This is a genomic window from Nocardioides marmotae, from assembly GCF_013177455.1.
GTDB lineage: Bacteria > Actinomycetota > Actinomycetes > Propionibacteriales > Nocardioidaceae > Nocardioides > Nocardioides marmotae.
Genome location: NZ_CP053660.1, coordinates 4,246,499 through 4,303,445, shown reverse-complemented (window position 1 = coordinate 4,303,445; position 56,947 = coordinate 4,246,499). Strand labels below are relative to the sequence as shown.

Genomic DNA, 56,947 nt, shown 5'->3' with positions numbered 1-56,947 from the left:
GCGAGCGGGCGCTCGCCCCGACCCGGGAGTTCGCCGCGCCGGTGCTGGGCTCGGTCGGCGAGGTCACCGCGGAGATGGTCGAGGAGGACCCCACGCTGCGGCCGGGCGACCGGGCCGGGCTCTCCGGGCTCCAGGCGCGCTACGAGGACCAGCTGCGCGGCGAGCCGGGCGTCGTGGTCGACGCGCTCGGACCGGGCGGGGAGGAGCGCGAGCTGTTCCGCGTCGAGGCCACCCCCGGCGAGGAGCTCGCGCTGACCCTCGACGTCGACCTGCAGCTCGCGGCCGAGCAGGTGCTCGCCGACACCGGCCCGGCCAGCGCCCTGGTCGCGGTCCGGCCCAGCGACGGCGCCCTGCTCGCGGTCGCCAACGGCGCGGGCACCGACGGCTACAACCTGGCCACCTACGGCCAGCTCGCGCCCGGCTCGACGTTCAAGGTGGTCAGCGCCCTCGCGCTGCTGCGCGCCGGCCTGCGCCCGACCAGCCCGGTCGCGTGCACGCCGACGTCGACCGTCGACGGCAAGCGGTTCACCAACTACTCCGACTACCCCGCCTCCGCGCTGGGCCGGGTCCCGCTGCGGACCGCGGTCGCGCAGAGCTGCAACACCGCCTTCATCGCCGAGCGCGACCGGCTCGAGCGCACCGGCGAGGGCGCCGACGACCTGGCCGCCGCGGCGGCCTCCCTCGGCCTCGGCGTCGACCACGACCTCGGCTTCCCGGCGTACTTCGGCAGCGTCTCGCCGCCGACGTCGGAGACCCAGGCGGCCGCGGACCTGATCGGCCAGGGGACCGTGCTCGCCTCCCCGATGGCCGTCGCGACCGTGCTCGCCAGCGTGCAGCGCGGCGCCACCGTCGTCCCGCGGCTGCTCGAGCAGGTCGACGTCGCGGCCCCCGCCGGCGTCGAGCCGCTGGCCGCGGGCGAGGCGGACGCGCTGCGCGGGATGCTGCGCGCCGTGGTCACCGAGGGCAGCGGCCGCGCGCTCGCCGACGTGCCCGGACCGCCGGTGCTCGCCAAGACCGGGACGGCGGAGTTCGAGGACGACGGCCGGCTCGCGACGCACGCCTGGATGGCCGCCGCGCAGGGCGACCTCGCCGTGGCGGTCTTCGTCGAGCGCGGCGCGTCCGGGTCGCGCACGGCCGGGCCGCTGCTGGAGTCGTTCCTGAGGACGGCCCGCCGGCTCGGGGGTTGAGGCCGAGCCGGCGGGCCGACGGCCGGCCGTCGTGTGGGGACACCGCGGCCGGTCAAGGGAGAACCCCTCGCCGCATGGGGTCGGCAAGGGGTTCAGTGCCGCCTTCTAGGTGCTCCCTCCGAAGTCGACGTGCACGAGCATTCCACGCGGTCCGGGAGGTGTCAGGCATTTGGTGCAGAACGTCGAGGTGACACCCTTCACGTCATGACCGGACCAGACCGCGTTCCCCTGCTCGACGACCAGCACCGCGACCTCTTCATCGGCGGCCGGTGGCGACCGGCGGCGTCCGGCGCCCGCTTCGACGTGCTCGACCCGGCTGACGGATCGGTGCTGACCGACGTCGCGGACGCCTCCGTCGAGGACGCCGTGGCGGCGCTCGACGCGGCGGCCGCGGCCCAGGCCGACTGGGCTCGGACCGCGCCGCGGGAGCGGGGGGAGGTGCTGCGCCGCGCCTTCGAGCTGGTCGCGCAGCGCGCCGACGACTTCGCGCTGCTGATGAGCCTGGAGATGGGCAAGACCGTGGCCGAGGCCAAGGGCGAGGTCGGCTACGGCAACGAGTTCTTCCGCTGGTTCTCCGAGGAGGCCGTGCGCATCCACGGGCGGTACCTGCCGAACCCCGCGGGCGGCAGCCGGCTGCTGACGCTGAAGAAGCCGGTCGGCCCCTGCCTGTTCGTGACGCCGTGGAACTTCCCGCTCGCGATGGGCACCCGCAAGATCGGCCCCGCCATCGCCGCGGGCTGCACGATGGTGGTCAAGCCGGCCGCGCAGACCCCGCTCACGATGCTGGCGCTGGCCGCGGTCCTCGCCGAGGCCGGGCTCCCCGACGGCGTGCTGAACGTCGTGCCGTCGACGCACGCCGCGCAGATCAGCGAGACGCTCCAGGCCGACGACCGGCTGCGCAAGGTCTCCTTCACCGGGTCGACCGCCGTCGGCCGGGTGATGGTGCGCCAGTCCGCCGAGCGGCTCCAGCGGGTGAGCATGGAGCTCGGCGGCAACGCGCCGTTCCTCGTCTTCGCCGACGCCGACCTCGACGCGGCCGTCGACGGCGCGATGGTCGCGAAGATGCGCAACATGGGCGAGGCGTGCACCGCGGCCAACCGGTTCCTCGTGCACGTCGACGTCGCCGAGGAGTTCGGCCGCCGCCTCGCCGAGCGGATGGGCGCGCTGCGCCTGGGCCGCGGCCAGGACGAGGGCACCGACGTCGGCCCGCTCATCGACGAGAAGGCGGTCGCCTCGGTGACCGGGCTCGTGGACGAGGCGGTCCGCGACGGCGCCCGGGTCGTCGTCGGCGGCGAGCCGCACGAGGGCCCCGGCTACTTCGTGGCCCCGACCGTGCTGCTCGACGTACCGCAGTCCTCGGCGATCAACACCCAGGAGATCTTCGGCCCGGTCGCGCCGATCACGACCTTCACCACCGAGGAGGAGGCCGTCGCGAAGGCCAACGACACCGAGTACGGCTTGGCCTCCTACGTCTACACCCGCGACCTGGCCCGCACGATCCGGATGGCCGAGGCGCTGGACTTCGGGATGGTCGGGATCAACACCGGGCTGATCTCCAACCCCGCCGCACCCTTCGGCGGGGTCAAGGCCAGCGGCTTCGGCAGGGAGGGCGGCTTCGAGGGCATCGAGGAGTACCTCGAGACGACGTACGTCGCGCTGCCCGCCGGCTGAGCCCCGGCCCCGCGCTGCCAGGATGCGTGCCGTGGATTGAGCGGCGCGGCGGCGGGGAACGAGCATCCGGCCGGTCGGTGCCGCCCCCGCCGGGCCGACGACCATCACCACCAGCACCGCCAGCCTGCACCGCGCGACCCCAGCCCCGGAGGAACCGATGACCGACACCGCCCGACGCCGGATGCGCTCCTCGAGCGTCGCCCTGGGGGTGACCGCGCTGATGGCGGCCGGCCTCACCGGGTGCGCGTCCTCGGCCGACTACGCCGCGGTCTGCGTCAACCCCGAGACCCAGGAGCGCGTCGACGACGACGAGTGCGACGACGACAGCGACTACAACGGCGTCGGCACCGGCTTCTTCTGGTACTACCTCGGCGCCAGCTCCCGCGTCCCGTCCGTCGGGACGCCCGTCTCCGGCGGCACCTGGAACGGGTCGTCGCTCTCCGGCAAGGTCCAGCGCGGCGGCCTGCCCTCGACCGGTGGGTCGACGGTGAAGTCGACGACGAAGTCCGGCGGGTTCGGCGGCAGCAGCCGCGGCTTCTCCGGCTGACCGCCCGCCCCCTGCTCCCCCCGCGCCGTACCCCTCCCACCACGACCTCCGAAGGAACCCGATGTCCGACCTGCTCACCGCCCTCGGCCACGCCGTCGTCTACGCCGTGCTCGCCGGCGTCCTGCTGGTGGTCGCCTACTACGTGCTCGACCTGGTGACCCCCGGCCACCTCGGCAGCCACCTGCGCGGCGTCGACGAGCGCGGCGAGGAGTCGGTGCACGCGGCCAGCCGCTCCGCCGGCGTCGTCACCGGCGCCTGGCTGATCTCGAACGCGGCGGTGCTGTTCACCGCGATCTGGACCAACGGCGAGACCGACCTGGGGTGGGCGCTGGCCTGGACGCTGGCCTTCGGCGCGCTCGGCATCGTCCTCAACGCGGTGATGTTCTTCGTCATCGAGGCGATCACCCCCGGCGACCTGCGCCGGATCGTCACCTCCGCCGGCCCGGTCCGGCCGCTGGCCTACGTGGCCGCCGCGGTGGCCCTGAGCACCGGCGCGATCGTCTGCGCGAGCATCGCCTGATGTGGCGCCACCGGGCGCGCCCGCGCCCCGACTGGGAGCGGATCGTCACCGAGCAGGGGCTGATCTTCCCCACCACCGCCAAGCCGGACGGCACCACGGTGCCGTACTGGAACGAGGCCGCCTGGTACGAGCTGACCATGGACGAGGTCGAGATGCTCGAGGCCGCGACCGAGGAGCTGTGGGCGATGTGCGTCGACGCGGCCGGGCACATGGCCGCGACGATGACCGACGAGCGGCTCGGCCTCCCGCCCGGCACGCTCGGGCTGGTGCGGGAGTCGATCGCCCGCCAGGACCCGGCGATCTACGCCCGCTTCGACCTCGCGTACGGCGCCGACGGCTCGGTGAAGATGCTCGAGGTCAACGGCGACACCGCGACCGGGCTCGTCGAGACCGGCGTCGCGCAGTGGCGCTGGGTCGAGGACGTGATGAGCGACATCGACCAGTGGAACAGCGTCCACGACCGGCTGGTCAACGCCTGGCGGCGGCTGCTGAACTTCGGCGCCCTCGGCGACGGCCGGGTGCACTTCCTCTATGACCTGGGGGAGGAGGGCTCCTACGACGGCGGCGAGATGGAGATGACCGTCCACTACCTGATGGACTGCGCCATCCAGGCCGGCGTCGCCGCGATCGCCCACCCCATCGCCGAGGTCGGCTGGAACCCCGACGCGCGGGAGTTCCGCGACGTCCACGACCAGCCGATCCGCACCGCGTTCAAGCTCTACCCCTGGGAGCAGATGCTCGGGGAGGACTTCGGCCGGCTGATCGTCGACCACGCCGAGCGGGAGCCCGTGCGCTGGTTCGAGCCGCCGTGGAAGGTGCTGCTGTCGACCAAGGCGATCCTGCCGGTGCTCTGGGAGCGCAACCCCGGCCACCGGCTGCTGCTGCCGGCCCACTTCGACGAGCCGCGCGACCTCACCTCCTGGGTCGCCAAGCCGCTGCACGGCCGCGAGGGCGACAACATCCACATCCGCCTCGCCGACGGGCACGAGACCCGGATGCCCGGGGTGTACGGCGAGGAGGGGTTCGTCTACCAGGCCTACACCGAGCTGCCGGTCTACGAGGGCAACCACGTGGTGCTCGGCTCCTGGATCGTCGACGGCCAGGCCGCCGGCATGATCGTCCGCGAGTCCGACGGCCCGGTCACCGACTACTTCAGCCGGGTCGTCCCCCACGCGATCAGCGACGCGCTCTCCCCCGACGACGCCCAGGTCCAGGCCTGGATCCTCGAGCGGGTCCCCGCCGACCCACCGCGGTTGTCGCCGGGGGCCTGAGGGCGCTCCTCAGGGGCGGCCGGTGCACCTCAGGCCGGCGCGCCGAGCGTCCCGGCAAGCCGGGTGCGGGAGGTGATCCCGAGCTTGCGGTAGACGTGGGAGAGGTGCCACTCGACGGCCTTGACGGTGACCACCAGCTCGGCGGCGATCTGGCGGTTGGTCAGCCCGCCGGCGGCCAGCGAGGCGACCCGCCGCTCGGAGGCGGTCAGCGCCGCGAACGCCTCGGACCGCACGCGGCGCGGGCCCTCGCCGAGCCGGTCCAGCAGGCGGCGTACCCGCTCGCGCAGCGGGCGCAGCTCCTGGCTCCCGGCGTACGCCTCCGCGCCGCGGAGCAGCGCGAGCGCCTCCTGCGGGTCCGCGGTGGCGGGGGTGAGGATGAGCAGGCCGGCGAGGTCGGTGTCCAGCTGCGCGGCGAGCCGCTCGGCCCCCTCGCCGGCGGCCAGCGTGGCGCGGGCACGGCGCAGCAGGTCGGTGCGGTGCGCGCCGGAGTCGGCGGTGGCGAGGGTGCGCAGCGCGATGGCGACGGCGTACGGCGGGCCGGAGGCCTCGGCCACCGCGAGGTGCTCGCGCGCGAGGTCGGCGCCCTCGCGGACGCGCCCGGTGCGGACCAGCGCGAGGGCCGCGCCCGCGCGCCACGGCACCTCGAGGACGTGCTGGAGGTGGACCGGCTCCGGCGGCCGCGGGAGCGAGGCGAGGACCGCGCCGGCCGCGGTGAACCGCTCGAGCGCGCGGTCGACCTCGCCGAGCGCCGCTGCGACCTCCCCGCGGGCGTGCAGCGCGAAGGCCGCCACGTCCGCGTCGGCCCCTGCGTCGGTCCCTGCCTCAGCACCTGCGTCGGCGTACGGCGCCAGCAGGTCGCCCAGGGCGACCACCTCGCGCAGGTCGCCCCGCGCCAGCCGGCACTCGATCGCCGCCACCGTCGCGCGCACCTCGTCGCGCCGGCCGAGCCCGCTGTCGCGGAGCCGGGTCAGCGCGGGGAGGGCCTCGGCGAACCGGCCGGCGCGCACCAGTGCGGTGACCTCGTCGACGGCGCCCGCGGTGAGGACGCGGTCGGCGAGGGCGGAGTCGGGCACGCCGGCAAGACTAGGAAGGCACGCGGCCCCGCGCGCCCGGTTCGCCCGACAACGCCGAGGGTGGTCCAGCCAGGTCGCGCCCGACGAACGCCAGCAGCTGCGCGGCGTACGTCGCGTCGTCGGCCACCGGGCGCACGGGCGCGAACCGCACGCCCCGGTCCGCCGGGTCGACGACCACGCCGGCGACGGCGAGCAGCCCGCGGGCGAGGTCCTCGGGCAGCGGGCCACGGGTGCCGGTCGCCTGGCCGACGTCCCAGGCGTGCACGGTGATCTCCAGTGCCGCGGCCGCGACGAGGAGCGGCCCGCCGAGGCCGGCGTCGCCGACGGCGACCGGGCCGGGGTGGCCGCAGCCGGCCGGGGCCGCGGCCGCGCGGGTCCACGCGGCCAGCAGCGCGCACGCCTTCTCCCGCAGCGCGTCGACCCGGGTGCTGGTCGGCGGGGGCGGGTCGACCCCGCCGACCCCGACGACGCCGGCCGCGGCCTCGGTGAAGGCGTCGAGCGCGTCCTCCATGTGGGCCAGCAGCGCCCGCAGCGTCCAGGCGGTGCACGGCGTGCTCCGGTCGAGGTGGGTCGGTGCGACGTCGGCGAGGGTGATCCGGGCGTAGGCCAGGGACCGGTCGAGCAGCTCGACGGCGTCGTCGAGCGCCCGGGTCACGACACCGGTCGGTGGTCGGCGGAGAGGCGGTCGGGCAGGCCGAACGTCGCGAAGAGCCGGGCGTCGAAGAACGCGGTCACGTGCCGCACCCGGTCCCCGTCGAGGTCGATGACCTGGAGCTGGAAGGGCGTGAAGTCGCCGGCGGCGGTGCGCATGTAGAGCCCGTACGCCGGCTGGCCGTTGGCCCAGGTCGCGAGCATCGGCATGTCGTTCGCGCCGCCGGGGCACTCGTTGCCGATCAGCCAGCCGATGGCGGTGGCGCCCTTGAACCAGCTGGTGAACGGCGGCATGTCCCAGGTCGCCTCGGCGGTGAGCATCGAGACGATCGCGTCGACGTCCTTGCGCCAGAACGCCTCGACGTACCGCTCGAGCAGCTGCTGCTGGGCCTCGGACAGGTGCGGCTCGACGGTGTCCTCGGTCAGCCCGCGGTCCTTCATCTGCGCGTGGGCGCGCTGGAGCGCGGAGTTGACCGCGGCGACCGTGGTGTCGAGCGCCTCGGCCACCTCGGCGGCCGACCAGCGCAGCACGTCGCGCAGGATCAGCACGGCGCGCTGCTTGGCGGGCAGGTGCTGCAGGGCGGCCACGAAGGCCAGGCGGATCGAGTCGCGCTCGGCGACGACCACCGACGCGTCGGGCACCGGCTCGAGCCAGGCGACCTCGTGGTCGGTCTCGAGCGCCTCGCCGGCCATCTGGTCCGGCGTCCCGAGCCCCGCGGGCAGCGGCCGCCGGGGTCGCCCCTCGAGGTTGGTCAGGCAGACGTTGGTGGCGATGCGGTAGAGCCAGGTGCGCACCGAGCTGCGGCCCTGGAAGTCCGCGGAGGCCTTCCACGCGCGCAGGAACGTCTCCTGCACGAGGTCCTCGGCCTCGTGCACCGAGCCGCTCATCCGGTAGCAGTGGGCCAGCAGCTCGCGCTGGTAGCGCTCGGTGAGCGTCGGGAAGTCGCTCAGCTCGGGGTCGGTCGTCGTCGCGGTCATGCGCTCTGCCTCCACCTTCGTCAGTGTGCTCCGCTCACCGACCAGCGTCGAGGGTCGAACTCATCGGTCCTTCCGGCTCGGGTCATCCAGGGGATCCCGCCCGGCGGTGGCTCAGCGGCGCCCGGGCAGGTGGTGCGCGGCCAGCGCGAGCGCGCGCCGCGCCGCCGGCTCGGCGAGGGCCCGGTCGCCGGCGAGGAGGCCGACGCGGGTGCGCCGGTCCAGCAGGTCGGCCACGTCCACGGCACCCTCGTGGGTCACCCCGAAGACCAGCTCGGCCAGGGTCACCGGCACCCCCTCGGCCACCGGGGCGAGCAGCTCGTCCTCGGTCAGCCCGGTCACCTCGAGGGCGTCGGCGAGCACGAGCGCGGCGTCGGTGCCGAAGCGGCGCACCAGCCGCGGGTGCTGCTCGAGCGCGGCCAGCTCCGCCCGCGGCGCGGCGCCGAGCAGCGGGAGGGTGCGGGTGCGGCACGGCCCGGCGGCCAGCCCCGCGGCGGCCGGGGTGGCCAGCGCGGCATCGACGGCGTCCTGCGCCATCCGGCGGTACGTCGTCAGCTTGCCGCCGACCACCGTCACCATCCCGGACCGGCCGACCAGGACGGCGTGCTTGCGCGACAGGTCGGCCGTGGACCCACCGGAGCCGGCGGGCGGCTCGAGCAGCGGCCGCAGCCCCGCGAACGCGCCGACCACGTCGGAGCGGTGCAGCTGGCGGGCGAAGCAGGCGGAGACCACGTCGAGGAGGAAGCCGATCTCGGGCTCGGTCGGCTCCGGCACGTCGGGGACCGGGCCGTCGACGGGCTCGTCGGTGAGGCCGACGTACACCGTCTGGTCGGGCTGGGGGAGGACCAGCACGAACCGGTTGGTCTCGCCCGGGATCGGCGCGAAGACCGACGTCCCGAGGCCGGGCAGTGCCGCGGCGCGGAGCACGAGGTGGGTGCCGCGGCTGGGGCGGAGCGTGACCTCCTCGGCCAGGTCGCCGGCCCAGACGCCGGCGGCGTTGACGACCGCGCGGGCCACCACGGTGGTGGTGGCGCCGGTCAGCTCGTCGCGCAGCCCGACCCGGAGCCCGCCCGCCCCGTTGCTCGAGGCGGCCTCCACCGCCAGGACCCGGGCGCGCGTGCGGACCACGGCGCCGAGGGCGGCGGCGGTGCGCGCGACGGTCGTCACCAGCCGCGCGTCGTCCTCGAGCTGACCGTCCCAGCTGAGCATGCCGCCGCGCAGGCCCGCCCGCCGCAGCGCCGGGGCGAGCGCGAGGGTCTCGGTCGCGGAGAGGCGCCGCGGTCGCGGCAGCGTCTCGGCGCCGGTGCGGGCCCCGCGGCGCAGCGCGTCGCCGGCGCGCAGGCCGACCGCGGTGAGCGTGGCCTGGGCTCGGGTGACGCTGCTGGTCAGCGGCACGACCATCGGCATCGGCCGGGTCAGGTGCGGGGCGGTGACCTCCATCAGCACGCCGCGCTCGACGGCGCTCTCGTGCGCGACGCCGATCTGGCCCTTGGCGAGGTAGCGCAGCCCGCCGTGGACCAGCTTCGAGCTCCACCGCGACGTGCCGAACGCCAGGTCGTGGGCGTCGACGGCGAGCACCGACAGGCCGCGGGAGACCGCGTCCAGCGCCACGCCGGCGCCGGTGATGCCGAGCCCGACGACCAGGACGTCGACCTCGCGGGGCGCCCCCTCGAGCCCGGCGGTGATCCGGGTGGAGGGGGGAGGCTGGCCGGCGCTCACGGCTGCAGCGCCCGGGTCAGCACGACGCGCATCTCCTGCTCCAGCGCGGACTCGGTGACGTCGTCGTCGATCATCGTGTGCGCGGAGAGCACGAAGCCGTGGGCGCAGAGGACCAGCCCGCGGGCCATCGCGGCAGGGTCCCCCGCGCGGACGTCGCCGGAGGCCTGCGCGGTGCGCAGCGCCTGCTCGACCAGGCCGAGGATCAGCTCCTGGGAGCGGCCGCGGCGGTCGAAGAGGTAGGGCAGGACCAGCTCGGGGTCGAGCTCGACGATCCGCACGAACAGCTCGTTGCCCCGCAGGACCAGCACGGTCCGCACGAGCTTGTCGACGAGGCGCTCGACCGGCGGGCGGGAGGGGTCGTCCTCGGCCTCGGTGGCCAGGACGACCTCGGTCCACTCGCGGGTCATCAGGTCCGCGAGCAGCTGCCGCATGTCCGACCAGGTGCGGTAGATCGTCATCCGGGAGACCCCGGCGCGGCGCGCGACCTCGGTGAGCGTCGTACGCCGCCAGCCGAGGTCGAGGATGCAGTCGCGGGCGGCGTCGAGATACCCGTCGCGGGGGCTCGCCGGCTCCTCCGCACCGTTGTGACGAAGTGACGTCATATGTCACAGTGTAACGCATGGATCCCCGCCTCCCCGCTGTCGAGATGCACCCCAGCCGTTGGGGCGACCCCGCCCGTGCGGCCTCGCTGCCCGAGTCCGCCCGCGGCCTGGTCGAGGCCGTCTTCGGCATCGACGAGCGCCCGGCCGCGACCGACGTGGCCGTGCCGCCGCCCGCCCTCGACGAGGCCGTGCTCGACGCGCTCCGGGCGGCCGTCGGTGCCGAGCACGTGCTGCTCGACGACGCCACCCGCCGGCTGCGGACGCGCGGGAAGTCCACGCCCGACCTGCTCCGCCAGCGCGCCGGCGACCTCTCCGACGCCCCCGACGCCGTCGTCCGGCCCGCCGACCACGACCAGGTCGCCGCCGTGCTCGCGCTCGCCGTCGAGCACCGGCTCGCGGTCGTGCCGTTCGGCGGCGGGACGTCGGTGACCGGCGGGCTCGTCGCGCGCCGCGAGGGGTACGCCGGGCTGGTCTCCCTCGACCTGGTCCGGATGAAGCGGCTGCTCGCCGTCGACCACACCTCGATGACCGCCACGCTGGAGCCGGGCCTGCGCGGCCCGGAGGCCGAGGCGCTGCTGGCGGCCGAGGGGCTGGTGCTGGGCCACTATCCGCAGTCCTTCGAGCACGCCACGATCGGCGGCTTCGCCGCGACCCGGTCCAGCGGCCAGTCCAGCGCCGGGTACGGCCGCTTCGACGCGCTCGTCGTCGGCCTGCGCGTCGCCACCCCGCGCGGCGAGCTGCGGCTGGGCAGCGCGCCCGCCAGCGCCGCCGGGCCCGACCTGCGGCAGCTGCTGCTCGGCTCGGAGGGCGCCTTCGGCGTGATCACCGAGGTGACCGTGCGGGTGCGCCGGTTGCCTGCGGAGAAGGTCTACGAGGGCTGGGCGTGGCCGTCGTTCGAGGCGGGCGCCGCCGCGATGCGGACCCTCGCGCAGGCCGGGCTGCTGCCCACGGTGCTGCGGCTCTCCGACGAGCACGAGACCGCGATCAACCTGGCCCGGCCCGACGCGATCGGCGCCGCGGGTGCGAGCGGCTGCCTGATGGTCGTGGGCCACGAGGGCGAACCGGAGCCGGTCGCCGCCCGCCGGACCGCGGTCGCCTCGGTGCTCGCCGGCCTCGGCGGCACGCCGCTCGGCGAGGAGCCGGGCCGCGCGTGGGCCCACGGCCGCTTCGACGCGCCGTACCTGCGCGACGCGATGCTCGACGTCGGCGTGCTGGTCGAGACGCTGGAGACGGCGACGTTCTGGTCGCGCGTGCCGCAGCTGTACGACGCCGTGCGCACCGCCCTGGTCGGCGCGCTCGGCGAGCCGGTGCTCGTGCTGTGCCACATCAGCCACGTCTACGAGACCGGCTGCTCGCTCTACTTCACCGTGGCCGCCTCCGGCGGGGACGACGCCCTCGGGCGCTGGCAGCGGGCCAAGGCGGCCGCGAGCGACGCGATCGCCGCGACCGGCGCGACGATCACCCACCACCACGCGGTCGGCACCGACCACAAGCCGTGGCTGCCCGCCGAGGTCGGCGAGCTCGGCGTCGCGGTGCTCCGCGCGGTCAAGGCCGAGCTCGACCCGACGGGCGTGCTCAACCCCGGGGTGCTGGTGTGACCCGCTCGTTCACGTTCCTGGTCAACCCCGCCTCCGGTGGGGGCGCCGCGCCCGGGGCGGTCGTGCCGGTGGCGCGGCTGCTCCGCGAGGCCGGTGCGACCGTGGACGTGACGTACTCACCCGGGCCGCGCGCGATGCCGGGCCTGGTCGCGGCCGCGGTCGAGCGCGGCGACGTGGTGGTCTCGGTCGGCGGCGACGGGATGCTCTCGTCGCTGGCCGGCGTGGTGGCGGCCGCGGGCGGCACGCTCGGGGTGCTGCCGGCCGGGCGCGGCAACGACTTCGCGCGGATGCTCGGGCTGCCCGACTCCGCCGAGGGGCTCGCGGAGCTGCTGCTGACGGGGACGCCCCGGCGGATCGACCTGCTGTGCGCGTCGTTCCCCGGCGGCCCGCCGCGCGAGGTCGCCGGCTCGGTCTACTGCGGCGTCGACGCCCGCGCCGCCGCGCTCGTCGACCGGGCGCACCGGCTGCCGCGCCGCCTGCAGTACCCGCTCGCCGCCGTCGGCGCCCTGCTCACCTACGCCCCGGCGCGCTACCGGCTGCGCGTCGACGAGGACGAGCGCGAGCTCGAGGCCGCGACCGTGGTCGTCGCGAACTCGGCCTTCTACGGCAAGGGCATGCGGATCGCCCCGCCCGCCTCGGTCACCGACGGCCTGCTCGACGTCGTGGTCATCGAGGCCGCCTCGAAGGCGGCGCTGGTCCGCTCGCTGCCGAAGGTGTACGACGGCGGGCACGTCGACCTGCCCGAGGTCACCGTGCTCTCCGGCCGGCGCGTGGAGCTGCGGGCCGACCCGTCGCGCGCGGGTGGCCGGCCGGTCCCCGTGGGTGGTGACGGCGAGCCGCTCGGCGCGCTGCCCGGCCTGGCCGGCGACCCGCTCGTCGTCGAGGTGCGTCGCGGCGCGGTGGCCGTCGTCTGCTGAGGCGGCGGGGTCCGCGCCGGCGCGGGTGGTCGGGGCCGGCCGCGGCTGACTTCTCAGGTGACTCCTGCACCCCCGCTCACCCCCCGAACGTCCACACCAGCAGCTCGGTGGGCACGGCGGCGGTGACCTCGTGGGCGGGCTCGTCGGTGAAGAGGAAGGCGTCGCCGGCGGCGAGCGGCTCGGCGAGCGAGCTGCGGGTGAGCGCGCCGGAGACGACGTAGGCGTGCAGGAGCGGGGCGGCCGGCAGGGTGAGCGTCTCGAGCGCGCCGAGCCGGGCGACGGAGAGCACCGCGCCGGGCTGGGGGGAGACCAGCTCGACCAGACCGGTGCCGGGAGCGGCGGCGGGCGCCGGCGTGACGGCGTACGACGGTTCGGCGTCCGCGCGCTCGGGGTCGGCCGCCAGCCAGACCTGCACGAACCGGGCCCGCCCGTCGGGCGTCGCGTGCTCGGCGTGCTCGACACCGGAGCCGGCCGCGAGCACGGCGACCTCGCCGGGGGAGAGCACCGCGTCGTGGCCGTGGGAGTCGCGGTGCGCCAGGCGGCCCTCGACGACCCAGGTGACGATGTCGAGCCCGGAGTGGCGGTGGGTCTCGAAGCCGCGACCGGCGCCGAGGTGGTGGTCGTCGTGGCACACCATCGGCCCGAACCGCAGCCGCTCGGGGTCGTAGTGCTCGCCGAAGGAGAACCCGTGGTGGGTCACCATCCCGGGGGACCGGGTCAGGAAACGGGCAGAACCTCGGCGGATCTCGGTCGTCACGTCCATGATTGTGCCCGTGCCCGCCGCCGCGCCCGACCCGTCCCCCGCAGCGGGCGTGGGCCTGCCGGTGCTGCCGCCGGGCTTCCGGTTCGGCACGAGCACCGCGGCCTACCAGGTCGAGGGCGCGGTGGACCAGGACGGCCGCGGCCCGTCGATCTGGGACACCTTCAGCCACACCGCGGGTCGGATCAACGACGGCTCGACCGGTGACGTCGCCTGCGACCACTACCACCGCTTCCCCGAGGACGTCGCGCTGATGAAGGACCTCGGCGTCGGCGGCTACCGGCTCTCGCTGTCGTGGTCGCGGATCCAGCCGACCGGCGCGGGCCCGGTCAACCAGCAGGGCCTGGACTTCTACGACCGGCTCCTCGACGAGCTGCTGGCCGCCGGCGTGCAGCCGATGGTCACCCTCTTCCACTGGGACCTGCCGCAGGCGCTCGAGGACGACGGCGGCTGGCTCAACCGCTCGACCATCGACCGCTTCGCGGAGTACGCCGCGATCGCCGCCGCGCGGCTCGGGGACCGCGTCGAGCACTGGGTGCCGGTCAACGAGCCCAACGTCGTGACGATGATGGGCTACGGCATCGGCATGCACGCGCCGGGCCGCGCGATGTTCTTCGACGCCCTGCCGGCCGCCCACCACCTGCTGCTCGCCCACGGCCGCGCGACCATCGCCCTGCGCGACTCGGTGCCCGCCGGGGTGACCGCGAGCGTGGGCTGCGCCAACAACCACGCCCCGATGTGGCCGGCCTCCGACGACGCCGCCGACATCGGCGCGACCAAGCTGTTCGACGCGGTGTGGAACGGGCTGTTCCTCGAGCCGATGCTGCTGGGCCGCTACCCGGTCGACCTCGCCCCGCTCCTCGAGGACGTCGTGGTCGACGGTGACCTCGCGACCATCCGCCAGCCGCTCGACTTCTACGGCGTCAACTACTACAACCCGTGGCGGATCGCGGCCGCCGGCGAGGGCGCCGACCTGCCCTTCGAGTTCCGCGAGCTGCTCGGCTACCCGACCACCGACATCGGCTGGCCGGTCGTGCCCGACGCGCTGCGCGAGTGGCTGATCATGTTCCGCGCCCGCTACCGCAACGCCCTCCCGCCGATCTACATCACCGAGAACGGCGCGGCCTACGGCACCGGCCCCGACGCCGACGGCGTGGTGGACGACCGGGCCCGGATCGACTACCTCGACGGCCACCTGCGCGCGGTCGCCACCGCCGTCCAGCGCGGCGTCGACGTCCGCGGGTACTACTGCTGGTCGCTGCTGGACAACTTCGAGTGGACCGAGGGCTACAGCCAGCGCTTCGGCCTCGTGCACGTCGACTACGAGACCCAGGTGCGGACGCCGAAGAGCTCCTACCGGTGGTTCGCCGACGTGATCGCCGCGCAGACCCGCTCGCTCGGCTGACGCCGGAGGCGCGCGCCGTTCAGACCGAGTGCCGCACGGCCATCGTCGCGCGGACCGAGGCCTCGTCCCAGGGCTCGCCGAGCCAGTCGTACATCCCGCGCAGCACGGTCGGGTCGGCGACGTACTCGTCGTAGTGCACGCGGTAGGCGGCGTCGCCGAGCTCCACGGCGAGCTTGAGCAGCCGCTCCTCGATGCCGCTGAGGTTCGAGGCCTGCTCGTCCGGGTCGCCCTCGGCCCACCACTTGCTGCGCAGCACGTCGGCGTGCTCGCGGGTGTTGACGAGGAACCGGGCGCCGGGGAAGACCTCGCGCAGCCACGCGACGTACTCCTCGAGGTCCGGGTGGTACCACCGGATCTCCTTGAAGCCCGCCACCCGGGTGCCCTCCTCGGGGCGGAGCACGGTGTCGACCACCAGCCGCCGGATCCCGGCGAGCGAGCGCTGCGCGGGGAAGTCGCCGATCCCGAAGAACGGGTGGGTCGGCTGCCGCACCCGCTCCTTGCGCTCGGGGCCGAGCCCGCGGCGGGACTCGGTGACCATCGTCGCGTGGAAGGCGAAGAGGTGGTGCAGCGCGTCGCGGTTCTCCCCGCGGATGAGGTAGCCCGGGATCGCGTTGAGCAGGCCGGAGACGAGCGTGGAGCCGGAGCGGCCGTAGGTGACGACGAAGAGGTAGTCCAGCTCGGGGTTCTCCCGCCGGCGGTGCTTGCGCAGGCGCGCGCGGAGCCGGGCGACCTCGTCGGTCGCCGCCTCCCCCCGGTCGGTCCCCAACGGCTCAGCCTCGCCGGGAGAAGACGTACATCGACTGGCCGTCGGTCTCGCGGCCGTGGACGTACTCCTCGACCGCCAGGCCGGCGTCCCACACCAGCTGCTCGAAGAAGCGCCGGTCGAACCGCACGCAGTGCAGCGCACCGGACCACTCCAGGTTGAGGTAGTCCGCCGGGTTCTCCACGCAGTCGGGCACGTCGTCCTCGACGAAGGCCGTCATCAAGGCCCGCCCCTCCGGCGCCAGGATCCGCGCGATCGTGCGGGCGTAGCCGGCGACGTCGTCGGTGAGCATGTGGGAGAAGACCGAGTAGGAGTAGAGGACGTCGACGCTGCCCGGCTCCGCCGGGATGTCGTACGTCGCCTGCCCGTCGGGGTTGTAGCGGGCGTTGTGCTGGTCGACGAGGGTGAACCGGGTGTGCTCGTCGGAGAGGTTCTCCTGGGCCCAGGTCAGCAGCTCGGGCTGCACGTCGACGCCGTGGTAGTCGGCCACGTTGCCGAGCAGGTGCTTGACGCCGATCGCGAGCCGCCCGGCGCCGCAGCCCCAGTCGAGCAGCGTCTTGCGGCGCCCCAGGCCGGCGCGCTGGCGCAGCAGCCGGACGTCGCGGACACCCGCGGCGACGAAGTCGTCGTCGCGCTTGAAGTGCGCCCCGCCCATCCGCAGCCGGTAGGGCGGCAGTGGCACGGCGGCGGGGTCGAGCCGGCCCTCCCGGGCCGTTGCGTCGGTCACGGCCGGGAGTCTACGAGGGCGGAGGCCCGGGCCAGCAGCGTCGCGGCGCGCGCGTCGAAGGAGTGCTCGGCGACGACCCGCTCGGCGGTACGCCGCCGGGCGGCCGCGTCGGGCCACAGCTCGTCCGGGTCGCCGGTGGTGAGCGCGCGGAACTCCTCGTCGGTCCGCCACACCCGCACCGCGCCGGCCGCCTCGCCGAGCGCGTCCGCGAGGCCGGCCACGTCGTCGGAGAGCAGCCGCGCGCCGGTGGCCAGCACGTCGAAGACCCGGTTGGAGACGAACCCCTGCTCGCGCATGTCGGCCCAGTGGTCGTTGAGCACGATCCCCGCGCTGGCGTAGCACGAGCCGAGCTCGTCGTTGGCCACGTGGTCGGCGGCGACGGGCACGTGGCCCGGCCAGCCCTGCCCGATGACGGTGAGGTCGAGGCCGGTGCGCTCCGCGGCCGCGACGCTCGCGCGCAGCTCGCCGCGGGAGTTGCCGACGAAGAGCGCCGGCGGGCCCTCGCGGCGGGCCACGTCGGGGTGGAAGCGGGTCGGGTCGGTGCACTGCAGGAGCGGCTCGATGCCGTGTCGGGCGGCCCAGGTCGCGGAGGCGGCGAAGGCGGCGTCGTACGTCGCGAGCTCGGCCGGGGTGACCAGCTCGGGGTGGCTGATCACCCACAGCAGGTTCGCGGTGCGGGCCGGCGGCGTCACGCGGTCCAGCCCGCGCAGGACCAGGGTGACGTCGTCGAGGTCGCGGCTGGCCCGGCCGCGGGTCTCGGGGTGGTCGATCGCGACCCACTGGCCCTGCCGCTCCAGCGCGGCCGCGAGCGAGCGCGCGAAGTGCCAGTCGCCCCACCGCTGCCCGCGCGGCGTGGCCGGGGCGGCGATGTCGATCGACCAGCGCAGCGCCCGGCGGCCCTCGCGCACGGTCAGCGGCCGGCCGGGGGCGGCGAACCCCGCCGCACGCCACCAGGCCTCGTCGGCGCCCTCGGGCAGGTCCGCGCCGGTGACCAGGCGGGAGGTGGTGACCAGCACGGTCGCGCCGGGCCGGCCCCGGGTGGCGCGGACCGGCGGGTCGACGTTCGGCGGCAGCGGCAGGTGGGCGGCCCGCTCGACGTCGGCGACCGGCTGGCCGACGAGGACCGGGCCGGCGACGCTGTGGTCGGGGTGCAGCAGCAGCGGCACGGCCGCGCCGACCCCGTCGGCGTCGAGCGCCGCGACGAGGTCCTCGACCCACGGCCAGCGGGGCGGGCGGACCCGGCCGTGCACGTGGACCGTCGCCGGCCCGGGCCCGTGCTGCTCGGCCTCGGCCACGACGTGGACGGTCGGCAGGCCGGCGGTGACCGCGGTGAGGATGCGGGTGGCGGCGGCGTCGGTCGTGACGAGCCGGCCGCCGACGTCGGGGGTGCGCGCGAGGTGGCGCGCCCAGTGCACCGCCCGCGGGAGGTCGTGGACGTCGACCACCACGGTGACCGGCGAGGAGTGGTCCCGCTCCAGCGGCGTCCGGAGGAGCTCGGCCGGGTCGTGCTCGGCCAGCCAGTCCTCGAGCGGGCCGGTGACGTCGAGGTCGACGAGCGGGTGCGGCGAGCGCTGCCGCTCCGCGTCGTCGGCCAGCCAGAAGCTCAGCGGGTCGGGGGCCCGGCGGGCCCAGCGGCCGCGCGGGTAGAGCCAGGCCGGCTCGAAGAGCGGGTGCGGGCTCGCGCCCTCGGGCCGCTCGCGCACCCAGTGCTCGGCCGCCTTGACCCGCGAGCCGAACGCCCGGCCGGCCTGCGCGGCGTACCACTCCGCGTCGAGGAGCGGGCTGGTCGCGACGAGGGCGACGGCCTCGGTCTCGGAGATCCGCGGCGGCACGGCCGTACCCTACTCAGCACCATGCCTGCCCCCACCGCCCCGCTGCCCGCGGACCTCCGGACCCCGGCCCTGGTGCTGACCGACGACCCGTCCTCGGTGGCCCCGGCCGAGGGCGTGACGGTCTGCGCGGTGGGGGAGCGGCCGGCCCGGGACGGCGGCTGGGCGTCGGTGACGCTCGCGCTCGCCGACGAGACCGCGCTGCGGCGGCTCGTCTCGGCGCTGCCGCCGCTGGGCCGGGCGCGGTCCCTGGTCGTGGTGCTGCGCTCGGCGGTCTCGCCGGTGGCCCTCGTCCCGCGGCCGGAGTGGCCGGCCCTGCGCGAGCTGGACGTCCGGGCCGTCGACGGCGGCGCGGTCACCCGGGTCGAGCTGACCCGGGGCCTGCCGGTCGCCGACGTGCTCGTCGAGCTGGCCCGGGGCACCGGCTCGCGCGCCGTCGCGGGCCGCGGCTCGGGCAGCGGCGGCCTGGTCTCCGCGGTCGACCTCGGCCTCCCCGTCGACGGCACGGGCGTGACCGACGACGTGCCCGCCTCGCTCGTCGCGCCCAGCGAGCTGCCAGCCGAGCCGTCCACGATCCTCACCGTCGAGCCGGTGCGACCCCCCGCCGGCCCGGACCTCGCGGTCGGCCCGCTCGACGACACCGTGCTCGACCTGCGCGGCTCCGACGTCCCGGCCACCCGCCCGGCGGTCGACCTCGACCCCGGGTGGGAGCCCACCCCCGCGCTCGTCGCCTCGCTGCGCGACGTCGAGGGCGTCCGCCTCGTCTGGCCCGCCCCCGAGCGGCTCGTCGCCGGCCTGGCCCTGGCGGGCGTCCCGCTCCTGCCGGCCGGGCCCGTCCCCGCGGCATCTCGGGAGGTGCTCGGCGCCGCGCTCGCCGACCTGCTGGAGCCGGCCGCCGCGGACCTGGACCGCGAGGTGCGCTCGGTGCTGCTCGCCCGCGCCGCCCACGACCTCCACGCCGTGCCGGCCTGGCGGGCGCGCGCCGGCGCCCGGGCCGGGCTGCGCACCGCGACCGCGCCCACCCTCAGCGTCGTGCTGACGGCCCCGGCCGGGCCCGGTCTCGACCACGCCCGCGCCCAGGTCGAGCGCCAGGTCGGGGTCGACGTCGAGGTCCTCGCCCCCGGCGAGCCCGCCCGCGGCGACGTGGTGCTCACCACCGCCGCGGACGGCTGGTGGGGCCCCGAGGTGCTGGCCGACCTGCTGCGGGCGCGCCGCTCCTCGGGCGCCGACGTCGTCGAGATGCCCGCCGAGGTCGTGCACGCCGAGGCGATCGGCACGACGGTCCGGCGGCTCCTCCCCACGCGCACGTACGTCGCCGGGCCGGACCGGTCCCCCGGGATCGAGGGGCTGGTGCTGGTCGACCGGGCGCTGGCCGGCCTCGGGCCCGGTGAGCTGCGGGCGGCCGGCGCGACGACGTACCGCACGCACGGGCTGGCGCACGTCGCCCGCCTCCGCGGGGGCCACGAGCACGTGGGCGCCCTGCTGCGCAGCGACCGGGTCCGCGACCAGTGGCGCGGGCTGCGGCTGGGCCCGCTGGTGACGCCCTGCCTGTCGGTGCCCGGCGCGGCGGTGCCCGGCGCGGGGGCGGCGTCGTGAGCGGGCAGCCGCGGGTGCGCCACAACGACTGGAGCGTGATCGAGGTGCCCGCGCTCGGGGCGTGGGAGCCGCGGCTGTCGGTGAGCGTGGTGGTGCCGGCGTACCGCTCCGAGACGCTGCTGCCGATCGTCCTGGCGGGGCTCGCGGCGCAGACCTACCCGTCCCACCTGCTCGAGGTGGTCGTCGCCAACGATGGCCCGGACGACCTGGAGCTCCCCGAGGTGCGCCCCGAGCGGACCCGGATCGTGCGCGTCGCGTCCGGCTGGGGCCGCGCGAACGCCTGCCACACCGGCGCGCTCGCCTCCGACGGCGACGTCCTGCACTGGCTCGACGCCGACATGCTGGTCGAGCGGGAGCACGTCGAGGCGCAGCTGCGCTGGCACCACGCGATCGACCACGCCGTCGTGCTGGGCCACAAGTGGTTCGTCGACCCGGAGCCGGTGCTCGCGGCCGGCCCTGCAGCGGTCCGGGCGGCCGTCGCGGACGGGTCGGTGGCGACGTACTTCGAGGGGCGGCCGCGGGAGCCGCACGAGTGGGTCGAGCAGACCTACGAGCGCACTGACGACCTCCGCTCGGCCGGGCCGCGGGCCCTGCGCACGCACGTGGGGGCGACCGCGTCGCTGCGCCGCAGCCTGTACGACGCCGCCGGCGGCATGGACACCTCGCTCGTCCTCGGCGAGGACATCGACCTCGGCCACCGGCTCGCCGAGGTCGGCGCGGTCTTCGTGCCCGACCGGTCCGCGCGCAGCTGGCACCTCGGGCCGTCGCACGTGATGACCCAGCGCGACCGGGTCAACGACCACAACGACCCCTACCTTGCCGACCGGGTCCCCGACCTGCGGCCCAAGCGGCGGCCGGGGCGGCTCTACACGGTGCCGTACCTCGAGGTCGTCCTCGACACCCGTGGCCAGCCCCACGAGGCGGTCTGCACCGTCGTCGACGCGGTCCTCGCCTCGACCCTGGCCGACCTGTCGGTGGTGCTGCTCGGCGACTGGGACGCCCTCACCGACGAGCGCCGCTCGCCGCTCACCGAGCCGCTGCTCGAGACCCGGTTGGTGCACGCGTCGTACGTCGGCGACCCCCGCGTCCGGTTCCTCGCCGAGCTCCCCGAGGGGCGCTGCCCGGCGATGTTCCGGATGACGCTGCCCGGCGCCGGCTGGGCGCCCCGGCAGCTCGCGCTCGCCGCGATGCTGATGCACCTCGAGCGCACCCACCACGGGCTGCGCCAGGTGCACTGCCCCGACGGCTCGGTGGTCCGCATCGAGCGCACGGCCGCCGTCTCCCGCGCCCACCTGGTCGCCGACCCCGGCGAGGACCTCGACGACGTCGTCGACGAGCTGTTCGGCTCGTGGTGGCTGGAGGCCGAGGACGCCGGCTTCGTCGCCGTCGCGGACATGAGGCGCCCGCGCCTGCCCGGCATCGCCGGCCCCCCTCTCGATCCCGCCGAGTCCTGGCGCGAGCTGCACGAGCGGCCCCACCCGCAGGCGCGCCCGCGCCCGAACCCGAACGCGGCCAAGGCCGGCACCTCCCCTCGGGCTCCCCAGTCCGGGCCCCGGCCCGATCCCGCTCCCGAGCCCGACCCGGCCGGGACCGACCGCGCCTCGCTGCTCGCCCGCGCCCGCCGCCGCCTCCACCGCTGACCCGCCTGCGGTCACTGCTCAAGCGACTGGTCCCAGCCCGGCCACCCGTTGGTCGAGCAGCGAGCCCTGGCGAGCGTGTCGAGGCCCGGTGAGGTGCGCAGGGCCTCGGGGTGGTCGTCCGGCTGCCGGGTGGTGCGTCGTAGGAGGACTTTGAGAACGACGTGGTTGCTTGCCGCTGGGGTCGAGGTACCTGGGCGCGGCTGCTTCTCAGGTCGCGGTTGGCGGGGGTCGACCGCTGTGGTTGCGGTGGTCGGGAGCTGTGCCCCGCCACCCGCTGGTCGAGCAGCGAGCCCTGGCGAGCGTGTCGAGGCCCGGTGAGGGGCGCAGGGCCTCGGGGTGGTCGTCCGGCTGCCGGGTGGTGCGTCGTAGGAGGACTTTGAGAAGGACGTGGTTGCTCGCCGCTGGGGTGCGGGTGCTTGGGCGCGGTTGCTTCTCGGCTTGCGGTTGGCGGGGGTCGACCCTTGTGGTTGCGGTGGTCGAGGGTTACGCCTTCGCTCCGCTGGTCGAGCAGCGAGCCCTGGCGAGCGTGTCGAGGCCCGGTGAGGTGCCTGCGGCCTGGTGGCGGCGGTGCGGGCGCGACCGGAGGCGGCGGGTGGTGCGTTGTAGAAGGACTGAGAAAGACGTGGTTGCGCGCCGCTGGGGTCGAGGCACCTGGGCGCGGTTGCTTGTCGGCTTGCGGTTGGCGGGGGTCGACCGTTGTGGTTGCGGTGGTCAAGGGATCGGACTGCGGGGCGGGTCTGGCTGGTCGGTCTATGTCCTTCGGTGGAAGGCGACCCGCCCGTCGGGGAGGTGGGCGGTCTCGAAGGCGGGGTCGTGGATGCGGGCGTGGTGTCGGGGGCAGAGGTTGCGGGCGTTGGCCAGGTCGGTCTTGCCGCCACTGGACCAGGGTTGGTCGTGGTGGGCGTGGCAGAGGTGGGCGGGCCAGTCGCAGCCCTCGGCGGTGCAGGTGGGCTGGGTGAGGTTGAGGCCGCGGCGCTGGGGGCCGGAGAACAGTCGGGTCCTCCGGCCGAGGTCGAGCAGCTCGGACTTCGTGCCGAGCACGGCCGGGATGAGGCCGGCTTCGCAGGCGAGGCGGCGGGCGGTGGCGGCGGAGATCACGCTCCCGTCGTCGAGCACCCCAGGTGCGAGCCCACCCATGAGCGAGTCGAGATCCATCGTGACCACGACGGTCGCGTTGAGACCGCCGAGCTTCGGGAGCTGGTCGGTGGGGAGCCGTTCGAGGAGCTCGCAGAACGCGTCCCCCATCCGTTCCGGGGAGGGCCGCCGCTCGACCTGCTCGACCGCGTCGGGGTCTTCGGTGCGGGTAGCGGTCTGGTGCTTGGGTGCGGCGTATGCGAGGAGGGTCTTGTGGAGCATCGCGGCGTGCAGCTCGGGGATGGAGAACTTGCCCCGCACCGAGCCCTTCCCGTCCGGACACATGGTCAGCCACGCACCCGCCCGAGCCTCACGCTCCTCACGCTCCAGGGCACGGGCGTCGCGTGCCTCGCCGATCTCGGGAGCGACCACGGTCAGGACGTGCTTGGCGAGCACGCCAGCGTCTTCGGGTCGAGATGCGCCGCCTCGTCGAGGAGGTGCTGCTCGGCCCGCGCCGGGACGGTCGGGTCTTCCAGGTCCTCGGGCAGCCGGTCGACACAGGGGTGATCACCGGGCGTGGTCGACCGAGATCGCGCCCTCGACCAGGGCAGCCGAGGTCGGCTCGTGCCGGTCCAGGGATTCGGCGAGCCGGGCCCGGCCCTTCGCCACCCGCCGTTCCTGCCGGGTCCGGTGGGCCCACCACGACGCCGTGTCGGTGGCCCCGGCTCGTTCGCCGGCATGCCGCCGGTCGGCCTCAGCGACCAGCCGCAGCTCCAACGCCACTGCCTGGGCACGCAGCCGGGAGGCTTCGACGAGGGTGGCTTCGACGTCCTCGTCGGACATCGACCACAGCTCCGCGGTCGCCGCCTGGCGGGTCTTGCGGCGGGACTTCGCGACAGCCCGGCACACGGTGTGTGCGTGGTGTCGGGAGTCCTTGGCCATGGGTCTACTCAAGCACTCACCACCGACAGTCAAAGTACCGTTTCCCCAGGTCAGACCGAATATTGAGACGCAACTTCGACCAGTTTTCGGAGGCGTCCCAGCAACCCCGAAACATCATCAGCGGTTGTTTCATCAAGGTATGTCGCCGAGGCGTCACTTCCCCGTGCGAGCTCACCCTGGGAAGTGACGGTTTGCCTGCATACCTTGATGAACCGACCGGCCCACCCCGAGGCGGGGCGCGCACCGCGAGCCGGGAAGCGACCGCGACCACGGCGTACCTCTCCCGATAGCTGCCACCACCGCGACCACCCACGACCCGCAGGCCGCAGTCGAGCCACCGGGTCTGGCGACCCGCAGACGACCGACCCTGTGACCGCGACGACCCGGCCGGGAACAGGTGGCAGGTCCTGCCAGGCACATCTCCTAGGCTGAGGGCCATGTCGACGTCGCCTGTCCCGCCGGCCCCTGCGGAGAAGCGGCGGGTGGTGTTCGTGGTCGGGTCCGGCCGGAGCGGGACGAGCACGATGTCCGGGACGCTGCAGACGCTGGGCATGCACGTGCCGCAGCCGGAGGTGCAGGCCGACGAGACCAACCCGAAGGGGTTCGGCGAGCCGCAGTGGGTCGTCGACTTCCACCACGAGCTGCTCCAGCGCTGCAACGTGGCGGTCTCCGACGCGCGGCCCTCGGCGTGGTTCGAGGCGGGCAAGCTCGCGACGTTCGAGCCGCTGCGCGGGCGGCTGCACGCGTGGCTGGAGCAGCAGTTCGTCGAGGGCGGCCCGGAGCTCGTGGTCAAGGACCCGCGGCTGGCGTGGTTCATGGGCCTGTGGCGCAGCGCCGCGCTGCGCTGCGACGCCACCCCGGCGTACGTCACGATGCTCCGCCCGCCGACCGAGGTCGTGGGCAGCAAGCAGAAGTACTACGCGGGCGGGCGCACCTCCAGCACCGCCGGCGAGATCAGCCGCACGGCGGCCTGGGTGAACATGATGCTGCACACCGAGCGCTCGACGCGGGGCAGCGCGCGGGCCTTCGTCCGCTACCACGACATGCTCACCGACTGGACGATCCCGGTCTTCGGCCTCGGCCAGCGCTTCGACCTCGACGCGGTGAAGTCGGCCTCGGCCAACGACATCCGCAAGGTCCACCAGTTCATCGACCCGACCCTGCGCCGGGTGCAGCTGACCTGGGACGACGTGCGCGTCCCGGACCGCCTGCGCGAGGTCGCCGAGGAGTCCTGGCAGCAGCTGGACCGCCTCGCCGACGACGACGGCGACACCCCCGAGGTCCACGACCGGCTCGACGAGCTCCGCACCGCCTACGCCGAGCTCTACGCCGAGGCCGAGGCCCTCAGCGAGTCCACCGCGCTGGCCGCCAAGCGCGCGGGCCAGACGCAGAAGCCGCAGCCCGACCAGCTCCCGCCCGGCCGCAGCGGCGCCGAGCGCATCCCCCACGGCGTCCGCGCGATGGTGCCGGCGAGCGCCCGCCGTGGCCTGCGCAAGGCGCTCGGCAAGCAGCGATGAGCACCCGCCGGCCCGACATCGCCTGCCTCGAGGGCGACGCGGCGTACGACGTCAGCTGGGCGTGGCAGGAGGGCCCGCTCGACCCCGGGCTGACCTGCGTGTTCCGCGTGAAGAACGAGGCCCGCAACCTCCCCTGGGTCCTCCCGCCGATGCTGCGGGCGGTCCAGCGGGTGGTGCTGGTGGACAACCAGTCCGACGACGGCACGGCCGAGGTGGCCCGGCGGGTCGCGGAGGAGTGCGGCGCGAGCGACCGGATCGAGGTCACGTCCTACCCGTTCCGCGTGAGCCGCGCCGGCACCGAGCACCTCGCGACGCCGCCGCACTCGGTCCACTCCCTGACCCACTTCTACAACTGGTCCTTCTCCCACGTCCGCACGAGCTACTCGATGAAGTGGGACGGCGACATGGTGCTCACCGGCGAGGGGGAGGCGCTGCTGGCCGACCTCGCCTGGCAGCTGCACGGGTCGGGCGCGGTCGTCGCCGTGCCGCGGCACCCGCTGAGCATCGAGAGCGAGTCGGTGGCCTGGATCGACCTCGGCTTCCGGTTCCTCGAGCCGTGGGTCTACCCGATGGGCCCCGAGTTCACCTTCGTCAAGGCCTTTGAGTGGGAGGTGCGGGAGTTCCCGGAGACCTCCGAGCGGATCGTCGCCCCCGAGGGGTTGTGCGTGGAGCTGAAGTGGCTGGACCAGGACGAGTTCGCCCACTGGAGCAGCACCGAGGACTTCGACTCCTCCCGCGCCCCCCGCAAGCGCCGCGAGTGGGAGGTCTACTCCGCGCTGCGCGAGGGCCGCGGCGAGGAGGTGCCGGGCCTGCACCGGATCGAGGCGCCGCCGGGCGTCCACGTCGTCGACCACGTCACCCGCAGCTGGCTGCCGCAGGCGCCCCGACCGCTGGTCAGGCGCCGCGGCCGGCTGGACGTCTGAGCCTCGTGAGCGAGCCCGGCCCCGGCCCTGCGGACCGGGTCACCCTCCGCTTCGCCGACCGCGCGGCGCTGCGCGCCCACGCGGCCTCGGGCGCGGCTTCCGGCGTCCTGGCCCGCACCGTGGAGGTGCTGCTCGACGCCGACCCCGGGCCGCTCGGCTTCGTGCCGCGCCCGGAGTGGCCGCCGCTGCGCCGCTACCGCGCCCACCGCACCGACGACGGCTGGCGGGTCGTCGTCCGGCTCGGCGGCCACGTCGAGGTCGCCGAGGTCCTCGCCGAGCTCGGGCGGTACGCCGTCCGGCCGGTCCTCGACGTCACCGAGCCGCGCCCGGGCCTCACGCTCGACGACCGCGTCTTCAACGCCGAGGGGTTCGGGCCGGCCGACGGGCCGGTTGCTGAGGTGGCCGCCGCCGAGCCGAGCGAGCGGCTGGTCGCCGACCTGCGCGCCCACGCGGGCGCCCGGGTCAGCGCCGCGACCGCCCCCGCGGTCGTCGCCGCGCTCGCGATGGCCGGCGTACCGCTCGTCGGCGAGGCGCCCGCCGGCCTCGACCCGGCGCTGCGCGACCAGGTGGCCGCGCCCGTCGACCTGGCCGACCCGCTCGCCCGCGAGGAGCACTCGGTCCTCCTGCGCCGCGCCGCCCTCGACGCCCACGGCCCGGCCCGCCGGCAGCCGTCGGTGAGCATCGTGCTGGCGACCAAGCGGCCCGACATGCTCGACCACGCCCTGCGCCAGGTCGCCAAGCAGCGCGGCGTCGACCGGCTCGAGCTGGTGCTCGCGCCGCACGGCTTCGACCCCGACCCGGCCGCCGCGCAGCAGCGTGCCGGCGTACCCACCACGGTCCTGCCGCAGCCGCCGGAGGCCGCCTTCGGCGACGTGCTGACCAGCGCCTCGCGCGCCGCGGCCGGCGAGCTGGTGCTCAAGATGGACGACGACGACTGGTACGGCCCCGACTTCGTCGCCGACCTCCTCCGCGCCCGCGCCTGGAGCGGCGCCGACGTGGTGGGCACGCCCGCCGAGCAGCACTACCTCGCCCCGCTCGACCTCACCGTCACCCGCGGTCACCGCGCCGAGGCGTGGACCCGGTTCGTCGCCGGCGGCACGATCCTGCTCTCCCGCGACCTGCTGCGCGAGGTCGGCTGGTGGCGGCAGGTGCGGCGGTACGTCGACGCCCAGCTGCTCGCCGCCGTGCACGCCGCCGGCGGGACGGTCTACCGCACCTCCGGCCTGGGCTACCTGCTGCGCCGCAACGCCTCCGGCCACACCTGGGAGGTCGACCTCGAGGAGCTGCTCGACCCCGCGCGCGTCCAGCAGCGGTGGGAGGGCTTCCGGCCCAGCCGGCTGCTCTCCTGCGCCCCCGAGGAGCGGCCGGGCGGCGCCTGACCCGTGGCCGCACGCCACCGCCGGAGGCGACCTGGGCGTGCGCGGGGCCCGCTCACCTCCCCGATCGTAGGCGCCGTCCCCAGCCGCCCCCCGGCGCTCGAGCGGCTCAGCCCAGGGCCGTGGCGAGCCGGCGGACGATCTCGCGCAGCCGCTCCGGCGACGTCGCGATGTTGAGCCGCACGTGCCCGGCCAGGCCGGGGTGGTAGTCGTGCCCCGGCGCCACGCGCACCCGCCCGCGCTCCAGTGCGATGGCTGCCGGGTCGTCATGGCCGTAGGCGCGCAGGTCGAGCCAGGCCAGGTACGTCGCCTCCAGCGGGCGCATCCGCGCGCGCGGCAGGTGCTCGGCCAACAGCGCGCCGAGCAGGGTGCGCTGCCCGTCGAGCCGCTCCAGCAGCGCCGCGAGCCAGGCGTCGCCCTGCTCGTAGGCCGCCACCGCGGCGACCTCCCCGAGCGGCGACCACGAGTCGTTGCGCGCGATCGGCACGCCCGCCAGCCGCGCGGCCGTCGCCGGGTCGTCGACGACCACCTGGGCGCAGCGCAGCCCCGCGGTGTTGAACGTCTTCGACGCCGCCACCACCGCGACGGCGTGCTCCCCGGCCCCCTCCAGGGAGAGGTAGGGCACGTGCTCGGCCCCCGGCAGCACCAGCGGCGCGTGGATCTCGTCGCTGACCACCCGTCCGCCGTGCCGGGTCACCACGTCGCGCACGCCCTCGAGCTCGGCGCGGGTGTAGACCTGCCCGCACGGGTTGTGCGGCTGGGTCAGCAGCAGCGTGGAGGCGCCGTCGGCGAACATCCGGTCCAGCCGGTCCAGGTCGATCGTGACCCGCTCGGCGTCCGGCTCGACCGGCAGGTCCCACCGCTCGCGGCCGCAGACCTCGGGCAGCCCCAGCTGCGGGGCGTACGCCGGCAGCGGCAGCACCACCGCGCCCGGCCCGCTCAGCACGTCGATCGCGAGCCGCACGCCCGCCGTGACGTCGACGGTCGGGAGCACCTGCGTCGGGTCGACCCGCCAGCCGAAGTGCCGCGCCGCGAACCCGGCGTACGCCCGGCCCAGCGCGCCGCCCCCCGGCTCGAACGAGGGGTAGCCGGTCATGCCGGCCGCGACCGCCTCGGCGACCGCGTCGGCGACCGCCGGGGCCAGCGCGTAGTCCATCTCCGCGACCCACGCGGGCAGCACGTCCTCGGGCACCTGACCCCACTTGTGGACGAGCGCGCGGCGGGCCTCGGTGTCGCTCAGGTCACGGATCACCGCTTCATTGAACAGGTCGGCGCCCGAACTCCCTACGATGCGGGTCATGCGCTCGCGTCGTGCCACCCTCGCCGCCCCCGTCCTGCTCACCGCCCTCGCGACGGGCCTCGCCACCGCGTGCGCCCCGGTCGAGGACGAGGGGTCCGACACGGCCGCCGACACCTCCGCCGACACCTCGGGTGCCGCGTCGCCGGACGCCGACCCGGCCGCGTGCGTCGAGGGCGCCCCGCTGGTCCAGGACGGCCGGCTGACCATCGGCACCGACTCCCCGGCCTTCGAGCCGTGGTTCGTCGACAACGACCCCACCAACGGGGAGGGCTACGAGGCGGCGGTGGCCTACGCGGTCGCCGAGGAGCTCGGCTTCTCCGAGGACCAGGTGGCGTGGGTGACGGTGCCGTTCAACTCCTCCTACGCCCCGGGTGCGAAGAAGTTCGACTTCGACATCAACCAGATCTCGATCACCCCGGACCGGGCGAAGGTCGTGGACTTCTCCGAGGGCTACTACCAGGCCTCGCAGGCCGTGATCACCCTCGAGGACTCCCCGCTCGCCGGCCTCTCCAGCATCGCCGACCTCGCCGACCACAAGCTCGGCGCGCAGACCGGCACCACCTCGCTGACCGCCATCCGCGACGTCATCGAGCCCGACGAGGACCCGCTGGTCTTCGAGGACACCAACGCCGCCAAGCAGGCGCTCAAGAACGGCCAGGTCGAGGCGATCCTCGCCGACCTGCCCACCGCGTTCTACATCTCCGCCGTCGAGATCCCCGGCAGCACGATCATCGGGCAGTTCCAGCCCGAGACCGGCGAGCAGGAGGAGTTCGGGATGCTCTTCGAGAAGGGCAACCCGCTGCGCGAGTGCGTCGACGCGGCGCTGGCGAACCTGCGCGAGGACGGCACGCTCGCCGAGATCGAGCAGCAGTGGCTCTCCGACACCGTCAGCGTGCCGACGCTTGACTGAGACCCCGGCGCCGGGCTGGACGCCGAGCCTGCGCGAGCTGGAACGGCGGTCCTACCGGCGCCGGCGGCGGATCCGCTCGCAGCTGATCGCGACCGGCCTGGTCGTGCTCGTGCTGGTCGCGCTCGTCGTGGCCGTCCGGTCCTCCCCGGGGTGGCCGAACGTCCGCGAGCTGTTCTTCTCCTGGGAGCACGCCCGCGACGCCTTCCCCGCGATCGCGGCGGGGTTCTGGCTCAACGTGAAGCTGTTCCTCATCTGCGAGGTCCTCATCCTCGCCCTGGGCCTGCTGGTGGCGCTGGCCCGCGTCGCCCGCTCGCCGTGGCTGGCGCCGATCCGGGTGCTGGCCGTCGTCTACACCGACCTGCTCCGCGGCGTCCCGACCCTGCTGCTCGTGCTGATGCTCGGCTTCGGCATGCCCGCCCTCGGCCTCCAGGGCGTCCCGATCAGCGGCACCTTCTGGGCCGGGGTCGCGCTGGTGCTCTCCTACAGCGCCTACGTCGCCGAGGTCTTCCGCGCCGGCATCGACTCCGTGCACCCCTCGCAGGTCGCCTCCGCGCAGGCCCTCGGCCTCAGCCGGCCGCAGGCGCTGCGCCACGTCGTGGTGCCCCAGGCCGTCCGCCGGGTCGTCCCGCCGCTGCTCAACGACTTCGTCTCGCTCCAGAAGGACACCGCCCTGGTCTCCGCCGTCGCCGTCTTCGACGCGGTCTTCGCCGCGCGCGACTACGCGGCGTACAACTTCAACTACACGCCGTACGTCGTCGTCGCGGCGTTCTTCGTCGTGCTCACCGTGCCGCTGGCCCGTCTCACCGACTGGCTGCAGCGGCGCTGGCTGGCGCGGGAGAGGGCCGGCCAGCTGTGAACGCTCCCCCTTCGACGGCGCTGCTGGAGGTCCGCGGCCTGCGCAAGACCTACGGCGACCGGGTCGTCCTGGACTCCGTCGACCTCGACGTCGCGGCCCACGACGTGGTCTGCCTGATCGGCTCCTCCGGCTCCGGCAAGTCCACGCTGCTGCGCTGCCTGGACCTGCTCGAGGAGGTCGACGACGGCACGGTCCGGCTCGCGGGCCACGAGATCACCGACCCCGCCGTCGACCCGCGCGAGGTCCGCAAGCGGGTGGGGATGGTCTTCCAGGCCTACAACCTCTTCCCGCACCTCACCGTCCTCGACAACTGCACGCTCTCCCCGCGGCGCGTGCACGGGCTCTCCAAGGCCGAGGCGGAGGCGCGGGCCCACGAGCTGCTCGCGCAGTTCGGCCTCGCCGAGCACGCCGGCAAGCACCCCGACCGCCTCTCCGGCGGCCAGCAGCAGCGGGTCGCGCTCGTCCGCGCGCTGTGCACCCGCCCCGAGCTGCTGCTGCTCGACGAGATCACCGCCGCCCTCGACCCCGAGCTGGTCGGCGAGGTGCTCACCATCGTCCGCGACCTCGCCCTCGCCGGCACCACGATGATCCTGGCCACCCACGAGATGGCCTTCGCCCGCGAGGTCGCCACGAAGGTCTGCTTCCTCCACGAGGGCCGGATCCTCGAGCAGGGCCCGCCCGCGCAGCTCTTCACCGCCCCGCGCGAGGAGCGGACCCGCCAGTTCCTCGCCCGCGTCCTCCCTTCCGCTGGTTGAGCAGCGAAGGCGGCGCCCCGCTGGTTGAGCAGCGAAGGCCGCCAAGGCCTGAGCGTGTCGAAACCCGGTGAGCCGACCGCGGCCTCGGGGACGCCCGTCGAGACCCGGTGGCCGTGGTTTGCGGCCCCTGCGTCCGTCACCGGGTTTCGACACGGTCGGCGCTGGGGCGCCTCCCTGCTCAACCAGCGGCGACCGGCGCTGGGGCGCCTCCCTGCTCAACCAGCGGCGACCGGCGCTGGCGCGCCTCCCTGCTCAACCAGCGGCGGCCTGGCGCTGGGGCGCCTCCCTGCTCAACCGGCGGCAACCCCTCGCAACCGTGACAGTAGTTCTGTCATGATCCGACCCATGACTGAGAGCACGAGCACGGGCATCGAGCTGGGCCAGGGGACCGGACCGCTCCGCGGGGTCAAGGTCGTGGAGATCGCGGGGATCGGCCCCGGGCCGCACGCGTGCATGCTGCTGGCCGACCTCGGCGCGGACGTGATCCGGGTCGAGCGCCCCGGGGGCCAGCTGCTCGCCGGCGGCGCGCACAACCTGCTCAACCGCGGCCGGCCGAGCGTCGCGCTGGACCTGAAGAACCCCGAGGCCCGCGCGACCGTGCTGGAGCTGGTCGAGCAGGCCGACGTGCTCGTCGAGGGGATGCGCCCCGGCGTGATGGAGCGTCTCGGCCTGGGCCCCGAGGACTGCGCCGCGGTCAACGAGCGGCTCGTCTACGGCCGGATGACCGGCTGGGGCCAGGACGGCCCGCTCGCCCAGGCCGCCGGCCACGACATGAACTACATCGCGATCACCGGCACCCTCTTCGGCCTCGGCCAGGACAAGGCCAAGCCGCACTTCCCGAGCAACCTCGTCGGCGACTTCGGCGGCGGGTCGACGTACCTCGTCATCGGCATCCTCGCCGCACTGCTCGAGGCCAAGGTCAGCGGGAAGGGCCAGACCGTCGACGCCGCGATCGTCGACGGCACCGCGAGCCTCAACGCGATGACCGCGGCCTTCCTCGCCGGCGGGCAGTTCACCGAGGAGCGCGCCGCCAACCTCCTCGACGGCGGCGCCCCGTTCTACGACGTCTACGAGACCTCCGACGGCCGGCACATGTCGGTCGGCTCGCTGGAGCCGCAGTTCTTCGCCCAGCTCGTCTCGCTGCTCGGCGTCGAGGACCGCTGCCCGGGCCAGTTCGAGATGGAGCGCTGGGAGGAGATGCGCGCGCTGTTCACCGAGACGTTCAAGCAGCGCACCCAGGCGGACTGGGTCGAGGTCTTCGAGGGAACCGATGCCTGCGTGGCCGGCATCATCCCGATCAGCGAGGCAGCGGAGCACCCGCACATGGCCGCGCGCGGCGTCTTCGTCACCAAGGACGACCTGCTCCAGCCCACGCCGGCGCCCCGCTTCAGCCGGACCGAGGCGACCCTGTCGCTGCCGCCGTCGCGCGAGGCCGGCGAGCACACCCGCGCCGCGCTGTGCGCGTGGGGCGTCGCCGACGTCGACGGGCTGATCGAGCGCGGAGTGGCGGTGCAGGTCTGAACCGCCCGCTCCTCTTCATCGGGACCCGGGCGGAGGACGCCGCCGCCGACGGGGAGTACGACGCCGTCCTGCTCGCCACGGGCCTCGACGAGCGCGACGTACGCCGCGTGCGGCTCGAGCAGCAGCCGCTGGCCGAGGCCCTGGGTGGCCCGCTCGACCTCGCCGACTGGTCCGGCATCGTGCTGGGCGGCGGGCCGTTCAACGTCAGCGACCCGCCCGGGGCGAAGTCGGAGGTCCAGCGGCGCGTCGAGGCCGAGCTCGGCGAGCTGTGCGAGCGGGTGGTCGCCGCGGACCACCCGTTCCTCGGCTGCTGCTACGGCATCGGCACCCTCGGGGTGCTGCGCGGCGGCGTGGTCGACCGGACCTTCGGCGAGCCGATCGGCGCCGTCGAGATCACGCTGAGCGACGAAGGGCGGGCCGATCCGCTCACCGGCGTGCTGCCCGCGAGCTTCGCGGCGTACCTCGGCCACAAGGAGGCCGTCGCCCGCCTGCCCGACGGTGCCGTCCTGCTCGCCTCCTCGGCGACCTGTCCGGTGCAGGCCTTCCGCCTCGGGCGCCACGTCTACGCCACGCAGTTCCACCCCGAGCTCGACGTCGAGGGGTTGTGCCTGCGCATCGACGTCTACGAGCACCACGGCTACTTCGAGCCGGGTGGGGCCGAGGCGCTCAAGGCGCTGGCCCGCGCCGCGAGCGTCACCGAGCCGGCGCGGCTGCTCGCCCGCTTCGCCGAGCTCTACGCCCCGTGATCGCCCGGTGACCGCCCAGGGATCGCCCGGTGAGGCGCATCACACTCGACTCCTGTTGAACATCTGTCAATAATGACCGGGTGAGCACTCCCGAGCGCGCCCCCGAGCCCACGCCCGAGCACCTGGACGTCATCGTCATCGGCGCCGGCCTGTCCGGCATCGGCGCGGCCTGCCGGCTGCGTGAGGAGCACCCCGGCCGCAGCCTGGCGCTGCTCGAGATGCGCGAGGTCAGCGGCGGGACGTGGGACCTGTTCCGCTACCCCGGCATCCGCTCGGACTCCGACATGTTCACCTTCGGCTACCGCTGGCGGCCCTGGCCGAGCGACACCGCGCTCGCCGACGGCCAGCTGATCCTCGACTACCTGCGGACCGTCGCCGAGGAGCGCGGCGTGGACCGGCTGATCCGCTACCAGCACAAGGTGCTCGGGGCGGCCTGGGACTCCGCGGCCTCCCGCTGGACGGTCCGCGTCGGGACGCCCGAGGGAGAGCGGACGTTCACCACCGACCTGCTGTGGAGCTGCGCGGGCTACTACGACTACGAGTCGGGCCACTCCCCGGTCTTCCCCGGTCAGGAGCGGTACGCCGGCCGGCTGGTCCACCCGCAGCAGTGGCCCGAGGACCTCGACACGACCGGCAAGCGGGTCGTCGTCATCGGCAGCGGCGCCACCGCGGTCACGCTCGTCCCGGCGCTGGCCGGCACGGCCGAGCACGTCACGATGCTCCAGCGCTCGCCGACGTACATCCTCTCCCGGCCGGGCCGCGACCCGTGGGCCAAGGCGATGGCCAAGCTGCCGGCCCGGATCAGCTATCCGCTCGTGCGTTGGAAGAACATCCTGCTCGCGATCGGCACCTACAAGCTGGCGAAGAGCCGGCCGACGGTGGTCAAGGGCGTCGTGCGCGCCGGGGTGAAGCGCCAGCTGCCCGAGCACGTCGACGTCGACACGCACTTCAAGCCGTCGTACGACCCGTGGGACCAGCGCCTCTGCTTCGTCCCGGACGGCGACCTGTTCAAGGTGCTGCGCCGCGGCGAGGCCTCGATCGTGACCGCGGCCATCGACACCTTCACCGAGACCGGCATCCGGCTCGACGACGGCACCGAGCTCGAGGCCGACGTCGTCGTGAGCGCCACCGGGCTCAAGCTGCTGCCGTTCGGGGGCATCCCGCTCGAGGTCGACGGCCGCCCCGTGGAGCTCTCGGAGACGATGTCGTACAAGGCGCTGATGCTCAGCGGCATCCCGAACTTCGTCTACACGATCGGCTACACCAACGCCTCCTGGACGCTCAAGGCCGACCTCGTCGCCGACTACGTCTGCCGGATGCTGCGCCACCTCGACGAGACCGGGAAGCGCTCCTTCGTCGCCGACCGGGACCCGGCGGTCGGCGAGCGCCCGTTCCTCGACTTCTCCTCCGGCTACGTCCAGCGGGCGCTCGACGGACTGCCCCGCCAGGGCGACCGGGCGCCGTGGAAGCTCGACCAGAACTACCTGACCGACGTCCGCACGATCCGCCGCGACGCGATCGACGACGGCGTCCTGACCTTCCGCTGAGAACCTCCTGAGACCCGTTTCCCACCCCCGTCCGGGGGTCACCGGGGGCCCGTACGCCACCGCACGACCACAGGAGGTCAGACATGGGACTGGGCGACAAGATCAGCAACAAGGCCGAGGAGCTCGGCGGCAAGGGCAAGGAGACCGCCGGCGACGCGACCGGCGACGACGAGCTCAAGGCCGAGGGCAAGGCCGACCAGACGTCGGCCAACCTCAAGAACGCCGGCGAGAAGGTCAAGGACGCCGCGAGCGACGTCAAGGACGGGCTCACCAAGTAGCCGTTCCGGAGTCGCCGTGCGCGGCGGCTCCCCTGTTCCCGCTCGGGCGGGAGAGCCATGTCACCCCGCGTCGATGGGGTGATCCGCGGGCCGCATCCCTACAGTGGGGGATGCGGCCCGTTCCAGTCCCGCCCCGGAGCCGTTCTTTTCTGCGTTGAGCACTGATTCTCAGGTCAGCTCCGCGCCGTCCCATGGCGAGACAACCGCCACGAGACGGATCTGTCACCCCTTCATGCCTGCCTTCACCACCCTCGGCGTCCCCGCCGACCTCACCGCCGTCCTCGCGGACCGCGGCATCACCGAGCCCACCCCGATCCAGGCCAAGACGCTGCCGGACTCCCTCGCGGGTCGCGACGTCCTGGGCCGCGGCCGCACCGGCTCCGGCAAGACCTACGCCTTCCTCCTCCCGCTCGTCGCCCGCCTGGCCGCCTCCGGCCGCCCGGCGACGGCCCGCAAGCCGCGCGCCCTCGTGCTGGCCCCGACCCGCGAGCTCGTCGGCCAGATCGAGGAGGCGCTCAAGCCGCTGGCCGACGCTGCCGGCCTGACCACGATGACCGTCTTCGGCGGCGTCGGGCAGAACCCCCAGGTCCGCAGCCTCCGCTCCGGCGTCGACATCCTGCTGGCCTGCCCCGGCCGGCTCGAGGACCTCATCGGCCAGGGTCACTGCGACCTCGGCGCCGTCGAGGTCACCGTGCTCGACGAGGCCGACCACATGGCCGACCTCGGGTTCCTCCCGGCCGTACGTCGCCTGCTGGACGCCACCCCCTCGCGCGGGCAGCGCCTGCTGTTCTCGGCCACGCTCGACAAGGCCATCGACGTGCTGGTCAAGCGGTTCCTCCACGAGCCGGTCGTCCACCAGGCCGACTCGGCCCAGTCGCCGGTCTCCGCGATGGACCACCACGTGCTGCACCTCAACCGCGAGCACCGCCTCCCGGTGCTGGTCGACCTGGCCAGCGCGCCGGGCCGCACGGTCGTCTTCACCCGCACCAAGCACGGCGCGAAGGCGCTGACCCGCCAGCTGAACAAGTCCGGCGTGCCCACCGTCGAGCTGCACGGCAACCTCAGCCAGAACGCCCGCACGCGCAACATGGAGGCGTTCCACACCGGCAAGGCCAGCACGCTGGTCGCCACCGACATCGCCGCCCGCGGCATCCACGTCGACGACGTGACGCTGGTCGTCCACGCCGACCCGCCGGCCGAGCACAAGGCCTACCTGCACCGCTCGGGCCGCACCGCCCGCGCCGGTGCCGCCGGCACCGTCGTGACGCTGATGACCGACGAGCAGGTCCGCGACGTCCGCGACCTGACCCGCGCGGCCGGCATCAAGCCGACCATCACCCGCATGGCCACGGCGACCGACCCGGTGCTCGTCTCGCTCGCCCCCGGTGAGCGGTCGACCATCCCCGGTGGCCTCGTCGTCGAGGCCCCCGCCCCGACCGCCGGCGCCCGCAGCGGCGGCGGCTCGGCCCGCTCGGGCTCCGGCTCCGGCGCGCCTCGCCGCTCCTCCCGCGGCGGCCGCGGTCGCTCCGGCGGCCCCGGTGGCCAGGGTGGCCAGTCCTCCACCGGCGGCCAGGCGAAGGCGGGCGGCAGCAAGCCGGCCGGCTCCGGCCAGGGTCGCGGGCGTCGTACCGGTGGTGCCTCGTCCGGCGGCGCGGCCGCCGGTGGCAGCCGCCACACCGCCGCGTCGTTCAGCACCGGCCGCCGCTGACGCTCGACCGTCTCCCGGACGGGCTGGTCGCGGCTGAGCGCCGCGACCAGCCGTCCGTAGGGTCGGTGTGGTGAGCACCGTCCAGACCTGGCTGCGCCGAGCGCTGTGGGACGTCGTCCCGCGCGACCACCGCCAGACCGCCGCCGCCCTGCGGCGGCGGCAGGTGGTGACGGTCGCGGTCGTCGTCATCGGCGCGGTCGTGCTCGGCCTCTCGCTGCGCATCGACCCGGGCAGCGGCTGGTTCTACCTCTCCACCGCGGCCCTGGCCGGCGTCTGGACGGTCGGCGCGTTCGCGTCCGGCCCGCTCCACCTCGGCCGGATCGCCTGGCGCGACGGGCTCGCCCGCCCGATCGTCACCCCGGTCCTGCTCGGCGCAGCGATCGTCGGGGTGTTCGTGCTCGGCGGGCTGGTGATCCGCGAGATCCCGTTCCTCCAGCAGCAGGTCAGCTCGGTCCTCGACTACGCCGACCAGGGCTCGCTGCCGCTGCTGGTGGTGATCACCGCCGTCAACGGCATCGCCGAGGAGCTGTTCTTCCGCGGCGCGGCGTACGCCGCCATCCCGCACCGCCCGGTCCTGTGGACGACCGTCGCCTACGTCGTCGCCACCGCCGCGACCGGCAACGTGATGCTCGCCTTCGCCGCGATCCTCCTCGGCGTGGTCGTCGGCCTCGAGCGGCGCGCCTCTGGCGGCATCCTCGCGCCGATCCTCACCCACTGCACCTGGTCGCTCTCGATGCTGCTCGTCCTGCCGCCGATCATCGGCTGAGCGGCTCGACGTTTCATCGGCCGGCCGATGAACCTCCCGGTTGGACGATGAAGTTCCATCGGCCCACCGACAGTTCTAGCGGCCGGCCGATGAAACATCCGCCGGCCGCGACCTCGCCGCTACCGCCGGGACGCCTCCCGGTCCTCGGCGAGGGCGGCCTCGACGGCCTCGATGTAGGTGAGCGGCTCACCGGGGACGAGGTCGCGGATGGCGGGGTCGGTGACGACGACCTCGTTGCCCATCGACTCGATCAGGTTCGCGGCGGTGGTGGCGTCGACGCCGGTGACCAGCTTGATCCAGTACTGCGACAGGACCGGCGTGCCGAACGGCACGTGCACGATCGGCAGTCGGCGCCCGTGCATGACCGCACCGGCCTGGGCGAGCATGTCGGCGTACGTCAGCTGGTCGGCGCCGCCGACCTCGAAGACCCGGCCGAGCGCCTCGGGCACGTCGACGACACCGGCGAGGTAGCGCACGACGTCGGCGATCGCGATCGGCTGGGTGCGGGTGGAAGCCCAGCGGGGGACGATCATCGCGGGCAGGTTCTTCACCAGCCGCCGGGTCATCTCCCAGGAGATCCCGCCGGAGCCGACGACGATCGCGGCCCGCAGGACCGTCACCGGCACGCCGGCCTCGCCGAGCAGCTGCTCGACCTCGCGGCGGGAGCGGAGGTGGGCCGAGAGCGCCTCGCCCTCGGCGCCGAGCCCGCCGAGGTAGACGACCTGCCGGACGCCGCTCGCGGCCGCGGCGAGCCCGAAGCCCCGGGCCGCGTCGGCGTCCTTGCGCTCGAAGTCGCCGTCGTCGAGGGAGTGCACGAGGTAGATCGCCACGTCCACGTCCTCGAGCGCCTCGGCGAGCGAGCCCGGGTCGTGGACGTCGCCGAAGACCGGCTTCCCGGGGCCGTCGTAGGTGTCGGGGTGACGCGTCATCGCCTTCACCGTGTGCCCGCGCTCGAGCAGCTCGGGGACGAGCCGGGCGCCGACGAAGCCGGTCGCGCCCGTGACCAGGACGGTGCTCATGGGCCCACCCTAGGGACGGGCCCCTAGGACTCCCGGCTCGCGCGGGCGGCGATCCGGGCCCGGCGGTCCTCGTCCATCGCGGACTCGTAGGCCGCGACCAGGCTGGCGATCGAGAGCGGCTTGAGCCGCTCGACGACCTGCTGGATCCGCTCGGGCGGTGCGCCGGCCTCCTTGTACGCCGGCCACACCATGGTCCGGAACAGCTCGTTGAGCTCCTGGGCGATCTGCCGGCCGTGCGCGGCGTACACCTGGCCCGCGGCGACGGCGGCCTCGGTGGGGAACCCGAGGTCGAGCAGCCCGAGCCCCACCGGCAGCTGGGAGACGGCCACCTCGAACCGGCCGCGCCGCGGGCTGCGCACGATGCCCAGCGCCTCCAGCGTGGCGAGCTCCTCCTCGTCCAGCGCCCGGCCCGCCCGGCGCTCGAGCCCGGCGCGCGACATCTCCTCGGGCACCTCGGCCTGCCAGGGGGCGAGCATCGCCCGGTGCAGCGCGATGTCCTCGGGGGCGGCGTCGTCGGGGATCCCGGCGAGGTACTTCTCGATGGCGGCGAGGGTGAACCCGTGGCCCTGGAGCTCGCGCACCAGCTCCAGCCGGGCGACGTGGTCGGAGGTGTAGTAGCCGCTGCGGCCGCGCCGGATCGGCGGCGGCACCAGGCCCTTGGTCGTGTAGAAGCGCACGTTGCGCACGCTCATGCCGACCCGGCTCGTGAGCTCGTCGAGCGTGAGCAGCTCGCGGGCGGCCTCCACCCGATCCTCCGTCTGCGTCACGTCCACTCCTCCCGTGAGCCAGACCACAAGGGACCCGCCCTTGACCGTGACACCAATAGTGTCACAATCGAGGCACCACCATCACAACGCACCACTGACGCTAGGACGGTCATGGCAGAAGCATTCGTGTACGACCACATTCGTACGCCGCGTGGCAAGGGCAAGGCGGCCGGCTCGCTGCACGAGGTCAAGCCCGTCGACCTCGTGGTCGGCCTGCTGGACGAGATCAAGGACCGCAACCCCTCCCTGGACCCGGCGCGCGTCGACGACGTCGTGCTCGGTGTCGTCTCGCCGGTCGGCGACCAGGGCGGCGACATCGCCAAGACGGCCGCGCTCGCGGCCGGCTACCCCGACACGGTCGCGGGCGTGCAGCTCAACCGCTTCTGCGCCTCCGGTCTCGAGGCCGTCAACCAGGCCGCCGGCCGCGTCCGCTCCGGCTTCGAGGACCTGATCCTCGCCGGCGGCGTGGAGTCGATGAGCCGCGTGCCGATGGGCTCCGACGGCGGTGCCTGGGCCTCCGACCCGGCCACCGCGCTGAAGACCGGCTTCGTGCCCCAGGGCATCGGCGCCGACCTGATCGCCACCATCGAGGGCTTCAGCCGCGAGGACGTCGACGCGTTCGCCGCGGAGTCCCACCACCGCGCCGCGAAGGCCTGGGCCAACGGCTACTTCTCCGACGCCGTCCTCCCGGTCCGCGACCAGAGCGGCCTGGTCATCCTGGACCGCGACGAGCAGATCCGCCCCGACACCAGCGTCGAGAGCCTCTCGGGCCTCAAGCCGTCCTTCGCCCAGATCGGTGCCGACGCCGGCTTCGACGACGTGGCGCTGGAGAAGTACCACTGGGTCGAGAAGATCAACCACGTCCACCACGCCGGCAACTCCTCCGGCATCGTCGACGGCGCCGCGATCATGGCGATCGGCAGCGAGCAGGTCGGCACCGAGCTCGGCCTCACGCCCCGCGCGCGCATCATCTCCACCGCCGTCTCCGGTGCGGACCCGACGATCATGCTCACCGGCCCGGCGCCGGCGGCCCGCAAGGCGCTCGCCAAGGCCGGCCTCGAGGTCGGGGACATCGACCTGTTCGAGATCAACGAGGCGTTCGCCGCGGTCGCGCTGCGCTTCATGCGCGACATGGGCATCAACGACGAGATCACCAACGTCAACGGCGGCGCGATCGCGATGGGCCACCCGCTCGGCGCGACCGGCGCGATCATCCTCGGCACGCTCATCGACGAGCTCAAGCGCCGCGACCTGCGCCGCGGCCTCGCCACGCTCTGCGTCGGCGGCGGCATGGGGATCGCGACGATCGTGGAGGTGGTGTGACGGCGGAGCCGTCCACACCACTGATCTCGATCGTCGCGATCGATGCTGGTCGAGCAAGCGGCGCGGCTGAGGAACGAAGCCGCGACCCGCGTGTCGAGACCCCGCGAGCCGAGCGCGCACCGCAACCACTGACTCTTCGACGTACCGAACAGGACCCCGAATGACCACGAGCACCACCGAGCAGACCGCTGTCCGCTACGAGCGCGACGCGGACGGGATCGTCACCCTGACCCTCGACGACCCGAACCAGTCGGCGAACACGATGAACGAGCTCTACATCTCCTCGATGCGGGACGCCGTCGAGCGCCTGTACGCCGAGGAGGCCGACGTCACCGGCGTCGTCGTGGCGAGCGCCAAGAAGACCTTCTTCGCCGGCGGCGACCTGAAGAAGATGGTCACCGCCACCCGTGAGGACGCCGCCGACGTCTTCGCGATGGCCGAGGGCGTCAAGGCCGCCCTCCGCAAGCTCGAGCTCTTCCCGAAGCCGGTCGTGGCCGCGATCAACGGCGCCGCCCTCGGCGGTGGCCTCGAGATCTGCCTGGCCACCAACCACCGCATCGCCGTGGACTCCTCCTCGGTGATCGTGGGCCTGCCCGAGGTCAGCCTCGGCCTGCTCCCCGGCGGCGGCGGCGTGACCCGCATCGTGCGGATGTTCGGCCTGCAGGAGGGCCTGATGGGCTTCCTGCTCGAGGGCAAGCAGTTCAAGGCCGCCCAGGCCAAGGAGAAGGGCCTGGTCGACGAGCTGGTCGCCACCCGCGAGGAGCTCGTCCCGGCCGCGAAGGCCTGGATCAAGGCCAACCCCGAGGCCAGCAAGAACCCGTGGGACGCCCCCGGCTACAAGATGCCCGGCGGCTCCCCGAAGTCCCCGGCGCTGGCCGGCTTCCTCCCGGCGTTCCCCGCCCTGCTGCGCAAGCAGACCAAGGGCGCGGTCTACCCGGCCGCCCGCGCGATCCTGTCCGCGGCCGTCGAGGGCGCCCAGGTCGACTTCGACACCGCCTCGCGGATCGAGTCGCGCTACCTGACCAACCTCGTGGTCAACCAGGGCTCGAAGAACATGATCCAGGCGTTCTTCACCGACCTGCAGGCCATCAAGTCCGGCTCGCTCCGCCCGCAGGGCATCGAGCCGTGGAAGGCCACCAAGGTCGGCGTCCTCGGCGCCGGCATGATGGGCGCGGGCATCGCCTACGTGTGCGCCCGGGCCGGCATGGAGGTCGTGCTCAAGGACGTCTCGGCCGAGAACGCCGCCAAGGGCAAGGCCTACTCGGAGAAGATCAACGCCAAGGCCGTCTCCCGCGGGAAGCTCACCGAGGAGAAGTCCGCCGAGATGCTCGGCCGGATCCTCGCCACCGGTGACCCCGCGGACCTGGCCGGCTGCGACCTGGTCATCGAGGCCGTCTTCGAGGACCCGGCGCTCAAGGCGAAGGTCTTCGCCGAGGTGGCGCCGTACGTCAACGACGACGCGCTGCTGTGCTCCAACACCTCGACGCTCCCGATCACCGAGCTCGCCGAGGGCGTGGACCGGCCCAAGGACTTCATCGGCCTGCACTTCTTCAGCCCCGTCGACAAGATGCCGCTGGTCGAGATCATCAAGGGCGCCGAGACCTCCGACGTCGCCCTGGCCAAGGCCTACGACGTGGTCCAGCAGATCAAGAAGACCCCGATCGTCGTCAACGACAGCCGCGGCTTCTACACCTCGCGGGTCATCGGCTTCATGGTCAACGAGGGCATGGCGATGCTCGCCGAGGGCGTCCAGCCCTGGACGATCGAGCGCGCGACCACCCAGGCCGGCTACCCGGCCCCGGTGCTCCAGCTCTCCGACGAGCTCAACCTCGAGCTGATGGACAAGATCGCCAAGGCCACCCGGGCCGCCGCCGAGCGCGACGGCCTCGACCTGGCCGAGCACCCGGGCACCGCCGTCGTCGGCCGGATGCTCGAGGCGGGCCGTCCGGGCCGCCTGCGCGGCGCCGGCTTCTACGAGTACGACGAGTCCGGCAAGCGCCAGACCCTGTGGTCGGGCCTGGGCGAGCTGTTCCCGCTCGCCGAGGAGCAGCCCCCGATCCAGGACTGCAAGGACCGGATGCTCTTCGCCGAGGCGCTCGAGACCGCGAAGTGCTTCGAGGAGGGCGTCATCACCTCGGCGGCCGCCGCGAACATCGGCTCGATCATGGGCATCGGCTTCCCCCCGATGACCGGTGGTGCCGCGCAGTTCATGACCGGCTACGAGGGCACTGACGGCGAGATCGGCCTCGCGGCGTTCGTCAAGCGTGCCGACGAGCTGGCCGAGAAGTACGGCGACCGGTTCCGCCCGACGCAGTACCTCCGCGACCTCGCCGCCTCCGGCGGGTCCTTCCCCGCCTGATCCTGGTGGGGCCCGCGTGAGCGGGGTGCAGGGGTCACCGGTTCACCGGTGACCCCTGCACTTGTCGGGGGGCGAGCTCAATCGGTCTTAGCAACGGTCATGCTGCTGCCGGGTTGGCGAGCAGTTCGGCCAGCGCTTGGGCTGGGGTTTTGAGGTCGAGGGTAGGCCGGGGACGGCGGTTGAGGGTGGCGGCGATCCGGGCGAGGTCGTCGGCGGTGTGGAGTGAGAGGTCGGTGCCCTTCTCGAGCCAGAACCGCAGCAGCCGGTTGGTGTTCTCGTTCGTGCCGCGTTGCCAGGGCGAGTGGGGGTCGCAGAAGAAGACCGGCATCTCGAGGCGAGCCTCGACGTCGCGGTAGTTGGCCAGCTCAGATCCGCGGTCCCAGGTCAGGGATCGCCGCAGGTGGATCGGTAGCTGGCTCATCTCGCGGATCATCGCCTCGGCGACCGAAGCGGCGTCATGGCGGCCGGGCAGGTGCAGCAGGATCACGAACCGGGTGGACCGCTCGACCAGGGTGCCGACCGCCGAGCGGTTGCCGGCTCCCAAGATCAGGTCGCCTTCCCAGTGCCCGGGGACCGCGCGGTCGGCTGCTTCGGCGGGCCGCTGGCTGATCGTGAACGCCTCCCGGTACAGCGACTTCCCGCGTCCGTCGACCGCGCCGTGGGGCTTGCGGGTGCGCCGCTTGGTCAGCAGTTGCGCGGCGAGGTCCTTGCGCAGGCTGCCGCGGGTCTGGACGTACAGCGCCCGGTAGATCGTCTCGTGCGACACACGGTCCATGATCATGTGCGGGTGCTGGTGGCGCAGCATGGCCGCGATCAGCCCCGGGGACCAGCCCTCGTCCATCCAGGCCTCGATCCGACGACACAGGCCGCGGTTCACGACCAGCTTGAAGTCCTTGGGCCGGCGGCGGCGCTCGTGCGCGGCCCGGTGCGCGACCGGCGCCCAGTACGAGCCGTCCGGGCCGCGGTTGCGGGCCACCTCACGCCACACCACGGACTTGTCGCGCCCGATCATCGCCCCGATCTGCGCATACGAGCACTTGCACATCAGCCCGACCGCGATCGCGGAGCGGTCCTCGCTGGTCAACGGCCGCCGCTGCCGGCCTGGTTCGTCGGGGCCCTGGGCGCCGGGTACACCCGGGGCGGCGGTACCGGGAAGGCCACCCACAGCGCCGTACTGGATCACGGGAGTCACAAGCCCCGAGGATCGCCACCAGCTGGTCGCAGCATCAGCCGACACCCCGACAACCTCCGCGGCTCTCTGCAAAGAGAACCCACCACAGACCAACTCGAAGAACTCATCACGCGTCTCGTACGAGAACAACTTCGGCAACGCCACACTCCCATCGGTCAGCGTTGCTTAGACCGATTGAGCTCGCCGGGCAGATCTCCCCTGAGAAGTGCAGGGGTCCCCTGAGAAGTACGCCGCCCGGGTCGCCCGGGCGACCCGGGCGACCCGGGCGACCCGGGCGGCCCGGGCGGCGCGGGCGACCCGGGCGACCCGGGCGACCCGGTCGGCGCGGTCGTCGCTGGTCGGCCCGGTCGTCCGATCGGCCGGTCCGCGGGACGCCTGCGGGTGGTTCGCCCGCGAACCGGTGGCCCCGGCGCGCCGGCGCGGGGAGGATGGCTCGGTGACCCCTCCCCCCAGCGGCCACCCCGTCGAGGTGCGCGACCTGCACGTCCGCTTCGGCGAGGTCGAGGCCGTGACCGGCGTGGACCTCCTCGCCGAGGCCGGCCAGGCGACCGCGCTGCTCGGGCGCAACGGCGCCGGCAAGTCCACGACGATGCGGGTGCTGGCCGGCGTGGTGCCGCCGACCTCCGGCGCCGCGACCGTGGCCGGCCACGACGTACGCCGCGACCCGCTGGCGGTCAAGCGCGCGGTCGGCTACTGCCCCGACGTCGGCGGGCTCGTGCCCCGGGCCACCCCCTGGGAGCACCTGCAGGTCTCGGCCCGCCTGCGCCGGCTGCACCGCACCGACCCGGCCTGGGAGCAGCGCGCCCGCGACCTGCTCGAGCGCTTCGAGCTCGGCGACGTCGCCCACCGGGTGACCGCCGGCTTCTCCCACGGCATGGGCCGGCGGCTCTCGGTCGTGCTCGCGGTGCTCCACGAGCCGCAGGTGCTGCTGCTCGACGAGCCCTTCGACGGCGTCGACCCGATCGGCGTCGAGGCGACGATGGCCGCCATCGACGACGCCCGCGCGCGCGGCGCGTGCGTCCTGGTCTCCACCCACCTGCGCGAGCTCGCCGTCGAGGCGTGCAGCACCGTCACCGTGCTGCGCGGCGGCGCCCGCGTCGCCACCGCCACCGCGACCGAGATGGCCGGCGAGGAGGGCGCGCGTGCCTACCGCGGCCTCCTGGACTAGCCGCTCGGCCCGCAGCGCAACAGACCGCTGGGCCGAGGCGCACCGCGCGGTCGCGGACGTCGGCCACCTGCTGCGCTTCCGCGCCGCGACGGTACGTCGACGGGGCACCGCCGCGTGGCTGCTGCTCGGCTTCGCGGCGCTGACGACCGCGGCGGCGGTCGTGCCGGCGTACACCCCCGGCGCCGGCGGCGAGGGACGCGCCTTCGACCTGCTGGTGCTGCTGCCGACCGCGCTCGCCGGCTTCCTCGGCCTGGCGATCGTCTCGGCGGTCGCCTCGGGCGGCGGCCGCGAGCTCGTCGCCCGCGACGCGGCGGCCGTGCTGCCGCTCAGCCCGACCACCGACCACCTCGGCGCGCTCGCGCTCGCCCCGCTCAACATCGCCTGGCTGCTCCAGGCCTGGCTCCTCCTCGGCACGACCGCCTACGCCCTCGGCCCCTCCGGCCTGCTCGCCGCGCAGGTCGTCGTGCTGCTCTGGCTGGCCGCCGCGACCGCGGTCGCGCAGGTCGTCGCCTGGACCTTCGAGGGCGTGCGCCGCGGCCACCACGGCATCGCCGGCGTCCGGCTGCTGACCCTCACCCTGCTCGGGCTGGCGCTCGGCCTCCAGCTGGCCGACGCGCTGGTCTCCGTGCTCGACCAGCTCCCGACGCGGCGGGTCGTGCTGGGAATGATCGCCGGCTTCGGGGGGACCTGGGCCGCAACGGTCGCCGCGCTGCTCGTCCTCCTGCTCGCCGCGATCGCTCTGGGCGCCGTGCCCGCCCACATCGCCGCGCGCCGTACCCCGCGTGACGAGGCGCGCGTCGAGTCCGGCCGGTACGTCGCCGGCCGGCTGCCCGGCTCGGACCTGCTCGCCCTGGTGCGCACCGACCGCGGGTCGGTGTGGCGCGCGGTGCCGATGCGCCGCGGCATCGCGGTGCTGGCGATCGGGCCGGGCGCGGTCGCGCTGCTCGGCGGGCTGCCGTGGGAGACGATGACCGTGCTGCCCGGCCTCGTCGCCTCCGGCGGGGCGCTGCTCTTCGGGGTCAACGCCTGGTGCCTCGACGCCCGCGGCGGGTTGTGGCGCGAGAGCCTGCCGGTCGCGCCGGGGACGGTGTTCGCGGCCCGGGCGTGGGTGCTGACCGAGTTCCTCCTCGCGGCCTCGGCGGTGACGGTCCTGCTGGCGGCCGTCCGCGCCGGCGTCCCGTCGGTCGCCGAGCTCACCGCCCTGGTCTGCACGGTCGTGGTGGTCACCGTGCAGGTCGTCGCGGCCGGCATGCGCTGGTCGGCCCAGCGCCCCTACGCCGTCGACCTCCGCTCGGCCCGCGCCACGCCCGCCCCACCGCTGACGATGGTCGGCTACTCCACCCGCCTCGCGGTCTCCACGACGCTCACCGGCCTGGTCTTCTCCGGCCTGGCCCGGGTGCCGGCGTGGGAGGTCTCCGTGCTGGTCGCCGTGCCGTTCCTGTGCTGGTCGCTGACCCGGCTCGTCCGCGCCCACGCCCGCTGGGTCGACCCCGTCGATCGGGCCCGCGTGGTGATGACCGTCGCGGGCTGACCCGCAGGTCAGCGCGGGTCGGCCTGGGCGGAGCACTCGGCCTGGGCGTCGGTGAGGGCGGCGACCTCGGGGGTGCGCCAGTCACCGGAGAGCATGCCGACGACGGCGGCGCGGACGGCGTCCTCGTCGAGCTCCGCGCGCAGGCACGCGGCGTACTCGCGCCAGTCGACCGCGCCCTTGGTGAAGGCGACCTGGGCGCGGGCGGACTCCTCGACGAAGTCCATGCAGGAGAACATCGCGTCCACCCAGGTCTCGGCGAGGTCCGGCTCGAGCTCGGGGGAGGTGGCGGCGACCTGGCCGCCGACGACCACGCCGGCCTCCTCGAGCTCCGCGGTGGAGACCCGGTCGAGCAGGGCGTCGGCGAAGCACTCGCCGTTGCGGGTGTCCTCCTCGCCGGGGCGGTCGCCGGCGTAGAGGGCGGCGAGCCCGGCCCGGACCTCGGGAGCGGCGGAGGCGTCCGAGGAGCGAGTAGCGCCCGAGGAGCCGGGAGTCGCGGAGTCTCCGCTGCACCCGGTGAGGAGCAGGGCGAGCAGAGGGACGGCGAGGACTGTGCGCGGCACCCGATGAGTCTCCCACCCCCGTCTGGCTAGGGTGCGCGGCATGGACTTCTCGCCGTCCCCCCGCGCCGCCGACCTGACCGAGCGCGTGCGCGCCTTCCTGGCCGAGGAGGTGGAGCCGGCCGAGCCGCAGTACCACGCGGATCTCGCCGAGGCCCGCGCCCGCGGCGAGGCCTGGATCCCGCTGCCGCTCATCGAGGAGCTCAAGGCCAAGGCGCGCGAGCGCGGCCTGTGGAACCTCTTCCTGCCCAAGGAGCACGCCGGGGAGTACGCCGCGCGGTTCGGCACCGACGGCGGCGAGGGACTGACCAACGTCGACTACGCCCCGATCGCCGAGCTCACCGGCCGCTCGGCCATCGCCCCGCTGGTGCTGAACTGCAACGCACCCGACACCGGCAACATGGAGGTGCTGCTCCGCTACGGCAGCGAGGAGCAGAAGCGGGACTGGCTCGAGCCGCTGCTCGACGGCCGGATCCGCTCGGCGTTCACGATGACCGAGCCGGGCGTCGCGTCCTCGGATGCGACCACCATGGAGGCGACCGCGGTCGTCGACGGCGACGAGGTCGTCATCAACGGCCGCAAGTGGTGGTCGACCGGCGTCGGCCACCCCGACTGCAAGATCTTCATCTTCATGGGGCTCACCGACCCCGACGCGGACCGGCACCGCCGGCACTCGATGGTCCTCGTCCCGCGCGACACCCCGGGCGTGAAGATCGAGCGGCTCCTGGACACGATGGGCATCTACGACGAGCCGCTCGGCCACGGCGAGGTGTCCTTCACCGACGTCCGCGTCCCGGCCGCCAACATCATCAGCGGCCCCGGCGAGGCGTTCGCGATCGCCCAGGGCCGGCTCGGCCCCGGCCGCGTCCACCACTGCATGCGGCTGATCGGCCTGGCCGAGATGGCGCTGGAGCTGGCCTGCAAGCGGGGCCTGGAGCGCACCGCGTTCGGCAAGCCGATCATCAACCTCGGCGGCAACCGCGAGCGGATCGCCGACGCCCGGATCGCCATCGACTCCGCCCGCCTGCTCGTGCTCAACGCCGCCTGGAAGCTCGACGTCGGCGGCCCGGCCAACGCGCTCTCGGAGGTCTCCCAGATCAAGGTGGCCGTGCCGAACATGGCCCAGCAGGTCATCGACCTGGCCATGCAGATCCACGGCGGTGGCGGCCTCTCCAGCGACTTCCCGCTCGCCGCGGCCTGGACCGCCGCCCGCTCGCTCCGGCTCGCCGACGGCCCCGACGAGGTCCACCGCGGCGTCGTCGCGCGCATCGAGCTCGGCAAGCACGGCGCCAAGCGATGACCGGCCAGCAGGCCGGCCAGCAGCAGCGCGTCCTGGTCACCGGCGCCGCGTCCGGCCTGGGCAAGGCGCTGACCGAGGCGTTCCGCGCGCGGGGCGACGAGGTGCTGGCCACCGACCGCGCGGAGGCCGACGGCGTGGACCTGGTCCTCGACGTCACCAGCGACGCCGACTGGGCGGCCGCGGTCGACCACGTCGAGCGGACCTGGGGCGGCCTCGACGTGCTCGTCAACAACGCCGGCGTCGCCGGGGGCGGCCGGCTCGACGTGGCCACCCTCGAGGAGTGGCAGTGGATCACCGAGATCAACCTGTTCGGCGCGGTCCGCGGGACGCGCGCGTTCGTGCCGCTGCTCAAGCAGCAGGGCTCGGGGCGGATCGTCAACGTCGCGTCGCTGGCCGGCCTGGTGCACCCGGGCGGGATGGCGTCGTACAACGCGGTCAAGGCGGCCGTCGTCGCGCTCACCGAGACCACCGGCCACGAGCTCGCGTCGTACGGCGTGAGCGCGCACGTGGTCTGCCCGTCCTACTTCCGCACCAACCTGATGAGCTCGCTGCGCGGCAACGACACCGCCCTCGGTGCGGTGATGAGCAAGCTGGTCGAGGAGTCCCCGACGACCGCGGAGGAGGTCGCCGCGGCGGTGCTCGAGGGGATCGACCGCGGTGACGAGGTGATCCTCCCCGACCCGGCGGCGCGGGACGCCTACGCGCTCAAGGTCGGCGACCGGGCGACGTACGACGCCGTCATGCGCGCGCAGGCCGCCAAGCTCGACCGGATGGGGCAGGCGTGAGCGCCGACGACACCGGCAACCCGGCGAAGCCGGTCCGCGAGGAGGACGCCTTCGACGCCGCCGCCGTGAGCGCCTGGCTGGAGGCCATCGGCGCGGGCGTCGGCCCGATCGAGGAGGTCCGCCAGTTCAGCGGCGGCGCGTCCAACCTGACGTACCTGCTCCTCGCCGGCGACCGCGAGCTGATCCTGCGCCGCCCGCCGGCCGGGCGGAAGGCGGCCGGCGCGCACGACATGGGCCGCGAGCACCGCATCCAGTCCGCGCTCGCGCCCGTCTTCCCGTACGTCGCCGCGATGGTCGGGCACTGCACCGACACCTCGGTGATCGGCTCGGAGTTCTACGTCATGGAGAAGGTCCCCGGGCTGGTCCTGCGCTCGGAGTTCCCCCGCGAGGTGAGCGCCGAGGAGGCCGACGACCTGTGCGCGCGGGCGCTCGACGTCCTGGTCGCGCTGCACTCCGTCGACGTGGCCGCCGTGCCCGAGCTCGCGGACCTCGGCCGCGGCGAGGGGTACGTCGACCGGCAGGTGCGCGGGTGGGTCGGCCGGATGGCCGACGCGCGCACCGAGGACACCGGCGACTGGTCCGACGTGATGGCGTGGATCGAGGAGCACCGGCCCGCGGACGTGGCCCAGGTGCTGATCCACAACGACTTCCGCTTCGACAACCTCGTGCTCGACGACAGCCAGGGGCGCCTCGAGGTGCGCGCGGTGCTCGACTGGGAGATGGCCACCGTGGGGGACCCGCTCATGGACCTCTCCTCGACGCTGGCCTACTGGGTCGAGGCTGCCGACGACGACCTGTTCCAGCTCTTCCGCCGCCAGCCGACCAACGCCCCGGGCATGTGGACCCGCGACCAGCTGGTCGAGCGGTACTGCGCGCGGATGGGCTTCGAGATCACCGCCGAGCAGCGGCTGTTCTACGAGGTCTTCGGGCTGTTCCGGCTGGCCGTCATCGCCCAGCAGATCTGGTACCGCTACGTCCACCGGCAGACCACCAACGAGTCCCACGCGGTGCTCGGCCAGGTGGTGGCCTACCTCGAGGCGCGCTGCCGCCGGCTGATCGCCGAGCACCCGGCCGACGCACCCACCGGGGGTGCCGCCTGATGGGCGTGCTGATCCTGGTCCGGCACGGGCAGGCCTCCTTCGGTGCCGAGGACTACGACGTGCTCTCCGCGACCGGTCACGAGCAGGCGCGGCTGCTGGGCGCCCACCTCGCCCGGCACGGGGTGAAGCCGGACGTCGTCGTGCGCGGCGACATGCGCCGCCACCGCGAGACCGCCGAGGGGATGCTCGAGGGTGGCGGCTGGTCGGCCGACGTCGAGGTCGACGCCGGCTGGGACGAGTTCGACCACCTCGGCGTCGTCGCGGCCCACCCCGACCTCGTCACGGGCACCGAGGACCGGCGCGCCTTCCAGCGCGCCTTCGAGGAGGCCACCGCCCGGTGGTCCGCCGGCGGCGACGACGACGTGGCCTACCCCGAGCCGTGGCCGGGCTTCCTCGCCCGGGTCCGCGGCTCGCTCGAGCGGTCCTGCGCACAGGCCGGCCCCGGCGGCACGGTCGTCGTGGTCACCTCCGGCGGCCCGATCGCGGTCGCCGCCGCCGCGCTGGTCGACCCGGACGGCGACGACGCCACGACCGCCCGGTTGTGGAGCCGGTTCAACACGGTCGTCGTGAACTCCTCCTACTCCCGCGTCGTCGTCGGCTCCACCGGCGCCCGGCTGCTCACCTTCAACGAGCACGCCCACCTCGAGGGGGACGTCCTCACCTACCGCTGACCGCGCCGAAGCGGCACTCCTGCAGGGTCGAGGTGGCACCCCTGCAGGGTCGAGGTGGCACTCCTGCAGGGGCGGCGCTCACATCAGCTTCTTGAACACCCCGAGCGGGGCGTGCTTCATCACGACCGAGAGCGGGGCACAGGGCAGGCGCGGGACGCAGGCGGAGTCGACCTGCTTCTCGATCGCCTCGACCATCGCGCGGACGCCGACGTCGGTGGGCACCATCATCTTGGTCTTCTGGGCGACCTTCTCGTTCATCTCCGAGGCGATGTAGCCGGGGTAGAGCACGGTCACCTTGACCGTCCGCCCCAACGGCTTGCCGTGCAGCTCGTTGCGGATGCCCTCGGCGAGGTGCGCCGCACCGATCTTGGTGGCGGCGTACGTCGTCATCGTCTTCGGCATCCCGCGCATGGCCGACATCGAGGAGACCATCACCAGGTGGCCGGCCTGCTGGTCGCGGAAGGCCTCCATCGCGGCCTCGGTCTGGGTCAGCGCGCCGACGAAGTTGGTCATCGCGGTCTCCCGGTTGGCGGCCTGGCCGCCGGTGCCGAGCGGCGCGCCCTTGCCGAGGCCGGCGTTGACCACGACCCGGTCGAGCGAGCCGAGGTCGTGGCGGAAGGCGCGGAAGGTCTCGAAGACGGCGTCCTCGTCGAGCACGTCGAGCGTGCGCACCTCGACCCGGCGGTCGGGGTGGGCGGCGAGGATCTCCGCACGCAGCTCGGTCAGCCGCTCCTGCCGGCGGGCGCAGAGGGCGAGGTCGTCCCCGCGCGCCGCGAGCTGGCGGGCCATCTCCGCGCCGAGACCGCTGGACGCGCCGGTGATGAGAGTCGTCGTCATGCGCGCAGTCTGCCCTGCGGTTCCCGGTACGCCGCCGCGGCCCGACGCCGCCCCGACACTGCCCTGACGCAGCGACCGGGTGAGCGGATGCATACGTGGTATACATACTCGGTATCCATCAAGGCGGAGGTCGGACCATGTCGGTGAAGCAGGCGCTCCTGGCGCTGCTCGAGCAGGGGCCCATGTACGGCTACCAGCTGCGCAGCGAGTTCGAGCAGCGGACCGGGGCCACCTGGCCGCTGAACGTCGGGCAGGTCTACACGACGCTGACCCGCCTCGAGCGCGACGGCCTCGTCGAGGGCGCGGGCGACGACGGCGAGGGACACGTGGTCTACCGGATCACCGACACCGGCCGCGAGGAGGTCGCCGCCTGGTTCACCACCCCGGTGGCCCGGACCCAGCCGCCGCGCGATGAGCTGGCGATCAAGCTCGCGCTCGCCGTGACCGTGCCCGGCGTCGACGTCGGCGCCGTCATCCAGCAGCAGCGCAGCGCCACGATGACCGCGCTGCAGGACTACACCCGGCTCAAGCGCAGCGGCCGCGCCGCCCGCCCGGTCGAGCCGGCCGACCTCGCCTGGAGCCTGGTCCTCGACTCGCTGGTCTTCGACGCCGAGGCCGAGGTGCGCTGGCTCGATCACTGCGAGGCCCGGCTGCGCCGAGCGGCCCTGGAGCGCCCCGCGGCACCCGAGGCCGCCGAGACGACCACCCCCACGAGCACGGAGCAGGAGCGGACCCGATGAGCGCGCTGACCGAGGTCGACCACGACCGGCTCCGCCGGGCCGAGCAGCGCTGGCTGCGCCAGTCCGCCGAGCGGCTGCGGGCCGCGGCCACCCGCCGCGGGGCCGCGAAGCGCACGACCGGGGCGGGGGAGGCCCGATGAGCGCCGTGCTCCACCTCGAGCAGGTCACCCGCGTCCACGGCGAGGGGGACACGGCCGTCCACGCGCTGCGCAGCGTCTCGTTCTCCGCCCACGCCGGCGAGCTGGTCGCGGTCATGGGCCCCTCGGGCTCGGGCAAGTCGACGCTGCTGACCCTGGCCGGCGGGCTGGACCGGCCGACCTCCGGCACGGTCGCCGTCGAGGGCGTCGACCTGGGCTCGCTGCCGCCCGCGGAGCTCGCGCGGATGCGGCGTACGTCGCTGGGCTACGTCTTCCAGGACTTCAACCTCATCCCCGCCCTCACCGCGGCCGAGAACGTCGCCCTCCCGCGGGAGCTCGACGGCGAGCGCGCCCGCGCCGCCCGCCGGCACGCGCTCGCGGCCCTGGAGGAGGTCGGGATCCCCGAGCTCGCCGACCGCTTCCCCGACGAGATGTCGGGCGGCCAGCAGCAGCGGGTCGCGATCGCCCGGGCCATCGTGGGCGAGCGGCGCCTGGTCCTGGCCGACGAGCCGACCGGCGCCCTGGACACCGAGACCGGCGAGGAGATCCTGCGCCTGCTCCGGGCGCGCTGCGACGCCGGCGCCGCGGGCGTGCTGGTGACCCACGAGGCGCGGCACGCGGCCTGGGCGGACCGGGTGGTGTTCCTCCGCGACGGGGTGGTCGTCGACGAGACCGGATCCTCGCCGGTCGACGCGCTGCTGGACCAGGAGGCCGCCCGGTGAGCTGGGCCGCCGGCTGGCGCCCCGCCCTGCGCATCGCCCGGCGCGAGGCGCGCCGGGCCCGGGCCCGCACCGCCCTGGTGCTGGTCATGATCGCCCTGCCGGTGCTGGCGGTGACGGCCGCGGCCGTGGTCATCGCGACCGAGGACGTCGGTGGCACCGAGGCCATCGAGCGCCGCATCGGCGCCGCGGACGCCCGGGTCGACATCAAGCGCGGCGCGCGGAGCGCGGACCAGGCGCCCGACCCGGACGACGTGGCCAGCTGGTCCACCGGCGGGCGCGGCGCGCCGACGCCGGGCGTCGCGGAGATGGAGCAGGCCCTGGGCCGCGACGTCCCGGCGCTGCCCTGGCGGCAGGCCCGCCTCGCGGTCACCACCGAGCGCGGCGTGCTCGACGCGGAGGCCTCCGAGGTCGACCTGGCCGACCCGTTGGCCGAGGGGCTGTTCCGGCTCGAGGACGGCCGCCTGCCGCGGGCGGCCGACGAGGTCGTCGTCAACCGGGCGCTGGCCGAGCGGGGCTTCGGCCTCGGCGAGCAGGTCGAGCTCGCCGACGGTGGCCGCTTCGAGGTCGTCGGCCTGGGGGAGTCGACCTCGTGGCGTACCTCGCCGGTCCTGGTCGGCCCCGGCCCGGGCCTGGTCGGCTCCCGGGCCGAGACGACGTCCTGGCTGGTCGGCGGGGGGCCGGTCACCTGGTCCGACGTGCGGGCGCTCAACGGCCTCGGCGCGCTCGTGGTCAGCCGTGCCGTCCTGGAGGACCCGCCGCCGGCCTCCGCGGTGCCCGAGGAGATCGGCTACCCCGGTGGCACCGACGACGTGTGGCTGGCGATCGTGGCGCTGGTCGCGGTCATGGTCCTCATCGAGGTGGTGCTGCTCGCCGGCCCGGCCTTCGCCGTCGGCGCGCGCCGCCAGGCGCGCACCCTCGCCCTGCTCGCCGCCTCCGGCGGCACCCCCCGCCAGGCCCGCCGCGTCGTGCTCGCCGGCGGGCTTGTGCTCGGCGGTCTCGGCGCCGTGGTCGGGGTCGGCCTCGGGCTCGGGGCCGGGGCGCTCGCGGCGCGGGTGCTCCAGTCCTACTCCGACCAATGGCTCGGCCCGTTCGACGTTCCCTGGCTCCAGGTCGGCGGGGTCGCGGCGTTCGGCCTGGTCAGCGCCCTGCTCGCCGCCGTCGTCCCGGCCTGGCTGGCCTCGCGCCAGGACGTCGTCGCGGTGCTGGCCGGCCGTCGAGGCGACCCGAAGCCCTCGCTCCGCTCCCCGCTGCTCGGCGTGGTGCTGCTCGGCCTCGGCGCAGCCGGCTCGGCCTTCGGCGCGCTCCAGGGCCCGGGCGGGGAGCTGCTGATCGCGGGCTCCGCGATCCCCACCGTCCTCGGCATGGTGCTGCTCGTGCCGGTGGTCCTCGCCGCGCTCGCCCGGGTCTCCCGGGGCCTGCCGCTGGTCCTGCGGTACGCCGTGCGCGACGCCGCCCGGCACCGCACCCGCACGGTCCCGGCCGTCGCCGCGGTCGCCGCGACCGTCGCGGGCGTGGTCGCCCTCGGCATCGCCAACGCCAGCGACCGCGCCCAGAGCGAGGCGCTCTACAGCCCCCAGCTGGCGATGGGCGACGGGATCGTCCGGGGCCCCCTGACCAGCGACGCCGACTGGCGACGGGTGCAGCAGCGGGTCGAGTCGGAGGTCGCCGGTGCGGTGCGGCCCGCGCGCGGCGTGAGCGAGGTGGTCGAGGGCGACCTCTACCGCGATGTCGCGGTGCGCGCGTCCGGTGGAGGTTCCCTGTTGTCCGCGTACGGCGGCGTCGCCGGGACCTCCCTGCTGGTCGACGACACCGTGCCCGCGTTCGTCGCCCAGGCGCTGGCGCCCGGTGAGCTCGACCGGGCCGAGGCCGCGTTGGCGGCCGGCCGGGCCGCCGTCCTCACCGACCGCCGCACGGTGCGGGCCGAGTCGGTCCGGTTGCGGGTCGTCGAGCACCCCATGGCCGGCGGCCGGGGGCGGGTCGTCACCCGGGCGGAGCTGCCCGCGGCGTTCGTGCGGGTGCGCGGCTTCGACGCGCCCGTCCAGGCCGTCGTGCCTCCCGTGCTCGCGGAGCGGGCCGGGGTCGAGGTCGGCACCGTCTCGCTGCAGGTCGAGGGGCCGGTCAGCGAGGACGTGCAGCGGGACGTCGACGAGGCGGTCGCGGGGATCGACCCCGACCTCGACCTCTACGTCGAGCGGGGCTTCGCCGCCGACGACGACACCTGGATCCTCATGGTCGTGCTCGGCGCGCTCGGCGGCCTGCTCATGCTGGGCGGCACGCTGACGGCGACGTCGCTCGCGCTCTCCGACGCCCGGCCCGACCTCGCGACGCTGGCGGCGGTGGGCGCGGCGCCGCGGACCCGACGGGCGGTGGCCGCGGCGTACGCCCTGGTCGTCGGGCTGGTGGGAGCGGTGCTCGGAGCGGTCGTCGGCGCGGTGCCGGGGGTGGCGGCGGCCTACCCCCTGACCAGCAACGAGTGGTCGGGCTACGGGCCGGGCGGCGACGCGCTGCCCGACCACTTCCTCGCCGTCCCGTGGTTGCTGGTGGCGGTCATCGTGGTCGGGCTGCCGCTGCTGAGCGCCGGGCTCGTGGCCCTGACCAGCCGCAGCCGGCTCCCGCTGGCGGCGCGGCTCGACTGACACAGGCGGCCGGGCGGGAGTGAGCAGCCACAAACAAACAGTCACGCTTGACTGTTTGTGGTCCGCAGCGTCATGCTGACGTCGTGAGCACCCCGTCCGGCAGCACCCGCCTGAGCCAGGAGGAGCGGACCCGCGCGATGCGGGCCCGCCTGCTCGAGGCGACGGTGGAGCTGCTGGTCGAGCGCGGCTTCAGCGGCACGTCGACGACCCTGGTCAGCGAGCGGGCCGGGGTCAGCCGGGGCGCCCAGCTGCACCACTTCCCGACCAAGAACGCGCTGGTCGTCGCCGCCGTCGAGCACCTCTCCGACGTACGCCGCGAGGAGCTCGCGGCCGCGGCCGCGGCCCTGCCGACCGGCCGGCGGCGCACCCGCGCCGTGCTGCACATGCTCGGGGACCACTTCGCCTCGCCGCTCTTCGTCGCCGCCCTCGAGCT

General features: G+C 74.6%; 52 protein-coding genes (2 of these 52 cut by a window edge). 35 read left to right on the top strand and 17 right to left on the bottom strand.

The window, feature by feature from the left end; translation table 11 throughout:
- The 5 genes from HPC71_RS20410 to HPC71_RS20390 form a co-directional block, all read left to right on the top strand.
- Positions 1-1,187, top strand: the 3' portion of a protein-coding gene (locus HPC71_RS20410; protein ID WP_154616113.1) for a penicillin-binding transpeptidase domain-containing protein. Its footprint begins 787 nt before the window's first position; only the last 1,187 of its 1,974 coding nucleotides appear in the window; its start codon lies off the left edge, out of view; its stop codon occupies positions 1,185-1,187.
- A gap of 204 nt (positions 1,188-1,391) precedes the next feature.
- Positions 1,392-2,858 (top strand): NAD-dependent succinate-semialdehyde dehydrogenase, encoded by a 1,467-nt coding sequence (locus HPC71_RS20405; RefSeq protein ID WP_154616115.1) that lies wholly within the window; start codon positions 1,392-1,394, stop codon positions 2,856-2,858.
- Between the two features lie 157 nt (positions 2,859-3,015).
- Positions 3,016-3,405, top strand: coding sequence for a hypothetical protein (locus HPC71_RS20400; RefSeq protein ID WP_154612423.1), 390 nt, complete (start codon positions 3,016-3,018; stop codon positions 3,403-3,405).
- A gap of 61 nt (positions 3,406-3,466) precedes the next feature.
- Positions 3,467-3,925, top strand: coding sequence for a DUF350 domain-containing protein (locus HPC71_RS20395; RefSeq protein WP_216656494.1), 459 nt, complete (start codon positions 3,467-3,469; stop codon positions 3,923-3,925).
- Positions 3,925-5,196, top strand: coding sequence for a glutathionylspermidine synthase family protein (locus HPC71_RS20390; protein ID WP_154616117.1), 1,272 nt, complete (start codon positions 3,925-3,927; stop codon positions 5,194-5,196). Before HPC71_RS20395 ends, HPC71_RS20390 begins: the two co-directional genes overlap by 1 nt.
- 29 nt (positions 5,197-5,225) lie before the next feature.
- Here the strand turns inward: HPC71_RS20390 and HPC71_RS20985 are convergent, their stop codons facing one another.
- From HPC71_RS20985 to HPC71_RS20980, 5 genes are all read right to left on the bottom strand, one after another.
- Positions 5,226-6,269 carry a helix-turn-helix transcriptional regulator gene (locus tag HPC71_RS20985; RefSeq protein WP_216656492.1) on the bottom strand — a complete coding sequence of 348 codons (1,044 nt, stop codon included), beginning with the start codon at positions 6,267-6,269 and terminating at the stop codon, positions 5,226-5,228.
- Positions 6,270-6,279: 10 nt separating this feature from the next.
- Positions 6,280-6,924: a TIGR03086 family metal-binding protein gene (locus tag HPC71_RS20380; protein ID WP_154616119.1), complete on the bottom strand. Its 645-nt coding sequence runs from the start codon at positions 6,922-6,924 to the stop codon at positions 6,280-6,282.
- On the bottom strand, positions 6,921-7,898 hold the full coding sequence (locus HPC71_RS20375; RefSeq protein ID WP_154612426.1) for a sigma-70 family RNA polymerase sigma factor: 978 nt from the start codon (positions 7,896-7,898) through the stop codon (positions 6,921-6,923). The genes HPC71_RS20380 and HPC71_RS20375 overlap by 4 nt, the downstream gene beginning before the upstream one ends.
- Before the next feature lie 111 nt (positions 7,899-8,009).
- Positions 8,010-9,614 (bottom strand): glycerol-3-phosphate dehydrogenase/oxidase, encoded by a 1,605-nt coding sequence (locus HPC71_RS20370; RefSeq protein ID WP_216656490.1) that lies wholly within the window; start codon positions 9,612-9,614, stop codon positions 8,010-8,012.
- Positions 9,611-10,216: a TetR/AcrR family transcriptional regulator gene (locus HPC71_RS20980; protein WP_216656488.1), complete on the bottom strand. Its 606-nt coding sequence runs from the start codon at positions 10,214-10,216 to the stop codon at positions 9,611-9,613. Before HPC71_RS20980 ends, HPC71_RS20370 begins: the two co-directional genes overlap by 4 nt.
- A 17-nt stretch (positions 10,217-10,233) precedes the next feature.
- Here HPC71_RS20980 and HPC71_RS20365 point away from each other — a divergent pair, with 17 nt between their 5' ends.
- Positions 10,234-11,814, top strand: a complete 1,581-nt coding sequence (locus tag HPC71_RS20365) for an FAD-binding oxidoreductase (protein ID WP_230084429.1) — start codon at positions 10,234-10,236, stop codon at positions 11,812-11,814.
- A complete protein-coding gene (locus HPC71_RS20360; protein WP_171897121.1) occupies positions 11,811-12,731 on the top strand; it encodes a diacylglycerol/lipid kinase family protein in 921 nt (306 codons plus the stop codon). The genes HPC71_RS20365 and HPC71_RS20360 overlap by 4 nt, the downstream gene beginning before the upstream one ends.
- A gap of 76 nt (positions 12,732-12,807) precedes the next feature.
- Here HPC71_RS20360 and HPC71_RS20355 read toward each other — a convergent pair whose 3' ends face one another.
- Positions 12,808-13,488, bottom strand: a complete 681-nt coding sequence (locus HPC71_RS20355; RefSeq protein ID WP_171897119.1) for a pirin family protein — start codon at positions 13,486-13,488, stop codon at positions 12,808-12,810.
- 16 nt (positions 13,489-13,504) lie between these two features.
- On the opposite strand from HPC71_RS20355, the gene HPC71_RS20350 reads away from it, so the two are divergent.
- Positions 13,505-14,896 (top strand): GH1 family beta-glucosidase, encoded by a 1,392-nt coding sequence (locus HPC71_RS20350; RefSeq protein WP_253943823.1) that lies wholly within the window; start codon positions 13,505-13,507, stop codon positions 14,894-14,896.
- Positions 14,897-14,915: 19 nt separating this feature from the next.
- Here the strand turns inward: HPC71_RS20350 and HPC71_RS20345 are convergent, their stop codons facing one another.
- The 3 genes from HPC71_RS20345 to HPC71_RS20335 are packed head-to-tail and all read right to left on the bottom strand — an operon-like array spanning position 14,916 to position 18,218.
- Positions 14,916-15,662 (bottom strand): sulfotransferase, encoded by a 747-nt coding sequence (locus tag HPC71_RS20345; protein WP_154616125.1) that lies wholly within the window; start codon positions 15,660-15,662, stop codon positions 14,916-14,918.
- 4 nt (positions 15,663-15,666) lie between these two features.
- Positions 15,667-16,386 (bottom strand): class I SAM-dependent methyltransferase, encoded by a 720-nt coding sequence (locus HPC71_RS20340; protein WP_154612431.1) that lies wholly within the window; start codon positions 16,384-16,386, stop codon positions 15,667-15,669.
- Positions 16,383-18,218, bottom strand: coding sequence for a glycosyltransferase family protein (locus tag HPC71_RS20335; RefSeq protein ID WP_154616127.1), 1,836 nt, complete (start codon positions 18,216-18,218; stop codon positions 16,383-16,385). Before HPC71_RS20335 ends, HPC71_RS20340 begins: the two co-directional genes overlap by 4 nt.
- 21 nt (positions 18,219-18,239) lie before the next feature.
- Here HPC71_RS20335 and HPC71_RS20330 point away from each other — a divergent pair, with 21 nt between their 5' ends.
- Complete coding sequence (locus tag HPC71_RS20330) at positions 18,240-19,811, top strand: hypothetical protein (protein WP_154616129.1); 1,572 nt, start codon at positions 18,240-18,242, stop codon at positions 19,809-19,811.
- On the top strand, positions 19,808-21,451 hold the full coding sequence (locus tag HPC71_RS20325; RefSeq protein WP_171897118.1) for a glycosyltransferase family 2 protein: 1,644 nt from the start codon (positions 19,808-19,810) through the stop codon (positions 21,449-21,451). The genes HPC71_RS20330 and HPC71_RS20325 overlap by 4 nt, the downstream gene beginning before the upstream one ends.
- Before the next feature lie 750 nt (positions 21,452-22,201).
- Here the strand turns inward: HPC71_RS20325 and HPC71_RS20320 are convergent.
- Together HPC71_RS20320 and HPC71_RS20315 are read right to left on the bottom strand one after the other, a co-directional pair.
- The gene (locus tag HPC71_RS20320) at positions 22,202-22,981 is read right to left on the bottom strand and encodes an HNH endonuclease signature motif containing protein (RefSeq protein ID WP_171897116.1); all 780 of its coding nucleotides are present in this window, start codon (positions 22,979-22,981) and stop codon (positions 22,202-22,204) included.
- Between the two features lie 111 nt (positions 22,982-23,092).
- Complete coding sequence (locus HPC71_RS20315; protein ID WP_171897115.1) at positions 23,093-23,467, bottom strand: hypothetical protein; 375 nt, start codon at positions 23,465-23,467, stop codon at positions 23,093-23,095.
- Positions 23,468-23,904: 437 nt separating this feature from the next.
- On the opposite strand from HPC71_RS20315, the gene HPC71_RS20310 reads away from it, so the two are divergent.
- Genes HPC71_RS20310 through HPC71_RS20300 form a run of 3 tightly spaced genes read left to right on the top strand, consistent with a single transcriptional unit; the run spans position 23,905 to position 27,286 of the window.
- Positions 23,905-24,984: a sulfotransferase family protein gene (locus HPC71_RS20310; protein ID WP_154617503.1), complete on the top strand. Its 1,080-nt coding sequence runs from the start codon at positions 23,905-23,907 to the stop codon at positions 24,982-24,984.
- Entirely contained in the window at positions 24,981-25,907 is a 927-nt protein-coding gene (locus tag HPC71_RS20305) for a hypothetical protein (protein WP_154617505.1), read from the top strand. Before HPC71_RS20310 ends, HPC71_RS20305 begins: the two co-directional genes overlap by 4 nt.
- 5 nt (positions 25,908-25,912) lie before the next feature.
- Positions 25,913-27,286, top strand: coding sequence for a glycosyltransferase family 2 protein (locus HPC71_RS20300; RefSeq protein WP_154617507.1), 1,374 nt, complete (start codon positions 25,913-25,915; stop codon positions 27,284-27,286).
- Positions 27,287-27,392: 106 nt separating this feature from the next.
- Here HPC71_RS20300 and HPC71_RS20295 read toward each other — a convergent pair whose 3' ends face one another.
- Positions 27,393-28,583, bottom strand: coding sequence for a MalY/PatB family protein (locus HPC71_RS20295; protein ID WP_154617509.1), 1,191 nt, complete (start codon positions 28,581-28,583; stop codon positions 27,393-27,395).
- Between HPC71_RS20295 and HPC71_RS20290 the strand changes: the two genes are divergently transcribed.
- From HPC71_RS20290 to HPC71_RS20250, 9 genes are all read left to right on the top strand, one after another.
- Positions 28,582-29,493, top strand: coding sequence for an ABC transporter substrate-binding protein (locus HPC71_RS20290; protein ID WP_154612440.1), 912 nt, complete (start codon positions 28,582-28,584; stop codon positions 29,491-29,493). The two genes, HPC71_RS20295 and HPC71_RS20290, sit on opposite strands and share 2 nt — an antisense overlap.
- Positions 29,486-30,349, top strand: a complete 864-nt coding sequence (locus tag HPC71_RS20285; protein ID WP_154617512.1) for an amino acid ABC transporter permease — start codon at positions 29,486-29,488, stop codon at positions 30,347-30,349. The genes HPC71_RS20290 and HPC71_RS20285 overlap by 8 nt, the downstream gene beginning before the upstream one ends.
- A complete protein-coding gene (locus HPC71_RS20280; protein WP_171897113.1) occupies positions 30,346-31,104 on the top strand; it encodes an amino acid ABC transporter ATP-binding protein in 759 nt (252 codons plus the stop codon). Before HPC71_RS20285 ends, HPC71_RS20280 begins: the two co-directional genes overlap by 4 nt.
- Positions 31,105-31,449: 345 nt before the next feature.
- Positions 31,450-32,625, top strand: coding sequence for a CaiB/BaiF CoA transferase family protein (locus HPC71_RS20275; RefSeq protein ID WP_154617514.1), 1,176 nt, complete (start codon positions 31,450-31,452; stop codon positions 32,623-32,625).
- Positions 32,568-33,371 (top strand): glutamine amidotransferase, encoded by an 804-nt coding sequence (locus HPC71_RS20270; RefSeq protein WP_253943822.1) that lies wholly within the window; start codon positions 32,568-32,570, stop codon positions 33,369-33,371. Before HPC71_RS20275 ends, HPC71_RS20270 begins: the two co-directional genes overlap by 58 nt.
- 80 nt (positions 33,372-33,451) lie before the next feature.
- Positions 33,452-34,918, top strand: coding sequence for a flavin-containing monooxygenase (locus tag HPC71_RS20265; RefSeq protein ID WP_171897112.1), 1,467 nt, complete (start codon positions 33,452-33,454; stop codon positions 34,916-34,918).
- A gap of 83 nt (positions 34,919-35,001) precedes the next feature.
- Positions 35,002-35,196, top strand: coding sequence for a CsbD family protein (locus HPC71_RS20260; protein ID WP_154612443.1), 195 nt, complete (start codon positions 35,002-35,004; stop codon positions 35,194-35,196).
- Positions 35,197-35,428: 232 nt separating this feature from the next.
- On the top strand, positions 35,429-36,904 hold the full coding sequence (locus HPC71_RS20255; RefSeq protein WP_154617516.1) for a DEAD/DEAH box helicase: 1,476 nt from the start codon (positions 35,429-35,431) through the stop codon (positions 36,902-36,904).
- A 70-nt stretch (positions 36,905-36,974) separates the two neighbouring features.
- Positions 36,975-37,670 (top strand): CPBP family intramembrane glutamic endopeptidase, encoded by a 696-nt coding sequence (locus tag HPC71_RS20250; protein ID WP_216656486.1) that lies wholly within the window; start codon positions 36,975-36,977, stop codon positions 37,668-37,670.
- A gap of 119 nt (positions 37,671-37,789) precedes the next feature.
- Here the strand turns inward: HPC71_RS20250 and HPC71_RS20245 are convergent, their stop codons facing one another.
- Together HPC71_RS20245 and HPC71_RS20240 are read right to left on the bottom strand one after the other, a co-directional pair.
- A complete protein-coding gene (locus tag HPC71_RS20245; RefSeq protein ID WP_154612445.1) occupies positions 37,790-38,689 on the bottom strand; it encodes an NAD(P)H-binding protein in 900 nt (299 codons plus the stop codon).
- A 23-nt stretch (positions 38,690-38,712) separates the two neighbouring features.
- Positions 38,713-39,456: a MerR family transcriptional regulator gene (locus tag HPC71_RS20240; protein ID WP_253943821.1), complete on the bottom strand. Its 744-nt coding sequence runs from the start codon at positions 39,454-39,456 to the stop codon at positions 38,713-38,715.
- Positions 39,457-39,567: 111 nt separating this feature from the next.
- Between HPC71_RS20240 and HPC71_RS20235 the strand changes: the two genes are divergently transcribed.
- Both HPC71_RS20235 and HPC71_RS20230 read left to right on the top strand, forming a co-directional pair.
- Positions 39,568-40,779: an acetyl-CoA C-acetyltransferase gene (locus HPC71_RS20235; RefSeq protein ID WP_154612446.1), complete on the top strand. Its 1,212-nt coding sequence runs from the start codon at positions 39,568-39,570 to the stop codon at positions 40,777-40,779.
- A gap of 160 nt (positions 40,780-40,939) precedes the next feature.
- Positions 40,940-43,138 carry a 3-hydroxyacyl-CoA dehydrogenase NAD-binding domain-containing protein gene (locus HPC71_RS20230; protein WP_154612447.1) on the top strand — a complete coding sequence of 733 codons (2,199 nt, stop codon included), beginning with the start codon at positions 40,940-40,942 and terminating at the stop codon, positions 43,136-43,138.
- A 97-nt stretch (positions 43,139-43,235) separates the two neighbouring features.
- On the opposite strand, the gene HPC71_RS20225 is transcribed toward HPC71_RS20230, so the two are convergent.
- On the bottom strand, positions 43,236-44,468 hold the full coding sequence (locus HPC71_RS20225) for an IS30 family transposase (protein WP_154617528.1): 1,233 nt from the start codon (positions 44,466-44,468) through the stop codon (positions 43,236-43,238).
- Positions 44,469-44,766: 298 nt separating this feature from the next.
- Between HPC71_RS20225 and HPC71_RS20215 the strand changes: the two genes are divergently transcribed.
- Together HPC71_RS20215 and HPC71_RS20210 are read left to right on the top strand one after the other, a co-directional pair.
- Complete coding sequence (locus tag HPC71_RS20215) at positions 44,767-45,498, top strand: ABC transporter ATP-binding protein (protein WP_171897110.1); 732 nt, start codon at positions 44,767-44,769, stop codon at positions 45,496-45,498.
- The gene (locus HPC71_RS20210) at positions 45,473-47,029 is read left to right on the top strand and encodes a hypothetical protein (RefSeq protein WP_154616544.1); all 1,557 of its coding nucleotides are present in this window, start codon (positions 45,473-45,475) and stop codon (positions 47,027-47,029) included. Before HPC71_RS20215 ends, HPC71_RS20210 begins: the two co-directional genes overlap by 26 nt.
- A gap of 8 nt (positions 47,030-47,037) precedes the next feature.
- Here the strand turns inward: HPC71_RS20210 and HPC71_RS20205 are convergent, their stop codons facing one another.
- Entirely contained in the window at positions 47,038-47,589 is a 552-nt protein-coding gene (locus HPC71_RS20205) for a hypothetical protein (RefSeq protein WP_154616545.1), read from the bottom strand.
- Between the two features lie 40 nt (positions 47,590-47,629).
- Here HPC71_RS20205 and HPC71_RS20200 point away from each other — a divergent pair, with 40 nt between their 5' ends.
- From HPC71_RS20200 to HPC71_RS20185, 4 genes are read left to right on the top strand one after another with little or no spacing between them, the layout of a single operon-like run.
- Positions 47,630-48,886, top strand: a complete 1,257-nt coding sequence (locus HPC71_RS20200) for an acyl-CoA dehydrogenase family protein (protein WP_154616546.1) — start codon at positions 47,630-47,632, stop codon at positions 48,884-48,886.
- Positions 48,883-49,671, top strand: a complete 789-nt coding sequence (locus tag HPC71_RS20195; RefSeq protein WP_154616547.1) for an SDR family NAD(P)-dependent oxidoreductase — start codon at positions 48,883-48,885, stop codon at positions 49,669-49,671. The genes HPC71_RS20200 and HPC71_RS20195 overlap by 4 nt, the downstream gene beginning before the upstream one ends.
- Positions 49,668-50,771, top strand: coding sequence for a phosphotransferase family protein (locus tag HPC71_RS20190; RefSeq protein ID WP_171897109.1), 1,104 nt, complete (start codon positions 49,668-49,670; stop codon positions 50,769-50,771). The genes HPC71_RS20195 and HPC71_RS20190 overlap by 4 nt, the downstream gene beginning before the upstream one ends.
- The gene (locus HPC71_RS20185) at positions 50,771-51,442 is read left to right on the top strand and encodes a histidine phosphatase family protein (RefSeq protein WP_154612452.1); all 672 of its coding nucleotides are present in this window, start codon (positions 50,771-50,773) and stop codon (positions 51,440-51,442) included. Before HPC71_RS20190 ends, HPC71_RS20185 begins: the two co-directional genes overlap by 1 nt.
- A gap of 78 nt (positions 51,443-51,520) precedes the next feature.
- Here HPC71_RS20185 and HPC71_RS20180 read toward each other — a convergent pair whose 3' ends face one another.
- A complete protein-coding gene (locus HPC71_RS20180) occupies positions 51,521-52,279 on the bottom strand; it encodes an SDR family oxidoreductase (RefSeq protein ID WP_154616548.1) in 759 nt (252 codons plus the stop codon).
- A 137-nt stretch (positions 52,280-52,416) separates the two neighbouring features.
- On the opposite strand from HPC71_RS20180, the gene HPC71_RS20175 reads away from it, so the two are divergent.
- The 5 genes from HPC71_RS20175 to HPC71_RS20155 form a co-directional block, all read left to right on the top strand.
- Positions 52,417-53,019 (top strand): PadR family transcriptional regulator, encoded by a 603-nt coding sequence (locus HPC71_RS20175; RefSeq protein ID WP_154616549.1) that lies wholly within the window; start codon positions 52,417-52,419, stop codon positions 53,017-53,019.
- On the top strand, positions 53,016-53,159 hold the full coding sequence (locus HPC71_RS20170) for a hypothetical protein (protein ID WP_154616550.1): 144 nt from the start codon (positions 53,016-53,018) through the stop codon (positions 53,157-53,159). The genes HPC71_RS20175 and HPC71_RS20170 overlap by 4 nt, the downstream gene beginning before the upstream one ends.
- Complete coding sequence (locus HPC71_RS20165; RefSeq protein ID WP_154616551.1) at positions 53,156-53,878, top strand: ABC transporter ATP-binding protein; 723 nt, start codon at positions 53,156-53,158, stop codon at positions 53,876-53,878. The genes HPC71_RS20170 and HPC71_RS20165 overlap by 4 nt, the downstream gene beginning before the upstream one ends.
- On the top strand, positions 53,875-56,514 hold the full coding sequence (locus HPC71_RS20160) for an FtsX-like permease family protein (RefSeq protein WP_154616552.1): 2,640 nt from the start codon (positions 53,875-53,877) through the stop codon (positions 56,512-56,514). The genes HPC71_RS20165 and HPC71_RS20160 overlap by 4 nt, the downstream gene beginning before the upstream one ends.
- A gap of 83 nt (positions 56,515-56,597) precedes the next feature.
- Positions 56,598-56,947: the 5' portion of a TetR/AcrR family transcriptional regulator gene (locus HPC71_RS20155; protein WP_253943820.1), read on the top strand. Its footprint extends 307 nt past the window's final position; 350 of the gene's 657 nt are visible here — the first part of the coding sequence; the start codon lies at positions 56,598-56,600; the stop codon falls past the right edge of the window.

Coding starts and splice junctions, on each gene's coding strand:
- HPC71_RS20405 (WP_154616115.1), top strand. CDS start 1,392: ATGACCGGACCAGACCGCGTTCCCCTGCTCGACGACCAGCACCGCGAC.
- HPC71_RS20400 (WP_154612423.1), top strand. CDS start 3,016: ATGACCGACACCGCCCGACGCCGGATGCGCTCCTCGAGCGTCGCCCTG.
- HPC71_RS20395 (WP_216656494.1), top strand. CDS start 3,467: ATGTCCGACCTGCTCACCGCCCTCGGCCACGCCGTCGTCTACGCCGTG.
- HPC71_RS20390 (WP_154616117.1), top strand. CDS start 3,925: ATGTGGCGCCACCGGGCGCGCCCGCGCCCCGACTGGGAGCGGATCGTC.
- HPC71_RS20375 (WP_154612426.1), bottom strand. CDS start 7,898: ATGACCGCGACGACGACCGACCCCGAGCTGAGCGACTTCCCGACGCTC.
- HPC71_RS20980 (WP_216656488.1), bottom strand. CDS start 10,216: ATGACGTCACTTCGTCACAACGGTGCGGAGGAGCCGGCGAGCCCCCGC.
- HPC71_RS20365 (WP_230084429.1), top strand. CDS start 10,234: ATGGATCCCCGCCTCCCCGCTGTCGAGATGCACCCCAGCCGTTGGGGC.
- HPC71_RS20330 (WP_154616129.1), top strand. CDS start 18,240: ATGCCTGCCCCCACCGCCCCGCTGCCCGCGGACCTCCGGACCCCGGCC.
- HPC71_RS20315 (WP_171897115.1), bottom strand. CDS start 23,467: ATGGCCAAGGACTCCCGACACCACGCACACACCGTGTGCCGGGCTGTC.
- HPC71_RS20310 (WP_154617503.1), top strand. CDS start 23,905: ATGTCGACGTCGCCTGTCCCGCCGGCCCCTGCGGAGAAGCGGCGGGTG.
- HPC71_RS20305 (WP_154617505.1), top strand. CDS start 24,981: ATGAGCACCCGCCGGCCCGACATCGCCTGCCTCGAGGGCGACGCGGCG.
- HPC71_RS20290 (WP_154612440.1), top strand. CDS start 28,582: ATGCGCTCGCGTCGTGCCACCCTCGCCGCCCCCGTCCTGCTCACCGCC.
- HPC71_RS20295 (WP_154617509.1), bottom strand. CDS start 28,583: ATGACCCGCATCGTAGGGAGTTCGGGCGCCGACCTGTTCAATGAAGCG.
- HPC71_RS20275 (WP_154617514.1), top strand. CDS start 31,450: ATGACTGAGAGCACGAGCACGGGCATCGAGCTGGGCCAGGGGACCGGA.
- HPC71_RS20260 (WP_154612443.1), top strand. CDS start 35,002: ATGGGACTGGGCGACAAGATCAGCAACAAGGCCGAGGAGCTCGGCGGC.
- HPC71_RS20255 (WP_154617516.1), top strand. CDS start 35,429: ATGCCTGCCTTCACCACCCTCGGCGTCCCCGCCGACCTCACCGCCGTC.
- HPC71_RS20245 (WP_154612445.1), bottom strand. CDS start 38,689: ATGAGCACCGTCCTGGTCACGGGCGCGACCGGCTTCGTCGGCGCCCGG.
- HPC71_RS20235 (WP_154612446.1), top strand. CDS start 39,568: ATGGCAGAAGCATTCGTGTACGACCACATTCGTACGCCGCGTGGCAAG.
- HPC71_RS20230 (WP_154612447.1), top strand. CDS start 40,940: ATGACCACGAGCACCACCGAGCAGACCGCTGTCCGCTACGAGCGCGAC.
- HPC71_RS20200 (WP_154616546.1), top strand. CDS start 47,630: ATGGACTTCTCGCCGTCCCCCCGCGCCGCCGACCTGACCGAGCGCGTG.
- HPC71_RS20195 (WP_154616547.1), top strand. CDS start 48,883: ATGACCGGCCAGCAGGCCGGCCAGCAGCAGCGCGTCCTGGTCACCGGC.
- HPC71_RS20185 (WP_154612452.1), top strand. CDS start 50,771: ATGGGCGTGCTGATCCTGGTCCGGCACGGGCAGGCCTCCTTCGGTGCC.
- HPC71_RS20180 (WP_154616548.1), bottom strand. CDS start 52,279: ATGACGACGACTCTCATCACCGGCGCGTCCAGCGGTCTCGGCGCGGAG.
- HPC71_RS20175 (WP_154616549.1), top strand. CDS start 52,417: ATGTCGGTGAAGCAGGCGCTCCTGGCGCTGCTCGAGCAGGGGCCCATG.
- HPC71_RS20170 (WP_154616550.1), top strand. CDS start 53,016: ATGAGCGCGCTGACCGAGGTCGACCACGACCGGCTCCGCCGGGCCGAG.
- HPC71_RS20165 (WP_154616551.1), top strand. CDS start 53,156: ATGAGCGCCGTGCTCCACCTCGAGCAGGTCACCCGCGTCCACGGCGAG.